Origin of the sequence: Salipiger bermudensis, assembly GCF_017309175.1 — a bacterium.
In the GTDB taxonomy this organism is placed as follows: domain Bacteria; phylum Pseudomonadota; class Alphaproteobacteria; order Rhodobacterales; family Rhodobacteraceae; genus Salipiger; species Salipiger bermudensis.
In genome coordinates, this window is the sequence record NZ_JAEKJV010000007.1 from 166172 (window position 1) to 220972 (window position 54801).

The following is a 54801-nucleotide window of genomic DNA, read 5'->3' on the forward strand; positions in this document are numbered from 1 at the left end:
GGGCTTCGTCCTGCAGGTGGTCGAGCCGCATCTCAACGGTCCGGCGGGCGATCTGCCGGTGCTGTTCCACTCGGCGCGCGACGGCAAGCCCGGCGTGCTCTGCGCGCAGGGCGTGGCGCCCGCCGCCGCCAGCATCGAGGCTATGAAGGCGCAGGGCATTGAGGGGCTGATCCCCGGCTCGGGGCTGCTCGCCACCGTGGTGCCCGGCGCCTTCGACGGCTGGCTGCTGCTGCTGCGCGATCACGGCAGCATGGAGCTTTCGGAGGTGCTTGAGCCGGCCATCGGCTACCTTTCCGACGGGCATCCGATGCTGGCCTCGGTGGCCGGGGCCATCGCCGGGCTCGAGCGCTTCTTCGCGGCGCAATGGCCCAGCTCGCACGCGGTCTGGTGCCCGGACGGCACCGCACCCGGGCCGCTGGCGCTGTTCCGCAACCCCGACCTCGCCGCGACCTACCGACGGCTGGTCGAGGCCGCCGAAGGCGACACCCGAGAGGCCCGGATCGACGCCGCCCGCGCCGCGTGGCGCGACGGTTTCGTGGCCGATGCCATCGCCGACTACCTGAGCGATGCGAAGGTGATGGACGTAACCGGCGAACGCCACGGCGCACTGCTCACCCGCGCGGACCTGGCCGGCTGGGAGGCCTCTTACGAGGCCCCGGCGAGCGTCGAGTACCACGGCTGGACGGTCTGCAAGACCGGACCGTGGGGGCAGGGGCCGGTACTGTTGCAGGCGTTGCAGATCCTGAAGAACTTCGACCTCTCGGCGATGGACCCGCTGGGTGAGGAGTTTACCCACACCGTGATCGAGGCGATCAAGCTCGCCTGGGCCGACCGCGAGGCCTATTACGGCGATCCCGATCACTACGATATCCCGTTCGAGACCCTGCTCTCAGACCGCTACGGCCGCGAGCGGGCGGCGCTGATCTCGCAAGACGCTTCGCAGGAGCAGCGCCCGGGGCGCATCCCGGGGCATGAGGCGCTGGCCGACGCCGCCATCGCCCGCGCCGCGCGGCGCATGGACGTGATGGAGGATCCGGCCACCGGCGAGCCGACCATGGCGCACCTGACCGACACCAGGGGCGACACGGTGCATCTCGATATCGTCGATCGCTGGGGCAACATGGTCTCGGCCACGCCCTCGGGCGGCTGGCTGCAGTCGAGCCCGGTTGTGCCGGGGCTGGGCTTCCCGCTCAACAGCCGGGCGCAGATGTTCTGGCTCGACGCGGGTCTGCCCTCCTCGCTGACACCGGGCGCGCGGCCGCGCACCACGCTGACGCCTTCCATTGCCTACGGGCCGAATGGGGAGGTCCTTTCCTTCGGCACGCCCGGCGGCGACCAGCAGGACCAGTGGCAACTGGTCTGGTTCCTGCGCTTCGTGCATCACGGCTTCGACCTGCAGCAGGGCATCGACGCGCCGCTGTTCCACTCGCAGCATTTCCAGGCCTCGTTCTACCCGCGCGAGGCCAAGCCGGGGACGATGATGATCGAGGCCACCATCGGGCCGGTGGTCGTCGAGGCGCTGAAGGCGCGGGGTCATGATGTGGTGGTGGCCGAGCCCAACAGCGTCGGGCGGCTGACCGCCGCGCTGCGCCACGAGGACGGGATGATGCAGGCGGCGGCGACGCCGCGGCTGATGCAGGCCTATGCGATCGGACGCTGAGAGAGGACAAGAGATGAGCGAGATCACCCGCGTGCGCGGCCCCTACAAGGGCCGCAACTCCGGCACCGCCTTCAACGGCATGGGCTGGGCGGTGGCGACCACCCAGCTCGAGACCGACGACGTGCATGACCAGACCGCCAGCACGCTGGCGCGGATCGACGAGATTCTGGCCGAGATGGGAACCGACAAGACCCGCATCCTCAATGCCACGATCTATGTCACCGACATCGCCACCAAGGACGAGATGGACCGCGCCTGGTGCGACTGGATCGGCGACGACCCGCAGCACTGGCCGCAGCGCGCCTGCGTCGAGACCGGGCTGGCGGCCGGCCACCGGGTCGAGATCGTGGTGGTCGCGGCGCTCTGATCCCGCCCGGGGCGGCGGCGGGCGAAAGGCGCTTGGTCCTCGCGGCCGCGCGCCCTACCGTCACCGACAATCCTGCCCATTTGACGGAGCCCTCTCATGGCGTTCGACTTCATCCTGATGCTCACCGAGAACGACCGCACCATCCCCGACGCACGGGCGCGGATCGACGAGGCGCTCGAGGGCGGCGTGCGCCATATCGGCTTCAAGGACGTGGGCCTGCCCTTCTCCGAGCTGAAGGGGCTGGCCGAGGCGATCCGCGCCGCCGGCGGGCGCTCCTATCTCGAGGTGGTGAGCCTCGACGAGGAGAGCGAACTGGCCTCGGCCCGCGCCGCCGTCGATCTCGATGTCGACTGCCTGCTTGGCGGCACCCGGCCGAAGGCGGTGACCACCGTGACCCGCGACCATCCGCTGCGCTACTACCCGTTCTGCGGCAGCATCACCGGTCATCCCAGTGTGCTCGAGGGCCCGGTCGATGCCATTGTCGACTCGGCGAAGCGGCTGGCAGATCTCGAGCATGTGCACGGGCTCGACCTGCTGGCCTACCGCTTCGCCGGAGATGTGCCCGAGCTGATGCAGGCGGTGTGCAGCGCCATCGGCAAGCCGGTGATCATGGCCGGCAGCATCGACAGCGAGGCACGCATCACCGCCGCGGCCGAAGCGGGCGCGGCAGGATTCACCGTGGGCACCGCGGCGCTGGCCGGCGCCTTTCCGGCAGAGGGGCCGGGCTTTGCGGCGCAGGTGCGCGCCATCCTCGGCTTCACCACGCGGGCACGGATGCGCTCGACCGCGCCCCGCCGCATCGCGCTCGCAGCGCATGACACCCGCAAGGCGCATCTGCGGGCCTGGGTGTCGCGCCACGCTGCCGCGCTCGAGGGGCACCGGCTGGTCTGCACCGGCGGCACCGGCCAGATGATTGCAGAGGCCGCGCCACAGCTCAGCCTGCGGCGGTTGCAGCGCGGTTCGCGCGGGGGTGACCAGCAACTCGGCGCGATGATCGCCACCGGCGAGCTCGACGCGGTGATCTTCTTTGCCGATCCCACCGTGCCGCATGGCGGCGAGGCCGACCTGCAGGCCCTCACCCGGCTCGCGGTGCTGCATGACACGCCGCTGGCGCTCGGCCCTTCGGGGGCGGACATGATCGCCACGGCGCTGCTTGCGATGCCCGAGGGCTGACACCCTGCCGCGCCGGAATGGCTGGAATTCCGGTGCCTTGGCCTGAATCGCCAAACTGTTGCCCAAATCTTCGCATAGGTCTGCCGCAAGCCAAGCGGTGGGGGCCGAATTGTGCTGTTTGAAGGAGTGGTATCATGCTGCGCAAATCCGGTTTTCTGGCCCTGACGCTGGGCCTTTTCGCGGCGCCGCTGTCGGCGGAGGAGCACTCGGTCCTGCTGATGGGGCAGGGCTATTTTCCCAGCCAGGTCTATCCGGTGATCGGTGACACCGTGCTGTTCGAGAACAGCTCGATCGTGGCGATGTCTGCCACCGCCTCGGATGGCAGCTGGGATACCGGCGTGCTTCAGCCCGGCGAGAGCTACACCCTAGAGGTGACCGAGGGCATGACCCAGACCTTTGGCGATACCGTGAACGAGGGCAGCATCGCTGCCGGTGTCATCGCCTACGCGCCGACGCAATCCGACGTCGCGCAGAACTGAGATCGCCGCCAATCCTGCACCCGACCGCCGGTCTCAGATCGGCTGAGTGAGTTGCGGGCCGCTGGCGCGGTTCGAGTTCACCTCCCGGTCGACCCGGTGAAAGCGCAGCGTGCCCTCGGGGGCGGGCTGCATCAGCGTGGCCGCGCCGCGCCCGTCCTCACCCAGCCAGAGCGCCCAGTCCGGGGCCGCGAGGATCACCGGCACCCGGTGATGGATCTGTGTCATCTCGCCCGCGGCTGCGGTGGTGACGATGGCGCAGGTGCGCAGCATCTCGCCGTCGCGCTCCCAGTCCTGCCAGATGCCGGCAAAGGCGAGCACATCGCCTTCGGCGGGCTGAATGTACCATGGCAGACGTGTGTCATCCTCGCCCTTGGTCCATTCGTAGAACCCGCTCGCCGGGATCAGGCAGCGACGTTCGCGGCAGGCGGCGCGGAAGGCGGGCTTCTCGGCGATGGTCTCGGCCCGGGCGTTGATCAGCAGCGGCCCGTCACCGGGGGTCTTGTACCAGTGCGGAATGAAGCCCCAGCGCATCGCCGAGAGGCTGCGGGTTCCGTCGCTGCTGCGTACCGTGTGCACGGCGTTGGTCGGGCAGACGTTGAAATTCGGCACCTCCGGCAGATCGTTGCCGGGCACCGCCTCGAAGATCTGCGCCATCGCCTCCTTGGCCAGCGTGATGGCGTAGCGCCCGCACATCGCCCCGGCCCGCCTTAGCGGATCAGCGCCTTGATGGCGCGGGAGTGCTCGGGCGTCTGTCCAAGCGAGTCCGCCGCCAGCGCGCGCGCTTCCGTCATCAGCGCATCGGGCGCGACGATGCGGTCGATCAGCCCCCATTGCAGCGCCTCGTCGGCGGGGATCTTTTGCCCGGCCATCAGGATCATCTTGGCCCGCGACGGCCCCACCAGCGCGGTGAGACGCGCGGGGTCGGAAGGCTGCGGCAGGAAGCCAAGTTTCATCACCGGGTAGAAGAACTTGGCGCCCTCCACGGCGATGCGCAGGTCGCAGGCCAGCGCCATGCCCATGGCACCGCCGGCCAGCGTGCCGTTGAGCGCACAGATGGTTAGCCCCGGCAGCCGCGCGATGGCGCCCGAGAGCCGCTCCCAGAGCGGTGAGGTGGCGAGCCCTGCGCGCGCCGCCTCGAGATCGGCGCCGGCCGAGAACACCTTGCCCACGCCGGTCAGCACCAGCACCTGCGCCTCGCGGGCGGCCTCGGCGATCTCGCAGAGCCGTTCGAGCATCTCGGGGGTGAGCGAGTTCGCCTTGTCGGGGCGGTCGATCACCGCGATCCAGCAGCCGCCATCCTTCTCGAGCGAGATCATGCCACGCCGACCTTCTTGCGGATCTCCTCGTCGCGCAGCGAGATCTCGTCGCCAAGGTAGCCATCGGCCTCGGGTCCGCACATCCACAGAAGGGTCTTGGCGACCCATTCGGGCGGGATGTGATCGGACCAGTCTAGCTGGCTCACCGCGTTGATGCCGCTAGCCTTGATGGTGCGCTGCATCTCGGTCGCCACGGTGCCCGGCGAGAGCGAGATCGCGCGGATGCCGCGGGCGCGGTATTCCGCATCTGTGGCGCGGGTGATCATCAGAGCGCCAGCCTTGGAGGTGCAATAGGCCGACCAACCCTCTAGCGGGTTGTGCGCCGCGCCCGAGCCGATGGTCAGGATCGTACCGCCACCCGAGGCGAGCATGCCCGGCAGTGCCGCACGCATGCCGTGGAACACGCCCTTGAGATTGATGTCGATCAGCGCGCCCCAGCTCTCGGGGTCTGCCTCGGCCAGAGGGGCGATGGGCTCGATCACGCCGGCATTATTTACCACGATGTCGAGCGATCCGAACGCCTTGTGGCAATTTGCCACCGCCTGCTCGACCTCCCAGTAGCGCGAGATTTCGCAGGGGATGGCAACGGCCTTGGGGCCGATCTCGCCGGCCAGTTCGGCGATGGCGTCGCGGCTGCGCGCCACCAGCGCGACATTGGCGCCGGCCTCGGCAAAAGCGCGGGCGGCGGCCGCGCCGATGCCGCGGCTGGCGCCGGTGATCAGGGCGGTTTTCCCTGTCAGATCCATGGGATGCCTCGTGTTTTTCGATTCCACTCATTGGTAAAGGCTGGAATACCCCCGGTCCAGCCTCTTGACCGGACGGACGCCGGTGCCGAAGTAGGCTACATTGATTAGACGATCTCGAACGAAAGGGTTGATCCATGCGTGTCTCCAATCTTGCCGCCGCTGCCGCGAGCGCGGCGCTGCTCGCCGCCCCGCCGGCTTGGGCCGATGTGACACCCGAGCAGGTCTGGGGCGACCTCGAGGCCTATCTCGCCAGCTTCGGCTACGCGGTGACGGCGGAAGAGAGCCGCTCGGGCGACACGCTGACGCTGACCGACATGACCGTGCGCATGTCCTTCCCCGAGGACGAGGGCGAGATGACCGTCATGCTCGAGCAGATGGCGCTGCGCGATCAGGGCGACGGCACCGTGGCGCTTGATCTGCCGACCACGCTGCCGGTGCGGATCAGCATCGCTCCCACCGACGAAGAGACGGTGGACCTGACCCTCGACTACACGCTCGATGGCATGGAGATGATCATCGCGGGCGATCCCGAGGACATGACCTATGTCTACAGCGCCACCTCGATGGCGGTGGTTCTGAGCGAGCTGGTGGTCGATGACGAGACCATCCCGAGCGACAACGCGGCGGCGCAGATCAGCGCGGGCCCGGTGGGTGGCGAAACCCGCATTACCCTTGCCGAGGGCATGCGGTCGATCAGCCAGCAGCTCTCGCTCGGCACCGTGAGCTACGATGTTCTCGGCAGCGATCCCGAGGGGGACGGCGCGGGCATGCTGGCCGGCACGCTGGAAGGGGTCAGCTCGGACAGCACAACCGAGCTGCCCGAGGCCGTGAGTTCCGAGACCATGAACGATCTTCTGCGCGCCGGCATGACGGTCGACGCCACCACGCGCTACACCGCCGGGCAGTCGCGCTTCACGATGACCGAGGATGGCCAGACCACCTCGGGCGAGACCTCGAGCCGGGGCGGCAGCTTCGCGCTCAAGATGTCGCAGGATGCGCTCGACTACGACCTGAGGGCGCTTGGCATGAGTGTCGACCTCACCACGCCGGAGATGCCATTCCCGATCACGGCCCAGATGGACGAGATGCGGCTTGGTCTCATGATGCCGGTCGGCGCCTCCGAAGAGCCGGTCGACGCGGCGGCCAAGCTGACGCTTGCGGGCTTCACCACGTCGGACATGATCTGGTCGATCTTCGACCCGATGGGCATCCTGCCGCGTGACCCTGCGACGGTGGCGATCGATCTTGCCGGCAAGGTGACGCCCTCGGTCGACCTGCTCGATCCTGAACAGATCGAGGCGCTGGACGGGCAGACTCCTCCGGGCGAGCTGAACGCGCTGACGCTGAACAACCTCACCATCGAGGCGGCGGGCGCACAGATCACCGGTGAGGGGGACTTCACCTTCGACAACACCGATCTGCAGAGCTTTGACGGAATGCCGCGGCCCGAGGGCGCCCTGAGCCTGAAACTGAGCGGGGCGAACGGGCTGATCGACAACTTGATCCAGATGGGTCTGGTCAGCGATCAGGACGCGATGGGCGCGCGGATGATGATGAGCATGTTCGCGGTTCCGGGATCCGAGCCCGACACGTTGAACTCGACCATCGAGGTCAACGAACAGGGCCACGTTCTCGCCAACGGCCAGCGCATCAAGTAAGCGACCGCGCTCGAAAGGTCGGGGAGGCCGGTCCGCTTGGCGGGCCGGTCTTTCCTTTTGTTCGGGCTGGCGATGGCGCGGCGTGCAGCACCGCCTTGCACCGCAGCCGCGGACCCGGTCGACCGCCGCCCGCCCCTGTGCTCGACGCCGGCTCTGATGGAGCATTTCCGGGCCAGGTGGAGCTCCCTCCCGCAATCTCCCAAGGGGTCTCGGGATGCGGGAGGAAGGGATGGACGCGGGCTCAGCGCCAGCCGAGCGCCGGGGCGACCTCGGTCAGGATGGTCTCGATCACGTGGGCGTTGTAGTCGACGCCCAGCATGTTCGGCACCGTGAGCAGAAGGGTGTCGGCCTCGGCAATCGCTTCGTCGCCCTTCAGCTGCTCGATGAGCTTGTCCGGTTCGTCTGCATAGCCGCGCCCGAAGATCGAGCGCTGCTGCTCGATGAAGCCCACCTGGTCGGTCTCCTTGCCACCGCGTCCGAAATACATCCGGTCGGTGTCGTTGGTGATGGCAAAGATCGACCGGCTCACCGAGGTGCGTGGCGCGTGCGCGTGCCCGGCTTCTTTCCACGCCGCCTTGTAGGCGCGCAGCTGGTCGGCCTGCTGGACGTGGAACGGCTCTCCGGTCTCGTCATCCTTGAGGGTCGAGCTCTGCAGGTGCATGCCGAGCCTGGCGGCCCATTCCGCCGTGGCGTTCGAGCCGGCGCCCCACCAGATCCGATTGCGCAGACCTTCCGAATGCGGCTCGAGGCGCAGCAGGCCCGGCGGGTTGGGGAACATCGGCCGCGGGTTCGGCTCGGCAAAGCCCTTGCCCTCGAGCAGGTCGAGGAACACCTCCGTGTGGCGCCGCGCCATGTCGGCCGGGCTTTCACCCTCGGCGGGGCGGTAGCCGAAGTATTTCCAGCCGTCGATCACCTGCTCGGGCGAGCCGCGCGAGATGCCGAGCTGCAGCCGCCCGCCGGCGATCAGGTCTGCCGCGCCGGCATCCTCGGCCATGTAGAACGGGTTCTCGTAGCGCATGTCGATCACGCCGGTGCCGATCTCGATCTTCGAGGTACGCGCCCCGACGGCGGCCAGAAGCGGGAAGGGCGAGGCCAACTGCCGGGCGAAGTGGTGGACCCGGAAATAGGCCCCGTCGAGCCCCAGCTCTTCGGCGGCCACGGCCAGCTCGATCGACTGGGTCAGCACGTCGGCTGCGGTCTTTACTTCGCTGCCCTGGGTCGGGGACCAGTGTCCGAAGGACAGAAATCCGATATTCTTCATGGCTACGGCTCCTTGATCCGTCGCAGCAGGCTGCGCCAAGTTGGGGTGGCAGGCTGCACCAAATTGGGGTGGCAGGCTGCGCCAAAGGGGTGGCGGCCTCTGCCGCCCTTGGCAACGAGATAGGAAGTCCGCCGCGCGCGCCGCAAGGGCGCCAAGGGTTCGCCTCGGCGCAGGGGCTGTGCATCGCTGCGCGCGCGGATGTGCTCAGTCGCGCATCAGTTCGGGCAGGTCGCCGGTGATGCCGGCGGCCTCGCGGATGAAGCCCCGGCGCAGTCCGGGCACCGCATTGATCGCCGCCATGCCGAGATCGCGGCCAAAGCGCAGCAGCGCGCTGTCGTTCGAGAACAGCCGGTTGAACAGGTCGGTGGCCGCCGCCAGCGAGGCGGTGTCGAAGCGCCGCCATTGCTGGTAGCGCGCCAGCACCAGTGGCGAGGCGATGTCCTCGCCGCGCCGCTGCGCACGGCTCAGCACATGCGCCAGCGCCGCCACATCGCGCAGCCCGGCGTTCAGGCCCTGGCCGGCGATCGGGTGCATGCCATGCGCCGCATCGCCCACCAACGCCAGCCGCTCGGCGATGAAGCTGTTGGCCAGCGTCAGGTTCAGCGGGTAGACGAAGCGCTTTCCGGCAAGGGAGATTTCTCCGAGGAAGTCGCCGAAACGCGGACGCAGGACCTCGAGATACTGATCGTCAGGCAGGGCGTTGATGGCGCGGGCCTGCGCCTCGGTTTCGCTCCAGACGATGGAGCTGCGGTTGCCCGGAAGCGGCAGGATGGCGAGCGGCCCCGGCGGCATGAAGAACTGGTGCGCGACGCCGTGATGGGGCTTTTCATGCGCGATGGCGCAGACCAGCGCGGTCTGCCCATAGCCCCAGCCGGTGCGCCGAATGCCGGCCCGCGCGGCGGTGCCGCTGCGCCGCCCGTCGGCGCCCACCAGCAGCCGCGCCTGCAGCATCTCGCCGCTGGCCAGCGTCACGCTGATGCCGCCCGGGCCGGGTTCCTGCGCGATCACCGTCTCGCCGGCGCGCTGTTCGACAAGCGGGTTGGCCTCCATCGCGTCAAGCAGGGCGCGGCGCAGGTAGCGATCCTCGACCATCTGGCCCATCGGCCCTTCCTCGATCTCGGCGCTGTCGAAATGCAGCCCGAGGAAGACCTGCGCATCGCCCACGCGCCCGTCGGTCACCTTGATCTCGCGCATCGGCTGGGCGTTGGGCTCCAGCCGCTCCCAAAGCCCGAGATTGTCGAGCATCCGCACCGAGGACAGCGCCAAGGCATAGCCGCGCCCGTCGAAATCCTCCTGCGTGCGCGCCGCCTCGGGCAGGGCGTCGATGACGATGCTCTTCAGCCCGGCCTTCGCCGCCGCCAGCGCCAGGGCGGGGCCGTTCAGCCCGCCGCCCACGATCAGGATGTCGCAATCATGTTCCATGAGCGCAAATATGCGGCCCCGCGCGGGATTGTCCATGCGCTGCGCTGCCGCTACCAATGCCGCAACGGCAAAAAACGAGGTACGGCGATGAGCGATCTGACAGGCATGAGCGCAGCTGCGCTGGGGCAGGGCATCGGTAAGGGCGAGATCGACCCGGTGGCACTCACCCAGGCCTTTCTCGACAAGATCGCCGCGCACCCGCTGGAGGACCGGATCTATGCCCGCCTGACGCCCGAGCGGGCGCTGGCCGAGGCCCATGCCGCCCGCCACCGCGCCGAACTGAAGCAGCGCCGCTCGCCGCTCGACGGGGTGCCGGTGAGCTGGAAGGACCTCTTCGACACCGCGGGCATCGCCACCGAGGCCGGCTCGAAGCTGCTCGAGGGCAGGGTGCCCGCGCGCGACGCGGCCGTGCTCGAGGTGGCGACCGCGATGGGGCTGGTCTGCCTCGGCAAGACCCACATGTCGGAACTGGCCTTCTCGGGCCTCGGCCTCAACCCGATGACCGCGACCGCGCCTTGCGTGAACGATCCCGAGGCCGTGGCCGGCGGGTCCTCCTCCGGCGCCGCGGCGTCGGTGGCCTTTGGGCTGGCGGCGGCCGCCATCGGCTCGGACACCGGCGGGTCGGTGCGTATCCCGTCGTGCTGGAACGATCTGGTGGGGCTCAAGACCACCTCGGGCCGGATCTCGCTGCAAGGCGTGGTGCCGCTGGCGGTGAAGTTTGACACCATCGGTCCGCTCTGCCGGACGGTCGAGGATGCCGCACTGACCTTTGCCGCGCTCGAGGGCCGTGACGCCCCAGATCTGCGCGGCGCCTCGCTCGAGGGCCGGCGCTTCGCCCGGCTCACGACCATCGTCCTCGACGACATGAGCCCCGAGCCGGCCGCCGCGCATGAGGCGGCCCTCGAGACGCTTGCCGCCGCCGGCGCCGAGATCGTCGATCTCGACGTGCCCGAGATCGCCATCCCGATGCAGGATGCGGGCATTCTCTACACCACCGAGGCCTGGGCCGCCTGGGGCGAGGCCATCGAGGCGGCGCCCGACAAGATGTTCGCGCCCATCCGCGAGCGGTTCGAGGGCGGCAAGCCGGTCACCGGCGCCGCCTATCTGCGTGCGCTCGACCGCATGGAGGCCGCCCGCGCCGCCTATGCCCGCGCCACCGCCGGCTTCGACGCAGTGCTCTGCCCGACCGCGCCGATCCTGCCGCCGAACATCGACAAGCTGATGGAGCAGGGCGAGTATTACGTCACCGCCAACCTTCTGGCGCTGCGCAACACCCGCGTCGGCAATGTCATGGGCGGCTGCGCCCTCACCTTGCCCACCGGCACCCCCTCCTGTGGCCTGTCGCTGATGGCCCCGCCGATGCAGGAAGACCGCCTTCTGCGCCTCGGCATCGCCGCCGAGCGCGCCCTGGCCTGACGCCACCCGCCAGCAAATCGCGCCCGGCTCTTCTCTGGTTGCAAAATACCTCGGGGGAGGAGCGGCGCAGCCGCGACGGGGGCAGCGCCCCCGCCGTCCCCTCCGCAAGAGCGCCGGGTGTTACTCCGCGGCGATCGCACCGTTGTCGTCGCGCTCGACCACGAGCGTGCGGGTGGGGAAGGGAATATCGACCCCATGCTGGTCGAGCGCTTCCTTGACCTTGCGTGTCATGTCGGCCTGGTACTGGAAGAAATCGGCGCTATCTACCCAGACCCGGACCAGGAAATCCACCGAGCTGTCGCCGAGCGCGTTGACCTGGATGAACGGCTCGGGATCGGACTTGGAGCGCTCGTCGGCCATGATGGTGCTCAGGATCACCTCTTCGGCGGTCTTGAGGTTGGCGCCGTAGCCGACCCCGAAGGTCCATTCGGCGCGACGGGTGCTGTAAACCGAGAAATTCTCGATCACGTTGCCCCAGACCGAGGCGTTGGGCACGATCACCTGCGTGTTGCTGAGCGAGGCCAGCTCGGTGGTGTTGAGGGTGATGTCCTTGACGGTGCCCATCTCGCCGGCCACCTCGATGAAATCGCCCAGCTTGAAGGGGCGGAACACGATGATCATGACCCCGGCGGCGACGTTCGACAGCGTGCCCTGCAACGCCAGGCCGACGGCAAGACCGGCAGCGCCGAGCGCGGCGATGATCGAGGTGGTCTGGATGCCGAGATTGTTCATCACGATCAGGCCGGTGAAGATCAGCACGAGATAGCGCGCGATCTGGCCGAGAAAGGCGAAGAGCGTGTCGTCGAGCCGCGGGCTGCGTTTCGAGATCGCGATCACCCGGCGCCGCACCCAGCCGGCGATGATGAAGCCGATGATCAGGATCAGCAGGCCGGTGACCACGTTGCCGAGGATCCCGGCGAGGAAATCCAGCGTCAGCACGTCTGACAGGGAGGTGCCGTTGTAGATCTCGGTATTCATGATGTCATTGATCGGTTCCATGGTCCCTCGCGCATTTTTTCTGCAATATGACATCGTTCCTGACGCCCGCACGGGCAACACGCAAGAGGCGAGCGCGGTTCCGGCCGTCCCCTCTGGCAAAGCGGTGCGCGAGGGTTTAAGTAACGGACTCGAATTCACACGGAGCGCGCAGCCTTGAGACATGACACCGGCGGCCGCCTCACCCGGGACGGCATCCGCATTCACGACCCCGAAGATTTCGCCGGCATGCACGCCGCCGGCGCCGTCGCCGCGAAGATCCTCGACGACGTGGCGCCACATGTGCGCCCGGGCCAGACCACGGGCGGGCTCGAAGAGGTGATCCGCGCCGCGGTCGAGGCCTCCGGCTCGACATCGGCCACGATCGGCTACCGGGGCTACCAGCACGCCAGCTGCATCTCGGTCAACCACGTGGTCTGCCACGGCATTCCGGGCAGCAAGATCCCCAAGTGGAAGAACGACAGCCACGCCCGCAACGATGATACCCTGCTCGACGGGGACATCCTGAACATCGACGTGACGGTGATCGTCGATGGCTGGTACGGCGACACCAGCCGCATGTACGTGGCCGGCGAGCCCAAGCCCTACGCCCAGCGGCTGATACAGGTCACGCACGATGCGCTGATGATCGGCATCGAGCAGGTCAAGCCCGGCAACACCTTCGGCGACATCGGTCACGCCATCCAGAGCTACGTTGAGGGCCATCGCATGTCGGTGGTGCGCGACTTCTGCGGCCACGGCCTTGGCCGGGTGTTCCATGCGCCTCCCAACGTCCTGCATTACGGCCGCGCCGGGAGCGGCCCGCAGCTTGAGGAAGGCATGTTCTTCACCATCGAACCGATGGTCAATCTCGGTCGCCCCGAGACCAAGGTGCTCAAGGACGAGTGGACCGCGATCACCCGCGACAAGTCGCTCTCGGCACAGTTCGAGCATTCGGTCGGCGTGACCGCGGACGGGGTCGAGATCTTCACCCTCTCTCCCGGGGGCAAGTTTCACCCCACCTGAGAGGGATTGCGGGCCGCGTGCGGCCCGCCCGAAGAGGGGGGCGCTGCCCCCTCTTGGCCTGCGGCCAATTCACCCCCGAGGTATTTTGAAACCAGAGAAGCCAGGAGCGTTGCGCCTTTGGCTTCTCTTCGTCAGAAATACTCCCGCCGGAGGCAGGCCGTCCGGGGCCGCAGCCGCAGGTCAGCGGCAAGGGCGCGGGGTTAACTCCACTTCCACAGCGCTGGCACGAAGCGGTAGGCGTCTCCTTCACGCATGACGTGGCCGACACCGGGGAAGGGGAAGTGGTATCCAAGTACCGCCATGCGATCCGCCACCGCCATGTCGAGCAGGCGCTTGCGGGTTGTCACGGTGACGTCGCCATCCATGTCGAAGCTGTTGTACCACTCCGGGTGGGCGAAGTTGGTGTAGGCGTGGCTCATGGCGTCGCCGGTGGCGAGCAGCTGCTGGCCATTCGACTCGACGATCAGGCTCATGTGGCCCGGCGTGTGGCCTGGCGTGTCGAGGACGCGCAGGCCGGGCACGATCTCCTGTCCGTCGCTCATCAGGTCCCACTCGGCGCCGTCGACCCGGATCGAGTTCTGCGCCCCGACGACGAATTGCTGCATCTCTGCCGGGACCTGGCTTGCGAGCCCGTCCTGCATCCAGAAATCATGCTCCGCTTTACCAAGGAAATAGGCTGCGTCGGGCAGGATCGCCTCGTCGAAATCGTCGCGGATGCCCCAGATGTGGTCCGGATGGGCGTGGGTGATCACCACGTGGGTGATGGTCGAGGGATCGATCCCGGCGGCGTCGAGATTGGCCATCAGCCGGCCCGCGGTGTCGAGGAAGCGGTTGCCGGAGCCCACGTCGACCAGCACCGTGGCCTCGCCGATCTCGACCAGCAGGTGATTGGTGTGGGAGTAGTTGGTCTCGGGCGACAGGAAATGCCGCTCGAGGAAGGCCTTCACCTCCTCGGGATCGGCATTCACCCCGAGGCCGTCGGCGGGCAGTTGCAGCGAGCCGTCCGAGATTACGGTGATCTTTGCCTCGCCCAAGGTGAAGGCGAAATGCGTCGGGTTGCCGGTGGCCGGCGAGCCGAGCTCGGCGCGGGTCACGGCGGGCAGGGTCAGCGCCGGGGCCGCGGCGGCCATGGCAAGGATGTCCCGCCGGCTGGGTTTGAAGAGCGTCATGCGGAGCCTCCCTCTCGTCGCACGAATATACATATGCGAATAAGATACAGGATGCAGGCCCGATTGCCAGCCTTGAAGGACGCGCGTCACTCAGGTGGTGCGCAGAACCGTCACGTGGGTGTCGCCGTAGCGGCGGGTGTCGAGGAGAGCGAAGCCCTCCGGCGCGGTTTGCGGCGCGCTTTCCTCCCAGACGATCAGCGCTTCCGGCGCGATCCAGCCGCCGTCCCGGGCGGCGTGCAGAGCGCGGGTGCCCAGATCCTTGCCGTAGGGCGGATCGAGGAAGACGAGATCGCAGGCCGCCTCTGCCTTGGGCAGGCGGGTGGCGTCGCGGGCGATCAGGGCCGCCCGATCGCCGCAGCCCAGCAGGCGGATGTTGTCGCGCAGCAGCGACTGCGCCTTGCGCCCGTCATCGACGAAGGTGCAGGCCTCGGCCCCGCGCGACAGCGCTTCGAGACCAAGTGCCCCGGTGCCCGCGAAGAGATCGAGAACGCGCGCGCCGTCGAAGGGCTCTCCGAAGCGGCCCCCGCCCAGCATGTTGAACAGGCTCTCGCGCACGCGGTCGGTGGTCGGGCGCAAATGCGCCCGGGGATCGCCCTTGCCGACCGAGGTGAGCGCCCGTCCGCGCCAGTCTCCGGCGATGATCCTCACGCTTTCAACAGCGCCTTGAGGTCGGTCTCGGGGTCGGACACCGCCTCCGGCTCGGGCGATTTCCCGGCCTCGATCAGGCGCTTGCCGACCATGTAGGCGCGCGGGTCGTTCATCGCGTCGAGCGCCAGTAGCGTGGCGCCCGCGTAGTACCAGTGCGAGACCGCATCGCCCGTCTTGCGCACCACCACCCTGTCGTAGCCTGCGTTGAGACCGGCGATCTGCAGCTTCACGTCGTACTGATCCGACCAGAACCATGGCTTGGCCTCGTAGGCGCGGCCCACACCCATGATGTTATCGGCCACCGCCTCGGCCTGGTCGATGGCGTTGCCGACGCTCTCGAGCCGGATCTGGTCGCCGCGATAGGGGAAGGAGGCGCAGTCGCCGGCGGCCCAGACATTGGGCGCCGAGGTACGACCGGTCTCATCGGTGCGGATGCCGTTCTCGATGTCGATGCCGGCGGCCTCGGCCAGTTCGAGCGCCGGCAGGATGCCGACGCCGGCAATGACGAAATCGACTTCGAGCGTGGTACCGTCGGTGAGCTCGGCGGCGGAGACCTTGCCGTCCTCGCCGGTGAGCTTGCCGAGGCCGACGCCTTCGCGGATATCGACGCTCTTGGCCGTGTGCAGCTTGCGGAAATAGTCGGCGGTCTCAGGTGCCGCGACCCGCTGCAGGATGCGCTCGGCCATCTCGACCAGCGTGACCTTGAGGCCGAGCTTGGCGGCCACCGCCGCTGCCTCGAGCCCGATATAGCCGCCGCCGACGATCAGCACGCTTGCACCTTGGGTGAAGCGCGGCTTCATGGCGTCGACATCTGCGATGCCACGGACGCAGAACACGCCGTCGAGATCGCCGCCGATGGCGGCCGGCAGGCGGCGCGGATGCGAGCCGGTGCAGAACACGAGATCATCGTAGGAGATCTTGCGCCCGTCGGCGATGATTGCCTTGCCTTCGGTGTCGACGGCGGTCACCGGCGCGTTCAGCACCAGTTCGATGTCCTGCTCGTCGTAATAGGCGCGGGGGCGGAGGAAGAGACGCTCCTCCTCCATATCGCCCAGCAGGTAGGCCTTGGACAGCGGCGGGCGCTGGTAGGGCGGCACCGGCTCGGCGCCGATCAGGGTGATCCCGCCCTCGAAGCCCTTCGAGCGCAGCCGCGCCACCAGCGAGGCGCCGGCCTGGCCGCCCCCGATCACCACCACATTGCCCATCAGCCTGTTCCCGTTTTTGCGTTTGCCTATTCGGGCGCAGCCTATATCCCTGAAGCTGGAAAACGCAATCAAGGGAGACGCGCGACATGGCCATATCCAAAGGCGATACCCTGCCCGGCGCAACGCTGGTGCAGTTCGGCGAAAACGGACCGGAAGCGGTCGAGCTGGGCGAGAAGCTCAAGGGCCGCAAGGTGGTGATCTTCGCGGTGCCCGGTGCCTTCACCCCGACCTGCCACTCGGCGCATGTGCCGAGCTTCATCCGCACCAAGGACGGCTTCGCCGAAAAGGGCGTCGACGAGATTATCTGCGTCTCGGTCAACGACCCCTTCGTTATGAAGGCCTGGGGCGAGACGACCGGCGCCACCGAGGCCGGGATCACCATGCTGGGTGACCCGGAGAGCGCCTTCACCAAGGCCATCGGCATGGACTTCACCGCGCCGCCCGCGGGCCTGATCGCGCGCTCGAAGCGCTACGCGATGCTGGTCGAGGACGGCACCGTCACGCTGCTGCACGCCGAGGCAAGCCCTGGCGAGTGCGAGATTTCCGCCGGCGAGGGGCTTCTCGAGGCGATGTGATGCTGCTTGGCGCGCCGGTCAGCCGGCGCGCCTGAGGTCGGCGATCATCGCATCGATGTCGCCGCGGCGGCGGTCGAGCATGGCGCCGATCTCGGTCCGCTCGGTGAGCAGCATGTTCACGCCCTCTACATACATGTTGTAAAAGCGCCCGGACTTCTCGCCGACGAAGAAGGTCACGTCGAAGGGCGATTGCCCGCGCAGCAGCGCCGTGGTCGAGACCTGGTAGGCGTTCTTGACCTTGCGGCTGCCCTCGATCTCGAGCTGGCCGCCGATGAACTTGCGGAATTGCTTGCCGTATTTGCGGCTGACATAGCCCGCGAAGGCGTTGGTGAAGGCCTTCTTCTGCGCCGGGGAGGCGCGGCGGCCGTCGGCCCCCATCGCGTAGGCCGCGATGTAGGGCATGTCGCCATAGGTTCGGAAGATGCGTTCGAAATCGGCGATCATCGCGGTTTCGGATTTGCCCGAGTCGATCACCCGGTTGATATCGACGAGCATGCGTTCGACCAGATCCGCGGCCTGTGCGCTGCTGACGGCCAGTGCTGCGCCTGGGAACAGCGCGCAGAGCGCCGCCGCGGCGCCGCTCGCGACGAGATCCCTGCGGGTCAGAAAGTGCCGGGTCATCAAAATCCCTCCGTGTCCAGTGCTTCGGGGTCGATATAGTCCGCCGCGCCGGTCTCGGTATCTCCGATCTGGTAGCGGCGGTAGGCGAGATAGCTGTTGCGGGTCTGGGCGTAGCTGTCGGCGCTGTCGTACAGCAGCGTGTCGAGCGTGTCTCCATAGGCCACCCGGTCGGCCACCTTGCCCGCGGCACGGATGCCCACCGAATAGTAGCGCTCGGGATCGGGCAGGTTGAAATAGCCAAGCGGGTTCAGGGCGACATCGACGACCTTGCCGACCGCCTCGCGCTCGGTCGCGGGGCCGATGAGCGGCAGCTCGATATAGGCGCCCTCCGGGAAGCCCCAGACATGCAACGTCTCGCCGAAATCGCTCTTGTCCTCGGGCAGACCGATCCGGCCTGCGACGTCGAACAGCCCGGCGAGACCGACTGTGGCGTTCACCCCGAAGCGCAGGGTGTTGCGCGTGGCGCGACCGAGACGGGCCTGCAGCAGCTGGTTCACCACGGTTTGCGGCAGGCGCAACGTGTCGGCCACGTTCGAGACGCCCTCGAGCACCGGCGCGGGAATGGCGCTGGCGCCGCCCTCACCTCCGCCGCCAAGTGCGGAATCAACGCGCTTGTTGAAGGCGTGAACACGGCGGTTGCCGGCTTCCTGTGGGTCGAAGATGCCATCTGGCGCATCGCCCGGCCCCGGAACGGCGCAGGCCGTGAGAAACAATACTGCGATGACCGGAGGGAGTGTCTTCAGTGTCGGCATGCCGCACTCACCCGAAATTAAAGTGCATTGGAAATTTCCGTCCTTGCTATAGAAGGAACCATAATTGCAGATTGAGCCGGCGTCACAAGCAAGCGGCGCTCAGGGAATTGCCCTGTGTCGGATCGGCGACAGGATGATCATTAAGACTTCTCCGCGTACACTGCGGTAAACAATACGACTGAGGGAGAGCGCATTTCAGATGATACCGCGTTCGAAAGAGGCCGGACGCGACGAGCTGATCGCCGCGCGACGCCAGAGCAGACCTTACTACTGGTTCGTGGCAATCTTCAGCTTCTTCGTGAACCTGCTGATGCTGACTGGCCCGCTTTACATGCTGCAGGTCTACGACCGCGTGCTGGGATCGCGCTCGATTGCCACGCTGATCGCGCTGTCGGGGCTCGTGGTGTTTCTCTACGGCATGATGGGCATCCTCGATTATGCCCGCGGGCGCGTCATGGCGCGGGTTGCCGCGCGTTTTCAGGCGGCGATGGACGTGCGCGTCTTCGACGCGGTGATGCGCCGCGCCGCGGTGAAGCCGGATGAACTGTCCGCCACCGGCCTCAAGGATCTCGAGTCGATCCAGCGGCTGATGTCCTCGCCGGTCCTGATGGCCTTCTTCGACATGCCGTGGACCCCGTTCTTCATCGCCGGCATCTTCGTGTTCCATCCCTGGCTCGGCTATCTCGCGCTGACCGGGGGCGTGATCCTCATCTTCGTGACCGTGCTGAACCAGACCTTCAGCCGCGCACCTACGCTGAAATCGAACCATGCGCTGCTGGTTGCCGAGCGCAACTCGGACGAGATCCGCAACGAGGCCGAGATGGTGCAGTCCCTCGGGATGCGCGAGGATGCGTTCCGGCGCTGGAACACCGCGCGCTCGGACGCGCTGCGCGGCCAGATCGGCACCACCGACATCATCGGCACCTTCACCGTCGCGACCAAGACCTTCCGCCTGTTCCTGCAGTCGGCGATGCTCGGGCTCGGCGCCTATCTCGTGCTGCAGGGCGAATTGACGCCCGGTGCGATGATCGCGGGCTCGATCCTGATGGGGCGCGCCCTCGCGCCGATCGAGCTTGCCATCGGCCAGTGGCCCGCGGTGACCCGCGCCCGCAAGGGCTGGGACAGCCTGGCCCAGCTGCTGACCGAAGAGCCCCCCGAAGCGCCGCGCCTGCCGCTGCCCAAGCCGCAGGCGCGGCTCGAGGTTACGCAGCTGACCATCGTGCCGCCGGGCGAGCATCAGGCCTCGCTGCGGCTGGTGAGCTTTGATCTTGAACCCGGGCATGCGCTTGGCGTGATCGGCTCGTCCGGGGCCGGCAAGTCGACGCTGGCGCGCGCCCTCACCGGCACCTGGAAGCCCGCCGGCGGCAAGATCCGTCTCGATGGGGCCGCGCTCGACCAGTACGGCCAGTCGCTGGGCGAGCATATCGGCTACCTGCCGCAGCGCGTGACGCTGTTCAACGGCACCATCGCCGAAAATATCGCCCGCCTGTCGCACACGCCCGACCCGTCCAAGATCGTCGAGGCCGCCAAGAAGGCCGACGCCCACGAGATGATCCTCAAGATGCCGCAGGGCTACGACACCAAGGTGTCGTCCACGGGCGGCCGTCTCTCGGGCGGGCAGATGCAGCGAATCGGGCTGGCCCGCGCGATGTACGGCGACCCGGTGCTGCTGGTACTCGACGAGCCCAACTCGAACCTCGACAACGAGGGCTCCGAGGCGGTGAACCAGGCGATCCGCAAGATGAAGGACGAGGGCAAGACGGTGATCATCATGGCGCACCGTCCCTCGGCGATCCGCGAATGTGATATGCTGCTGATGCTCGAGCATGGCACCCGTGCGGCCTTTGGCTCGAAAGAGGAAGTGCTGCGCTCGCGGGTCAAGAACCACGAGCAGATTGCCACGGCCGCAGGGCCGGGAGGTGTGAGATGAACGACGACTCAAAGGGCTTTTCGCTGCGCACGCCGATGACCTTCGGCCTGGCGGCGCTGCTGATCCTCGTGGTCGGCTTCGGCACCTGGGCGGCGACCACCGAGATCTCGGGCGCGATCATCGCCGGGGGGCAGATCCAGGTCGATCAGAACCGGCAGGTGGTCCAGCATGCCGACGGTGGCATCGTCGAGGAGATCCTCGTGGAGGAGGGCGACACCGTCGAGGCGGGCGAGGTGATGATCCGGCTCGATCCGACGCTGCTGCGCTCGGAACTGACCATTGTCGAAGGGCAGTATTTCGAACTGCTGGCGCGGCGCTCGCGGCTCGAGGCCGAGCGTGATGGCGGCGAAGAGATCGTCTTCCCCGAAATTCTCCTCACCCATGCCGAGACCGATGACGAGGTGGCAGAACTGATCAGCGGCCAGCGCAACCTGTTCTTCGCTCGCCGGGCCTCGATGGACCGCGAGGTCGAGCAGCTCAACAAGCGCAGCGATCAGATCGGCAACCAGATCGAGGGGGTCGAGGCGCAGGTCGAGGCGCTCGCGGCGCAGCTGTCCTTCGTCGACGAAGAGCTCGAAAGCCAGAGGTCGCTTCTCGCACGCGGGCTGGCGCAGGCCAGCCGGGTGCTGTCGCTGCAACGCGAGGCGGCGCGTCTTGCCGGCGAACGCGGCGAGCTGGTGTCCACCATGGCGCAGGCCGAGGGCGAGATTACCGAGATCGAGATCGAGATCATCAAGCTCGACACCGCCCGCCGGGAAGAGGCGATCACCACCCTGCGCGACATGCAGTATCGCAGCCGCGAACTGGCCGAACAGCGGCTGGCGCTGCTCGAGCAGCTCAAGCGGCTCGAGATTACCGCCCCGGTTGCGGGGGTGGTCTATGGCATGACCGTGTTTGCACCACGCTCGGTGATCCGGGCCGCGGACCCGGTGCTGTATCTCGTGCCACAGGACCGTCCGCTGGTGATCGCGGCGCAGATCGAGCCGATTCACATCGACCAGACCCATGTGGGGCAGGAGGTGACGCTGCGGTTCTCGGCGCTCGACCAGCGCACCACGCCGGAGCTGTTCGGCACGGTGACGCAGATCTCGGCCGACGCCTTCACCAACGAGGAGACCTCGGTGAGCTACTACCGCGCCGAGATCATCCTCAACGAGGGCGAGGCCGAGAAGCTGCCCGAGGGCAGCACGCTGATCCCGGGGATGCCGGTGGAGGCTTTCCTGCGCACCGCCGACAGGACGCCTCTGGCCTATCTCGTGAAGCCCTTCACCGACTACTTCTCGAAGGCCTTCCGCGAAAGCTGATCCACCGCTCAGGCGGCTATTTCCATTGCGGCGCGGGGCGGATAGCCTCGCGCCGACTCACATCCGGAGGTTCCCATGAGCGATATCGATGCCCGCCTGAACGAGCTTGGCCTGACCCTGCCCGAGGCGCCGGCCCCCGCCGCCAATTACGTGCCGTTCGTGCAGACCGGCAATCTCGTCTTTGTCTCGGGCCAGATCAGCCAGGGCCCCGACGGATTGATCCTCGGCAAGCTCGGCGCCGACATGGAGACCGAGGCCGGCGCCAAGGCCGCGGCGACCTGTGCCCTTGGCCTTCTGGCGCAGGTCAAGGCGGCCTGCGGGGGCGATCTGTCCAAGCTCAAGCGCGTGGTGAAGCTCACCGGCTTCGTCAATTCCACCCTCGAGTTCACCGAGCAGCCCAAGGTGATCAACGGCGCCTCCGACCTGCTGGTCGAAGTGCTGGGCGATGCCGGGCGTCACTCGCGCTCGGCGGTCTCTGCCGCGTCGCTGCCGCTGGGCGTCGCGGTCGAGATCGAAGGCATCTTCGAGATCGCCTGAGCCACATGCTTCCCGCAAGCTTCCTCGACCGGCCCATCGCGCACCGTGCCTATCACGACATCGCGGCGGGCCGGCCCGAGAACTCGGTCGAGGCGATCATCGCCGCGATCGAGGCCGGCTACGGCATCGAGATCGACCTGCAGCTGTCCTCGGATGGCGTGGCGATGGTGTTCCACGATTACGATCTCGACCGGCTGACCGCCGAAACCGGCCCTGTGCGTGGGCGCAGCGCCGCCGCGCTGGGAGCGATGCCGCTCCGGCACGGCTCGAAGGGCATCCCGACCTTCGCCGAGGTGCTCGCGCTTGTTGCGGGGCAGGTGCCGCTGCTGGTCGAGATCAAGGATCAGGACGGCGCCATGGGCCCTGATATCGGCCCGCTCGAGGCCGCTGCCGCCGAGGCGCTCAGGGGCTATGCCGGCCCGGTCGCGCTGATGTCGTTCAACCCGCATTCCGTGGCCGCGCTGGCCGAGCTGGCGCCAGATATCCCGCGCGGTCTCACCACCTGTGCCTATCGGGGGGGCGACGCAGAGCAGCTGCCCGAGGCACGGCTGGCCGGCCTTCGTGCCATCGCGGATTTCGACCGCACCGCCGCCTGCTTCATCAGCCATGACTGGCGCGATCTGACCGCGCCGCGCGTGGCCGAGCTCCGCGCCGCCGGCGTGCCGGTGCTGTGCTGGACGGTGCGGTCGCCCGAAGACGAGGCCGTCGCGCGCGAGGTCGCCCACAACATCACGTTCGAGGGATACCCGGCTTGATCCCGGCGCGGTGCAGGCCAGATAGTGGCCGGCAGGGAATACACGCATGACCGATCAAAGCCCCGACGGCACCATCGCCGTCAACATCCTCACATCGCTGGACCAGATCGCGCCGGGCGACTGGGATGCCTGCGCCTGTCCCGAAGCCGTCGATGGCGGCCGGCCCAATGACCCGTTCACCACCCATCGCTTCCTGCACGCGCTCGAGGCCTCGGGCTCGGTCGGGCGCGGCACCGGCTGGGAGCCGCGCTATCTCAGTGCCGAGCTCGACGGCGAAATCATCGCCGTGGCGCCGCTTTATGCCAAGGGCCACAGCCAGGGCGAGTACATCTTCGATCACAACTGGGCCCACGCCTACGAGAGCGCGGGGGGCGACTATTATCCCAAGCTGCAGATCGCGGTGCCCTTCACCCCGGTCACCGGGCGGCGCTTCCTCACCAGGCCCGGGCACGAGGCGACCGGCATCTCGGCGCTGGTGCAGGGGGCGGTCCAGTTCGCGGCGCAGAACGAACTCAGTTCGCTGCACGCCACCTTCTGCACCGAGGCGGAGGCCATCGCCGGCGAGCGCATGGGGCTTCTGCGCCGGGTGACGCAGCAGTTTCACTGGGAGAACCACGGCTACGCCGATTTCGACGCCTTCCTCGCCAGCCTCAGCTCGCGCAAGCGCAAGAACATCCGCAAAGAACGTCGCACGGCGCACGACTTCGGCGGCGAGATCCGGATGCTCTCGGGCGACGAGATCGAGGCCGAGCACTGGGACAGCTTCTGGCATTTCTACCAGGACACCGGGGCGCGCAAATGGGGCACGCCCTACCTGACCCGCGCCTTCTTCGAGATCGCCCACGAGACCCTGCGCGACGACATCGCCATGGTGGTCGCCTCGCGCGAAGGGCGCGACGTGGCGGGCGCGCTGAACTTCATCGGGCGCGATGCGCTCTACGGGCGCTATTGGGGCTGCGTCGAGGATCATCCCTGTCTGCACTTCGAGGCGTGCTACTATCAGGCCATCGACTTCGCCATCCGGCACGGGCTGGAGAGGGTCGAGGCCGGGGCGCAGGGCGAGCACAAGCTGGCCCGCGGATACCTGCCGACCGAGACCCACTCCCTGCACTGGATCGCGGACCGGGGTTTCGCCGACGCGGTGGCGCGCTATCTCGAAGAGGAGCGGCGGGCCATCGGACAGGATATCGAGATCCTGACCGCCTATGGCCCGTTCCGAAAGGAAATCAGGGAAGAACAGGAATGACCGAGAAACTCTCCGACACCGCCCGCGACACCGTGCTTGCCCCGCTGTTCGAAAGCGGCTGGAAAATGGTCGAGGGGCGCGACGCGATCCACAAGACCTTCGAGTTCGCGGACTTCACCGAGGCGTTCTCGTGGATGACCCGCGCCGCGCTCTGGGCCGAGAAGTGGGACCACCACCCGGAATGGAGCAATGTCTACAAGACCGTCGAGGTGACGCTCTCGACCCATGATGTGGACGGGCTGTCCTCGCTCGACGCCAAGCTGGCGCGCAAGCTCGATACGCTCTGAGCTCTGGCCGGCACGCCCCGCCGGTATCGCGGATCAGGACCCCGGCCCGCTCAGGCCGGGGTCTTTTTCTTTCGGGGCTTCGGTTCGGCGGCCGGAATGATCGTGTCCGGATCGACGCCGCGCTTCTCGGCGCTGGCGCGGACCGCCTCGCGCAGGGTCTCGCTGCGCTTCAGCAAGCGCCGGAACCGCGCCTCGTCGAGCACCAGCAGGGTGCTCGGCACGATGGCGCGCGATTCGAAGCGGCGTGGCTTCTCGGTCAGGATCGCGAGCTGGCCGAACATCTCGCCCCGGCCAAGTCGCCAGGTCTGGCCGCCGCGCTCGAGCTCGACCGCGCCGGTGGCGATGAAATACACGCTGCGGGCGGTGCTGTCGGGGCGCAGGATCACCTCGCCGGGGTTGACGTATTGGGCAGAAAGCGCGCGGGCGAGCTGCTTGACCGAGGGATCGTCGAGATCGGAGAACAGCGGGAATTGCCGCACCAGTTCGGAGCGTTGCAGCGCAACGTCGAGGCGCGGGCGCTTTTCGCTGGCGGCGCGGCGGTCGGCAATGTCCTGCATCAGCGAGGTGTGAAGTTCCTCGCCGATCAGCCCGTCGGCCCACATGGTGTTGTACTCGCGCTCTTCCAGCCGCAGCTGGGTGCGGCGGATGAAGTGGCGCTCGAGCGTCTCGGCATAGCCGGGATATTGCAGCCGCAGCCCCTCGAGCGCGGTGTTGACGGTCTCGACGCGGCGGCTCAGCAGCTCGGTCAGCAGTTCCGAGACCCGGCGTCCATGGATGCGGCGGATACGGCCATGGATGAAGCCGTCGAGATCGCGCAGGATCAGCTTCTGTGACAGCAGCAGCTCGAACCGGTCGGCGGTGAGCCGCGACAGCGGGCCCGAGACGCCGGCGCGGTTATGGAGCAGCGCCGCCAGCCGGAAGGCCTTGCCATAGGCCACGACGCGACGCGCGGCGCGGCGATAGCCGCTGCGCCCGCCGGTGCGGGTGGCCTCGATCAGCCGGTCGGCATCCGACAGCAGGATCTCCGACAGTCGCGAGGAGATCGAGTGATCGCGCACCCGCTCGATGATGGTGTCGCGCTCGGCCCCGGCCAGCGCAATCAGGCCCAGCGTCACGCGGTCCTTGTCGAGGATCTCGGTGTCTTCCTCGGCCTGTTTGACCGCCTCTTCGAGCCGGTCACCGAAGCGCTTGGCTTCGCTGCGGATGATGCGCTGATCGAGATCGTAATTCGCGGTGGTGCGCGAGACATCCTCGCGCACGGTCTGCAGCGACACCGCGACCACCTGCTTTGACAGGGCCTGGTCCAGCGGCGACAGCTGGTCCAGCCCGAGCTTGCCGATCACCCAGCGCAGCGTGGTGCCCTGCACCAGCAGCGTGAAGAGCGTGAAGCCTGTGGCGAGGATACCGACCTGGCGCTTGATCTCGACCGGCACGCGGAAGTTCTCGGTCACCGCCAGCGCCAGCGCCAGCGTGACGGCGCCGCGCAGCCCGCCCCAGAGGATCGCGCTGCGGTAGGGGCGCTCGACCGGTGGCGACAGGCGCAGCCGGCCCATGATCGGCAGCACGAGGAACAGGATGAAGGCGCGGGCGGCGATGGCAGCAAGCACGACCACGAGCACCAGCCCGGCATCGGAGAGGCGGAACTCCTCGAGCATCCGCGGGATCAGCAGGGCGGCGAGGATGAAGATCAGCGCCCCCGCCCAGTGCGCCAGCAGGTCCCAGACCTCGCGCAGGTTGGTCCATGCCTCGGGCGGCAGCCGGCCGGGGCCGACGATGTTGAGCGTGAGGCCCGCAGCCACCACCGCGATCACGCCCGAGGCGCCGATGCTCTGCTCGGCGGTGATGTAGGCGAGGTAGGGCAGGGCGACCGAGATCGACTGTTGCGCCAGCTCGTAGCGTCCGAAAAGCCCCATCAGCCGCACCGCGATGCGGGCAAGGAGCCAGCCGCTCAGCGCGCCGCCGACGATCAGCAGCGGGAACTGGCTCAGCGCGTCTTCGAGCGTCGGGTCCGGCAGGCCGAGCATGACGAAGCCGAGAAAGAAGCCGAACAGCGCGATGGCGGCGGCGTCGTTGAGCAGGCTCTCGCCCTCGATGATGCGCGCCAGCCGTCGCGGTGCCGAGAGCGAGCGGAAGATCGAGATCACCGCCGAGGGGTCGGTGGTCGAGACGATGGCGCCGATCAGCAGGCAGGCGGCCAGTGGCAGGGTCGAGAACCACGACAGTGCGTAGCCGACGCTGAGCGTGGCGACGACCACGGCCCCCACCGCGAGCAGCAGGATCGGCACCCAGTCGTCGAGCATCCGGCGGATGTTGAGCCCGAGCGTCGCCTGAAACAGCAGCGTCGGCAGAAAGACGTAGAGGAACACGTTGGCGCGGATCGGCAGGCCGAGAATGGCCTCGGCCACCGGGTTGAGCGCGTCGGTAAGCGTGGTGCGCAGGAAGAAGATCGCGCCGGCAGCGATCAGGATGCCCAGCACGGCGAGGATCACGCTGTAGGGCAGCCGCAATCGCGCCGCGAGCGGCTCGGCCAGACCAATGACAAGAAACAGCGACGCGATGACGGTCGTGACAACAACGATGTCCATGGCCCTCGCAATAGCGGGAAACACCCTGTCTTCGGAAGGTCTGAAAACGTTGGAAAGGTCTTATATCACGCAACTGCGAGGGATTGTGGGCGGTTGGCCGCCGCCGGACGCCGGGCCAAGCGTGTCCCGGGCGAGTTGCCGGTGTTCGATCTCTGTCATCCGTGCAAGCGCCGCGTCGAGGTCGCCGCCACAGAGCGCCAGGCTGCGCTGCCAGGCCCGCTGCGCCGAGCGCGGCGACCATGGCAGCGCCGCCTGTGCCAGCCAGCGCCGGAGCGCTGGCGGCAGGCGGTCGAAGCTCTGCATCGGGTCGCCGCTCTGCCTGCGGCGGGGCAGGGCGCTCTGGCCGTTATGGGCGCCGAGGCGCCCCATCAGGCCGCCTCGGTCGCGCGGCGCCAGCCGGGGAACGGATCCTCGAGCGTGGTCCAGAGCTCGGGCGTGAAGCCGGTGTCGGCCTTCAGGAGCGCGGCGTCGAGCGTCTCGGTGATCGCGGCGCGATCCATGCCCGCGCCGATGAAGACCAGCTCCTGGCGCCGGTCGCCCCACGGCTCCTGCCAATGCTGCGCCAGATAAGCCTGCGCCTGCGGGTGATCCGGGCGCCGGGCCTCGGGCACGGTGGCCCACCACATGCCCATCGGGCGGATGCTGCTCAGAGCGCCGGCCAGCGAGAACTCGGCCAGCCAGTCGGGCCGGGTGGCGACCCAGAAATGCCCCTTGGCCCGGATCACGCCGGGCAGCGGCCCGTTCAGCACGTCGTTGATGCGTTGCGGGTGGAACGGCCGCCGGGCGCGGTAGACGAAGGATGAGACGCCGTACTCCTCGGTCTCCGGCACGTGATCGGCAAAGCCGTACAGCTCCTTGGCCCAGAGCGGGTGCTCGTGGGCGGTGGCAAAGTCGAAGAGGCCGGTGTCGAAGATGCGGTCCTGTGGCACCTGCCCGAAATCGGTCTCGATGATCTGCGCATCCGGGTTCAGCGCCGTCACGATCAGCCGCGCCGCATCGGTGCGGTCCTTTCCCGCGGCGCCGACCTTGTTGAGCACCACGACGTCGGCGAACTCGATCTGGTCCACAAGCAGATCGACGAGCGTGCGCTCGTCCGCGTCGCCGAGGCTTTCTTCGCGATCCTTCAGAAAATCGTGGCTGGCGTAGTTCTGCAGCAGGTTCACCGTGTCGACGACTGTGACCATGGTGTCGAGCCGCGCCACATCCGACAGGCTTTGCCCCAGCTCGTCGCGGAACTCGAAGGTGGCGGCGACGGGCAGCGGCTCGGAGATGCCGGTGCTCTCGATCAGCAGGTAGTCGAAGCGGTTCTCGGCGGCGAGCCGGCGTACCTCCTGCAGCAGGTCGTCACGCAGGGTGCAACAGATGCAGCCGTTCGACATCTCGACCAGCGTCTCTTCGGTCTGGCTCAGGTCGGCGCCACCGTCGCGCACGAGATCGGCGTCGATGTTCACCTCGGACATGTCGTTGACGATCACCGCGACCCGGCGGCCCTCGCGGTTGTTGAGCACCTGATTGAGCAGCGTCGTCTTCCCGGCACCCAGAAAGCCGGACAGCACGGTGACGGGGAGGCGGGGGTCTTGCGCGGACATCGGAGATCCTTTGGGTTAGGTTGCGTATGTTATAACGTATCAAATAAAGCGATCCGTGGGTGGGCTGCAACCCCGAAATGCCGCGCGGTGTGCATCGGCAAGGACATGCCGGCAGGTGACGCGCCCGTGAACCGGCTGCGCATTGCGTGGCAGGGCAGGCGGGGATAGTCTTGCCGGACCGATAAAGGAGGCATTGGCATGGCAGGCAAGGCTCTCGGGCTTCTTCGCAACACGGCGCTCGCGCTGACGATGGCTGTGGGCGTGGCCGCACCGGTGACCGCCGAAAGCCTTGCGGGCGACTACCTCGCCGCGCGTCAGGCCAGCTTCAACGGCGATTTCAAAGCCGCGGCCGAGTATTACGGCCGCGCGGTGGCCTTCGATCCGGGCAATCCCTCATTGCTCGAACGCGCCACGCTCGCCAACCTGTCGCTCGGCGATGTCGAGAAGGCGGTGGCGCTGGCCGATCGCCTGTCCGAGCAGGGCTTCCAGAGCCAGATCGGGCACATGGCGCAAATCGCTGAACTTGCCCAGAGCGAGGACTACCAGGCGCTCCTCGAGCGGATCGAGGACCAGACCGCCATCGGCCCGCTGGTCGACGGGCTGGTCAAGGCGTGGTCGGTTCTCGGCGAGGGCGAGATGAGCGGCGCGCTCGAGGCGTTCGATGCGGTGTCGGAAGAGCGCGGCCTCGCCCCCTTCGCCTTCTATCACAAGGCCATGGCGCTGGCCTCGGTCGGGGACTTCGAAGGCGCGGAGGCGATCTTTGCCGAAAACCGCGCCGGGAGCATGCAATATACCCGTCGCGCGGTGATGGCGCGCTCCGAGATCCTCAGCCAGCTCGACCGTCAGGACGAGGCGGTGGCGATGATCGACGAGGGCTTCCCGCCGCCGATGGACCCCGGCCTTGCCGAGATGCGGCAGCGGCTGGTCGAGGGCGAGCGTCTGCCCTTCACCTACGTGAACTCGCCCAAGGACGGCATCGCCGAGGTGTTCTACACCCTCGGGGGCGCGCTGGCCAACGAAGCCGAAGACGATTTCACCCTGCTCTATGCCCGCATCGCGCAGTACCTGCGACCGGATCATTCCGGCGCCATCCTGATGACCGCATCCCTGCTCGAGTCGCTCGATCAGTTCGACCTTGCCGTCGCCGCCTACAAGCAGGTGCCGCGCGACGACTCCTCCTACCATGCCGCCGAGCTGGGCCGCGCCGAGGCGCTGCGCTCGAGCGGCAAGGTCGATGCGGCGGTCGAGGTGCTGGAACAGCTTGCTGGCACCCATGGCGGTCAGGCGGCGGTGCAGTCGGCGCTGGGAGACATGATGCGCCAGCTCGAGCGCTACGACGAGGCGGTCGATGCCTATGACGCCGCGCTCGCCACCTTCGACGACGAAAACCCCTCGCTGTGGTTCCTGCATTACGCCCGGGGCATCAGCAACGAGCGGCTGAAGAACTGGGGCGAGGCCGAGGCCGATTTCCGCAAGGCGCTCGAGCTCAACCCGGGCCAGCCGCAGGTGCTCAACTATCTCGGCTACTCGCTGGTCGAGCAGCATGAAAAGCTCGACGAGGCGCTCTCAATGATCGAGCAGGCGGTCGCCGCGCAGCCGCAGAGCGGCTACATCATCGACAGTCTCGGCTGGGCGCTCTACAAGCTCGGCCGCTACGAGGAGGCGGTGGTGCACATGGAACGTGCCGCCGAGCTGATGGCGGTCGATCCGGTGGTCAACGACCACCTGGGCGATGTCTACTGGGCGGTGGGGCGCAAGCTCGAAGCCGAGTTCCAGTGGAAGCGGGCCCTGAGCTTCATCGACTGGGACGATGCCTCGGACGAGGTCGATCCCGAACGCATCCGCCAGAAGCTGGAGGTCGGGCTCGACGAGGTGCTCGAAGAGGAAGGCCAGCCGCCGCTCAAGATGGCCAATGGCGAGTGAGGTCTTTGCGCCGGCGAAGATCAACCTGACCCTGCACGTGACCGGCCGCCGCGAGGATGGCTACCACCTGCTGGATTCGCTGGTGAGCTTCGCGCCGGTTGGCGACCTCCTAACGATTTCCGAAGGCGATGGCCTGTCGCTGCGGGTCGATGGCCCGGAAGCCGAGGGCGTTCCCGAGGATGGCAGCAACCTCGTGATGAAGGCGGCGGCGCTGCTGGTCAGCGATGCAGATCTGCATTTGCACAAGGCGCTTCCGGCGGCGTCGGGCATTGGCGGCGGCTCTGCCGATGCCGCGGCGGCTTTGCGCGGCGTGTCGGCGCGGGGCGGAGGCGATGCCTCCGCCGAGGCGCTGCTTGCAGCGCATGGCGAAGAAATCCTCGCGCTGGGGGCCGATGTGCCGATGTGTCTTTACGCCCGGCCGCTGAGGGCGGAAGGGATCGGCGAAGCGCTGACGCCGCTGGCATTGCCGCCGGTCGCCGCCGTGCTGGTCAATCCACGCCTGCAGGTCTCGACCCCGGCGGTGTTCCGGGCGCTTGAGCGCCGCGATAACACGCCGATGCCCGAGACCCTACCGGATATGCGCGACACTGCGGACCTGATCGCCGTCCTGTCGGAGATGCGCAACGATCTTCAGGCGCCGGCCTGCGCGGTGCAGCCGGCGATCCTCGACGTGCTGGCCCGGATCGGGGCGCAGCCGGGCTGCAAGCTGGCCCGCATGTCGGGATCGGGGGCGACCTGTTTCGGGCTGTTCCTGTCCGAGACGGAGGCGGCAGCCGCGGCCGAGGCCATCGCAGCGGCAGAGCCGGGTTGGTGGGTGGCGAGCGCTGTGCTGGGCGATTGTTCCGCGCTGGCGGCGCCGCGGGGTCAGTAGACCCGCGACACCACGAAATCGGCGAGCTCGACCAGCAGGTCACGCAGCTCGGACTGCGGCAGCTTCGCCATCGAGGCCTTGGCCTTGTCGGTCCAGGCCTGTGCATCGGCGCGGGTGGCGTCCAGCGCGCCGTGCTTGTTGAGCAGGGCCAGCGCGTGCTCTAGATCGCCATCCTGCTGGTCGCCCTTCTCGATGGTGCGCTTCCAGAAGGCGCGCTCCTCGTCATCGGCGGCGGCGATGGCCTTGATCACCGGCAGGGTCAGCTTGCGCTCGCGGAAATCGTCGCCGACATTCTTCCCAGTGGCCGAGCTGTCGCCCTGGTAGTCGAGCAGGTCGTCGACGATCTGGAAGGCGATCCCCAGCGCATCGCCGTAATCGAACAGCGCCTGAACCTGCTCTTCCTCGACGCCGGCGATCACGCCACCGACCTCGGTTGCCGCCGAGAACAGCGCCGCGGTCTTGCCGCGCACCACCTGAAGGTAGATGTCCTCGTTGGTGCGCAGATCCTGCGCCGCGGTGAGCTGCAGCACCTCGCCCTCGGCGATGGTGGCGGCTGCGTTGCTGAGGATGTTGAGCACTCTCAGATTGCCCGGCTCGACCATCAGCTGGAAGGCGCGGGCAAAGAGGTAGTCGCCCACAAGAACGCTCGACTTGTTGTCCCAGAGCAGGTTGGCAGTGGGGCGGCCCCGGCGCTGCTTGCTCTCGTCGACCACGTCGTCATGCAGCAGCGTGGCGGTGTGGATGAACTCGACCGTCGCGGCGAGATGCACGTGGAACGGACCCTCGTAGCCGCAGAGCCGCGCCGAGGCGAGGGTCAGCAGCGGCCGCAGGCGCTTGCCGCCGGCCTCGACGAGATGCGCGGTGACCTCGGGGATCCGAGGTGCGTGCTTCGACGCCATGCGCTCGCGGATCAGGGCGTTGACCCCGTCCATGTCCCCGGAAAGCAGCGTGGCGAGCCGGTCATGCGGCTTCTGCATCGGCGTATCCAAACCCATCAAACCCTCGGTATCGGCCTCGACAAGGAGGCGCCCCTGTCCTTACATCCCCGGCATGGAAGAGCTTCTGCGCACAAACGACATCACGCTGATCCCGCTGGTCAAAACCCTTCTCGACGGGGAGGGTATAGACAGCTTCGAGCTGGACGTAAACATGAGCGTGCTCGAGGGCAGCTTGGGCATTCTGCCGCGGCGGCTGATGGTCCGGGCCGATCAGATCGACGATGCCCGCCGCATCCTGCGCATGAACGGGGTGCGCTTTGAGGACTGAGCCCTTCGCCGAGGAGGCGTTGCAGCGCAGCGATTTCCTCGGCGGGCGGGTGCGGCTCTGGCAGCCGCGTGAGGGCTACCGGGCGGGCATCGACCCGGTGCTCTTGGCCGCAACCGTGCCTGCAAAGCCCGGTCAGAGCGTTCTGGAGCTGGGCTGCGGGGCCGGGCCGGCGTTGTGCTGTCTTGGCGCGCGGGTGGCGGGGCTGCGCCTCACCGGGCTCGAGATCCAGCCCGCTTACGCGGCGCTGGCGCGGCGCAACCTCGCGGAAAATGCGCTGACGGGCGAGGTCATCGAGGGGGATATCGGAGCACCGCCCTTTGCCTTGAAGGCGCTCACGGTCGATCACGTCCTCGCCAACCCGCCTTATTTCGAGATCGAAAGCCGCAGCATCGCCTCCGATGTCGGGCGCGAGATGGCGTTGGCCGGGCCGGCGCCGCTCGCTGACTGGGTGCGGCTCGCGGCGAAACGCCTGCGTGTGAAGGGCACCGCGACCTTCATCCAGCGCGCCGAGCGCCTGCCCGAGCTTCTGGCGGCAATGGGCGAAGGGCTCGGCTCGCTCGAACTCTGGCCGCTGGCACCACGCGAGGGCAGGGCGCCTCGGCTGATTCTCGCCCGCGGTCGCAAGGGCGGGCGGGCAGCATTCCGCCTTCACGCGCCGCTGATCCTGCATTCGGGACCGGCCCATATTGAAGATGGCGAGGACTATACCGATGTCATTCGTACGGTGCTGCGGGGAGGCGAGGCGCTCAATTTCCCGCCGTGACCGGTCGGTGTTGACGCATGGTAAGGCAATGTTGAGGACGTTCGCATCTGCAGCGTGACTTGAATCGCCGAATGTGCTGCACTGAAGGCTCGTACCCAGCAAAGGAGGACACTATGAGCTTGAGTTCGCATCTGCAGGAACTGAAGAAAAAGCACCACCACCTCTCGACCGCTGTTGAAGAAATGCAACGCAGTCCGGGCGTTGACGACCTGCACGTCGCCGAACTGAAGAAGCAGAAACTCCGCCTCAAGGAACAGATCAACAAGCTGAGCACCCAGCCGCATTGATCGCCTGAACTTTGCAGTGCCCCGGTCTGGTGGTCTTCGGGCGGCCGGGCCGGCCTCGAAATGCGGGAAAACTCCCGGAAAACCGAGGTAACAACAGCTCGAATCAGAGCTGACACAAATTAAACATCCAAATGTAAAACGCTGGTGACGGCGCGGAGGGAAACGCCCGCGCCGTCACTTTGTTTGATCGCCCCGGCTCGGTGTTTGATCGCCCAAGCCTCAGTCGCTGATCGGCTCGAGCGTGGCTTCCAGCCGCTCGCGCAGGTGCGCGTGCTGGTCGGGCAGCTTCAGCGCCTCGCCAAGCGCGCCGCGCTCTTCGTCGCGGTCGAAGCCGGGCTCGCCGGTCGCGACCTCGAAAAGCACCCCGCCGGGGCTGCGGAAGTAGATCGCCCAGAAGTAGTCGCGGTCGATCTGCTCGGTCACCTGGAAGCCCTCGCCTTCGAGCGCCTGCTGCACCTCTTTCTGCGCCGCGCGGTCGGCGACGGCGAAGGCGACGTGATGCACGCTGCCGGCGCCCTGACCGGCCTCCGGAGCATCGCTCTGCAGCAGATCGACGAAGTTGGCGCCATTTCCGTTCGGCATGGAGAAACGGGTCACCGCGCCATCGGTCCCGGCCTCTTCATAGCCCATGAAGCGCAGCAGTTCGGAGGTGGGCGCGATGTCGGGCAGCGCCAGTTCGACCGAGTGGAAACCTCGGATGGCGGTGTCGGCGTCGATGCCGCTTTCGGTCCACGGCGTGCGGTCGTCCTCGGTCTCCACCAGCGTCAGGTCATCGCGATCCGGCCCGTCGAAGCGGAGCCGTGCCTCGCCGAAGCGGCCTTCTCGCAAGCTCGGCGTGCGGCCCGTGAGGCGCTCTTCCCAGAACGGCAGGCTGCCCTTCGGCACCGAGAAGGCGGTGGTCGAGACCTCGCCGCTGCCGGGCGTCCGGCGGGTGGCGTTGGGGAAGGGGAAGTAGGTCATCACCGTTCCGGGCGTGCCGATCTCGTCGCCGTAGTACAGGTGATACACATCGGGCCGGTCGAAGTTCACCGTTTTCTTGACCCGCCGGAGACCCAGCGTCCGGGTGAAGAAGGCGTTGTTCCGCTGCGCGCCGCTGGCCAGCGACGTGACGTGGTGAAGGCCTTGGATCTGGCTGAGCATGGCGGGTCTCCTCTGGTCCGTGTGAGCGCAAATATAGGGCGCGCGACGCCGGTGACACCTCGGCGGCGGCGCGCCGTTTCTGTGCAAGTCCGCACGGTCTGCGCGGAGGACAACGAAAAAGCCCCGGCGCGGGCCGCCGGGGCTTTCGTGATCGCATCGAGGACTGGCTCAGACGAAGAACTGGCCGCCATTGGCCGAGATCGTCGAGCCGTTGATGAAGCCCGCGTCGTCGGAGGCGAGGAACACCACGCAGCGCGCGATCTCTTCCGGCTCGCCGAGGCGGCCGGTGGGGATCTGGGCGATGATCGAGTCGCGCACCTTCTCGGGCACCGCCATCACCATTTCGGTGGCGATGTAGCCGGGGCAGATCGCGTTGGCGGTGATGCCGGCGCGGGCGCCTTCCTGGGCCAGCGACTTGATGATGCCGAGGTCACCGGCCTTGGTCGCGGCATAGTTCACCTGGGCGAACTGGCCCTTCTGGCCGTTGATCGACGAGATCACGATGACGCGGCCGAACTTGCGCTCGCGCATGCCGGGCCAGATCGGGTGCACGGTGTTGAACACGCCGGTCAGGTTGGTGTCGATCACCTCTTTCCACTGATCCGGTGTCATCTTGTGGAACGGCGCATCGCGGGTGATGCCGGCATTGGCGACCACCACGTCGATCGGCCCGAGATCGGCCTCGACCTTGGCGAGACCTTCCTTGGAGGCCTCGTAATCGGCCACGTTCCACTTGTAGGTCTTGATCCCGGTCTCTTCGGTGAACTTCGCGGCCTTCTCGTCATTGCCGGCATAGGTCGCAGCGACCTCGTATCCTTCGGCCTTGAGCGCCTTGGAGATTGCCTCTCCGATACCGCGGCTCCCCCCCGTGACCAGTGCAACTTTCGCCATCTTTATCCTCCGATCCTGGCTAATTTATTTGGAAACATCGTTACTCACGTAAATCGCAATACGCAACAATGTTGCGTCAAAACTTCAACCTTGGTCGAGCAGGCGCTGCGCGTCCCGTTCTCCCTGGGCCCAGGTATCACGCAATTTCTGCGGGTCCGTGAAATCTATCTTGTCGGCGGCGGTTTCCTGCGCGGGCGCGATGTAGTGCCGACCCTCGACCTCGGGCAGGCGCTTGTAGTCGCGGGTCAGCAACACCATCGTGACGCCCTCGTCGGGCTCGGGGAGCGGCGCCTGGCTGGCCATGCCACCGTCGACGACGCGGCGGTCGTTCCAGAGCGGCGGCTCGAAGACTGGCGGGATCACCGCCGCGGCGCTGATCAGTTCGACCAGCTTGCCCTCGCGGGCGGCCTGGTTGGCATCGACCAGGTGCGAGGTCAGCCCGAGCTTCTCGGCCCAGCTGAAATGCGGCGAGTTCACCGTGTGCAGCTCGGCCTCGTAGGCCATCGCCATGGCGGTGCCGGTGAGCGTGGGCACGCCGGTGTCGGGCGGGTGCGCGATGAGGATCTGGAACCGCGGCCCCTCGGCAATCTTGCGGGCGGCCTCGTCATCCATGACCCGGCCGACGACCTCGCAATAGAGCTCCTGATGCGGGGTGATGCCGTTCTCGTCGGGCTGGAACAGGTCGAGATTGCTGTCCTGCTTTTCGAACGCGGCGCACATCTCGTCGAGCAGGCGGCGTTCGTTGCCGGTCAGGAAGGCCGCACCGGCAAGCGCGCCGCCGCTGACACCGGTCAGGCGCTTGGGCGCAAGCGTGCGGTGCTGGCACAGGGTGGTCAGGAAGCCGCCCTGCCAGAAGCAGCGCAGGCCACCTCCGGAAAAGACGATCTGCGCGGGGTCTTTGGGAAGTGCTGTCATGCGCGAGGTGTCCGGGGGGCAGAACGCCCCCCGTCCAGGTCCATCAGTCGCGCTCGACGCAGAGCGCGACACCCATGCCGCCGCCGATGCAGAGCGTGGCGAGGCCCTTCTTGGCGTCGCGACGCTGCATTTCGAACAGCAGGGTGTTGAGGATGCGGGCACCGGAGGCGCCGATCGGGTGGCCGATGGCGATGGCGCCGCCGTTCACGTTCACGATCGACGGATCCCAGCCCATATCCTTGTTCACGGCGCAGGCCTGCGCGGCGAAGGCTTCGTTGGCTTCCACCAGGTCGAGATCGGAGGGGCTCCAACCGGCCTTCTCCAGCGCCTTGCGCGATGCGTAGATCGGGCCGACGCCCATGATCGACGGGTCGAGACCGGCGGTGGCATAGGAGGCGATGCGCGCGAGCGGCTTGATGCCACGCTTCTCGGCATTCTCGGCCGACATCAGCAGCACGCCGGCGGCGCCGTCATTGATGCCCGAGGCGTTGCCCGCGGTGACCGAGCCGTCCTTGGTGAAGGCCGGGCGCAGCTTCTGCATGTTCTCGATGACCGCGCCGTGACGGATGTACTCGTCCTTGTCGACCACGGTCTCGCCCTTGCGGGTCTTGATGGTGAAGGGGATCACCTCGTCATCGAACTTGCCGGCGGTCTGCGCGGCTTCGGCCTTGTTCTGCGACGCCAGCGCGAACTCGTCCTGCTGCTCGCGGCTGATCTGCCACTTCTCGGCGACGTTCTCGGCGGTCTGGCCCATGTGGTAGCCGTTGAACGCGTCCCACAGGCCGTCCTTGATCATGGTGTCGATGTATTTCACATCGCCCATCTTGTGGGCCACGCGCAGGTTCTGGGCGTGGGGGCTCATCGACATGTTTTCCTGGCCGCCGGCACAGACGATGTCGGCATCGCCGAGCATGATGTGCTGGGCCGCCAGAGCCACGGTGCGCAGGCCCGAGCCGCAGACCTGGTTGATGCTCCAGGCGGCGCTTTCCTGCGGGAGGCCGGCATTGATATGCGCCTGACGGGCGGGGTTCTGGCCCTGAGCCGCGGTCAGCACCTGGCCGAGGATGGTCTCCGAGACCTCCCCCTTCTCGATACCGGCGCGGGCAACCAGCGCTTCGAGCACGGCAGCGCCGAGATCGTGCGCGGGCGTGTTGGCGAACGAACCGCCGAAGCTGCCGACGGCGGTACGGGCCGCGGATGCGATGACGACATTGGTCATGGATGACTCCTCCAAGCAGAGCGTAAGGCGGGAGGCCGTGCCATCCGGCAAGACCCCCCTCATTGATCTTGCGCCTTGTTGATAGCGTGCCGCTGCGGCATGGGACAGGGGGAGTCTGCGGAAATCCACGTGTGGTAGCGCAAATGGTCGCGGAAATATCGGGCAATTGGGGCGGCTTGCGCCCCGGCGCGGTTCCGGCTCAGCCGTGGGCGTGCTTCGACGGCGGCGCGCGCCAGGCGGGAGAGACGGTGGGCGCGCCGAAGAAATAGCCCTGCAGGCAGTCGATCCCGATGCCGGTGAGCAGCCGCGCGTCCTCGGCGCGTTCGACCGATTCGGCGACGGTGAACATGTCGAATTGGCGCGCGATCTCGATGATGGCCGTGGTCATGACCTGATTGTCGGGATCCTGGGCGATGCCGCGGATGAACAATCCGTCGATCTTGAGGATGTCGAAGCTGAACTGCTTGAAGTGCCGCAGGGCGGTGTAGCCGGCGCCGAAGTCGTCCATCGCGAAGGTGACCCCGCGGGCCTGCAGGTCGTCCATGAAGCTGATCACCAGTTCGGGCACCATCATGGCGGAGGCTTCGGTGATCTCGAGAATCAGCCGCTCGGCCACGGTGGGGCCGGCACGCAGGCCGCGGGTCAGGGTGTCGAGCCAGTCGCCATAGCCGATGGACCGGGCCGACATGTTGATGGCGAGCCGCAGGCCCGGCTCGCGCTCGAGTTCGCGCAGGCCCTGCTCGAGCGCGATGCAGTCGAGAATGCGGCCATCCTCGCTTTCCTCCACGGTTTCGATGAATTCGCGGGCGGGGACAACGCGACCGGTCTCATCGAGCACCCGGATGAGACCCTCGTGAAAGGCGGTGGCCTCCTGCCGGCGGGCCTGCACCACGGGCTGGAAGGCCAGCATCACCTGGCGGTGGCGGATCGCCTCGCGCACGGTGCGCAGGATGGTGCTGTCGCGTTTGGCCAGCGCCAGTTCGAGCGCGTTCTGACCCTGTTTCGGCGGTGGCCCCCTCATGCACCGGTTCCCCTCTGCTGTGTGTGCCCTGCGGCCCGGGAAGTCTGGCGCAGGCCGTTTAATTGCAGGTAAATGCCCGGCGGGGCAGGGGGGCGGTGCTTTCTCCTCCGTGGGGTGTTGACTCGGGCGCAGGGGCGCATATAAGCGCCGCTTCATTGGTGTTGGTGGCCCCCGCAAGGGGATGCCCTGTCGCTTCGGCCAGATCCGGAGAGAGGACAACGCCCTTCGAAACCTGAACGAAGGAGATCAGCCGTGACCAAACGCACGTCTGCCAAGTACAAAATCGACCGCCGCATGGGCGAGAACATCTGGGGCCGCGCAAAGTCCCCGGTCAACCGCCGCGAATACGGCCCCGGCCAGCACGGTCAGCGCCGCAAGGGCAAGCTGTCCGACTTCGGTCTGCAGCTCCGCGCCAAGCAGAAGCTCAAGGGCTACTACGGCGACCTGACCGAAAAGCAGTTCCGTCGCATCTTCGGTGAGGCCGAGCGTCTCAAGGGCGACACCGGTGAGCACCTCATCGGCCTGCTCGAGCGCCGTCTCGATGCCGTCGTCTACCGCGCCAAGTTCGTGCCGACCGTCTTCGCCGCCCGTCAGTTCGTGAACCACGGCCACGTGCTGGTGAACGGCAAGCGCGTCAACATCCCCTCCTACCGCGTGAAAGAGGGTGACGTGATCGAGGTCCGCGAGAAGTCCAAGCAGCTCGCAGTGGTTCTCGAAGCCGCCCAGCTGCCCGAGCGCGACGTGCCCGACTACCTCGAGGTCGACCACTCCAAGATGACCGCGTCCTTCGTGCGCACCCCCGGCCTTGCCGACGTGCCGTACCCGGTCCAGATGGAACCGAACCTCGTCATCGAATTCTACGCGCAGAACTGATCCGGTTCAGCGCTTCCGATTTGGGAAAGGCCGCTCCTTTGGGGCGGCCTTTTTCGTTTCGCAGACCCAGCCCGGGGGAGATGCCTCATATTTGTGCGTGGGGCTTGGGTCGGTCGGCCTGTAGATATTTTACCGATTGATAAAAAAATCGACCTGTGGAACGCTTCTGTCAAACATAAGGCAGCGGGAGGCGACCCATGGACCCAAAGGCACTGGTTCCCGGCATTAAGCCGGGACGGATGGACAAGGCAGCGATCGAGGCGGGGTTTGGCGACCTCCATCCGGCGCTTGACGATCACGAGGCCCTTGTGGCGGCGGACCGCTGCTATTTCTGTCATGACGCGCCCTGTCAGACGGCCTGTCCCACCGAGATCGACATCCCGCTCTTCATCCGGCAGATCGCCACCGGCACGCCCGAGGCGGCGGCCCGGACGATCCTGTCGCAGAACATCCTCGGCGGCATGTGCGCCCGGGTCTGCCCGACGGAGACGCTTTGCGAAGAGGTCTGCGTGCGCGAGGTGGCCGAGGGCAAGCCGGTCGAGATCGGCCGCTTGCAGCGCTACGCCACAGACACGCTGATGGCGCAGAACGTGCATCCGTTCGAGCGCGACGCCGCGACGGGCAAGCGCGTCGCGGTCGTGGGGGCGGGGCCCGCAGGTCTGGCCTGTGCGCACCGGCTGGCGATGATGGGCCATGACGTGGTGCTGATGGACGCGCGGCCGAAACCGGGCGGTCTCAACGAATACGGCATCGCCGCCTACAAGAGCACCGAGGATTTTGCCGCGCGCGAGGTTGCGTGGCTGATGCAGATCGGCGGCATCGAGCTGCAAAGCGGCGTGGCGCTGGGGCGCGACGTGACACTCGAGGCGCTGAAGACCGAGTATGACGCGGTGTTCCTCGGGCTCGGGCTTGGCGGCGTGAACGCTCTGGGCGTCGGGGGCGACGACCGTGAGGGCGTGGCCGACGCGGTGTCGTTCATTGCCGACCTGCGGCAGGCCTCGGATCTTTCGGCGCTGCCCGTTGGGCGCGACGTAGTGGTGATCGGCGGCGGCATGACCGCGGTCGACGCGGCGGTGCAGTCCAAGCTTCTGGGCGCGCTCAACGTCACCATCGTCTACCGTCGCTCGCAGGAGCGCATGGCGGCCTCGGTCTACGAGCAGGAGCTGGCGCAGTCGAAGGGCGTGCGGATCATCTGCAACGCCTCGCCGGTCGCGGTGCATGGCAACGGCGCGGTGCGTGAGATCGAGTTCGAGTTCACCGACGATGCGCTGGCGCCGACCGGCGAGCGCTTCCGACTGCCGGCGGATCAGGTTTTCCGCGCCATCGGCCAGACGCTGACCGGCGAGGGGCTTCCGGAGCTCGACGGGCGCAAGATCGCCGTGGACGGAACCGGGCGGACGTCGCTCGACGGTGTCTGGGCCGGGGGCGACTGTGCCAGCGGGGGCGACGATCTGACGGTGACCGCCGTGGCCGAGGGCCGCGACGCCGCCGAGGACATCCACATGAGCCTGATGGGCTGAGGGAGGACGAGAACAATGGCTGATCTGACGAGCAACTTCATCGGTATCAAATCTCCGAACCCGTTCTGGCTCGCCTCGGCGCCGCCGACGGACAAGGAATACAACGTCCGCCGCGCCTTCGAGGCCGGTTGGGGCGGCGTCGTGTGGAAGACGCTGGGCGAGCAGGGGCCGCCGGTGGTCAACGTGAACGGCCCGCGTTACGGCGCGATCTGGGGCGCCGACCGGCGTCTGCTGGGGTTGAACAACATCGAGCTCATCACCGACCGCCCGCTCGAGGTGAACCTGCGTGAGATGAAATCGGTGAAGCGGGACTATCCCGACCGCGCGCTCATCGCCTCCATCATGGTCCCATGCACCGAGGAGGCGTGGAAGGCGATCCTGCCGCTGGTCGAGGAGACCGGCGCGGACGGGGTCGAGCTGAACTTCGGCTGCCCGCACGGCATGTCCGAGCGCGGCATGGGCTCGGCCGTGGGGCAGGTGCCCGAGTATATCGAGATGGTGACCCGCTGGGTGAAACAGTACACGCGCATGCCTTGCATCGTGAAGCTGACACCCAACATCACTGACATTCGCAAACCCGCCATGGCGGCACATGCGGGCGGGGCCGATGCGGTGTCGCTGATCAACACGATCAATTCGATCACCTCGGTGGATCTCGACCTGTTCGCCCCTGAGCCGACCATCGACGGCAAGGGCGCGCATGGGGGCTATTGCGGCCCGGCGGTGAAGCCGATCGCGCTGAACATGGTCTCCGAGATCGCTCGTTCACCGGAAATGCGCGGTCTGCCGATCTCGGGCATCGGCGGGGTGACCACGTGGAAGGACGCGGCTGAGTTCATGGCGCTCGGCGCTGGCAACGTGCAGGTGTGCACGGCGGCGATGACCTACGGCTTCAAGATCGTGCAGGAGATGATCTCGGGACTGTCGCAGTATCTCGACGAGAAGGAGATCTCGCTGTCGGATCTGGTGGGGCGCGCCGTGCCGAACGTGTCGGACTGGCAGCATCTGAACCTGAACTACGTCAGCAAGGCGAAGATCGACCAGGAACTGTGTATCTCTTGTGGGCGTTGCTACGCGGCTTGCGAGGATACCTCGCACCAGGCGATCGACATGTCGGAGGATCGGGTCTTTACCGTGAAGGACGACGAATGCGTGGCGTGCAACCTGTGCGTCAATGTTTGCCCCGTGGAAGACTGTATCACGATGGAGCAGATGGCGCCCGGGGCAGTGGATCCACGGACCGGGAAGGTGGTCGAGGCGGTTCCGGCGGACTGGACGACGCATCCGAACAACCCGATGTCGGCGACCGCTGCCGAGTAAGATTTTTCGTACGAAAAATCTTGTCTGAAGAAAATTCGTGCGAATTTTCTTCAGACCGTCGGCATTCAGCAATGCACACGCATCTGCCCGGCGTTGCAGATGATCACGTACTGATTGCCACATTCGATGAGGTGAAAGCCGCGGGATTTCACCTCTGCCAACAGCGCGTCGTAACCGACTTCCCGGTGCACGTCCCGCTTCTTTCGCCGGACGATGCCGCCGCGTCCGACGGCCTTGGCGGAGAACAGCTGCGCCTGCCACGCCGGGTTGTGCGGCGCAGGCGCGTCTTGTTGTTTTGGCGGTGGGCGGATGGACATATACTGCATGCTCCACCCTCCCGTGATTCTGGTTAACTAGGCGTTTCCGGCGACGTGAGTAATTTGCGGAACAACGTTTCCACATGCGCATGAGCCGCGTCCCAACCGGCGCCTTCATTCGGTATCAGAACCCGCACCTGCGCTTCGAAATCTGCGTAATGCTGGGTGATTGCCCAGATCGAGAAGATCAGTTGCTGGGGATCTGTCGGTGCCAGACGCCCTTCCTCGATCCAGCCCCGGATCAGCGCGCATTTCTCGTCGAAGAGCGGCTTCAGCCCGGTCTCCAGATGCGGCCCCATACGCGGCGCGCCCTGGATGATCTCGTTGGCAAAGAGCTTGCTTTCGCGCGGATACCTCCGGCTCATGTCCATCTTGCGCCGGACATATGTGAGGATTTCGTCGAGCGGGTCGCCGCCCTCGTCCATCTCGGCCAGCGGCGCCAGCCACTCTTCCATCAGCGCATTCAGAAGCGCCACGTGGATCGCGGCCTTGCCGTCGAAATAGTAGATCAGGTTGGGCTTCGACATGCCCGCTTCGTCGGCAATCTGGTCCAGCGTGGCGCCGCGATAGCCGTGCTGCGAAAACACCTCGAGCGCGGCATCCATGATGCGACGACGGTTGCGTATCTGGATGCGACTCGGTTTCTTCGCGGGCTCACCGGCCATGCATGCGTCTCTCCGCTCATTTTTCGGGCAAAGACGCCCGCGACATGCCAATAATCCGGGAGGGTCCCGGAACACAATTCTTGACTCGTTCCGGGGCGGTTGCAATCGTGCCTTTACCAAATGGTAAAAAACAACAGCGCCCCGGACACGGAACGCGCAAAGAACCAGCGGCAGAGGGAGTGGAAGAATGGCGGCACCGGGAGAAAACCTCCGGATCAACGGAGACCGGTTGTGGGACAGCCTGATGGAGATGGCCAAGATCGGCCCGGGCGTCGCGGGCGGCAACAACCGCCAGACCCTCACCGACGAAGACGCCGAGGGCCGCGCCCTCTTCAAGTCCTGGTGCGACGAGGCCGGACTGAGCATGGGGGTCGACCAGATGGGCACCATGTTCATGACCCGCGAGGGCACCGATCCCGACGCGCTGCCGGTCTACGTGGGCAGCCACCTCGACACCCAGCCCACCGGCGGCAAGTATGATGGAGTGCTGGGCGTGCTGGGCGCGCTCGAGGCTGTGCGCTCGATGAACGATCTGGGCATCCAGACCAAGCACCCGATCGTGGTGGTGAACTGGGCCAACGAGGAGGGCGCGCGCTTTGCCCCCGCCATGCTTGCCTCGGGCGTCTTCGCGGGGGTGCACAGCCAGGATTACGCCTACGGGCGCACGGATCTCGAGGGCAAGAGCTACGGCGAGGAACTGGTGCGCATCGGCTGGAAGGGCGACGAGGACACCGGTGCGCGCAAGATGCACGCCTATTACGAGCTGCATATCGAGCAGGGCCCGATCCTTGAGGCCGAGGGCAAGGATATCGGCGTCGTCACCCATTGCCAGGGCCTGTGGTGGCTCGAGTTCACCTTGACGGGACGCGAGGCGCATACCGGCTCCACGCCGATGGAGATGCGGGTCAATGCCGGCCTTGCCATGGCACGGATCTTCGAGATGGTGCAGGAGGTCGCGATGGCCGCCCAGCCCGGCGCCGTGGGCGGCGTCGGCCAGCTGCAGTTCTCGCCCAACTCGCGCAACGTGCTGCCGGGCACCGTGACCTTTACCGTCGATGTTCGGTCTCCGGATCAGGATAAGCTCGACCGCATGCGAGCCGAGGTCGAGAAACGCGCCGCGGCGATCTGCGAGGAGATCGGGGTTGGCTGTTCGGTCGAGCCGGTCGGGCATTTCGACCCGGTCACCTTCGCGCCGGAGCTGGTCGAGAATGTTCGCAAGTCGGCCGAGAAGCTGGGCCATTCGCACATGAACCTGATCTCAGGGGCTGGCCACGATGCCTGTTGGGCCGCCAAGGTGGCGCCGGCAACTATGGTGATGTGCCCCTGCGTCGGCGGGCTGTCGCATAACGAGGCAGAGGACATCTCGAAGGACTGGGCTACCGCCGGGGCCGAGGTGCTGCTGCACGCTGTGCTCGAGACGGCGGAGATCGTCGAGTAGGCTCAGAGCCGTGGGGGCGCTGCCCCCACACCCCCGGGATATTTCCGGCCAGAAGAAGACAGAAGAAGACCGGGGGGCGCCCCTGGGACAGGGAGCAAGAGACATGACCACAGTCATCAAGAACGGCACCATCGTCACCGCAGATCTGACCTATGAGGCGGACGTGCTGGTCGCGGGCGGCAAGATCGTCGAGATCGGGCCCGACCTCAAGGGCGACGAGGTCCTCGACGCCACCGGCTGCTACGTGATGCCGGGCGGGATCGACCCGCACACCCATCTCGAGATGCCCTTCATGGGCACCTACAGCGCCGACGATTTCGAGAGCGGCACCCGTGCGGCGCTGGCGGGCGGCACCACCATGGTGGTGGATTTCGCGCTGCCGAGCCCGGGGCAGGGGCTGCTCGACGCGCTGCAGATGTGGGACAACAAGTCGACCCGGGCGCATTGCGACTATTCCTTCCACATGGCGATCACCTGGTGGTCCGAGCAGGTCTTCAACGAGATGGAGACCGTGGTGAAGGAGCGTGGCATCACCACCTTCAAGCACTTCATGGCCTATAAGGGCGCGCTGATGGTCAATGATGACGAGCTCTATGCCAGTTTCCAGCGCTGCGCCGAGCTGGGTGCCATCCCGCTGGTCCATGCCGAGAACGGCGACGTGGTCGCGGAGCTCTCGGCCAAGCTGCTGGCGGCCGGCAACAATGGCCCCGAGGGCCATGCCTATTCGCGCCCGCCGCAGGTCGAGGGCGAGGCCACCAACCGCGCGATCATGATCGCAGACATGGCCGGTGTGCCGCTCTACGTGGTGCACGTCTCCTGCGAGGACAGTCACGAGGCCATTCGCCGCGCCCGGATGCAGGGCAAGCGGGTCTGGGGCGAGCCGCTGATCCAGCACCTGACCCTCGACGAGAGCGAGTATTTCGACAAGGACTGGGACCATGCCGCGCGCCGGGTGATGTCGCCGCCGTTCCGCAACAAGCAGCATCAGGACAGCCTGTGGAACGGGCTTGCCTCCGGCTCGCTGTCTTGCGTGGCCACCGATCACTGTGCCTTCACCACCGACCAGAAGCGCTATGGCGTGGGCGATTTCACCAAGATCCCCAACGGCACAGGCGGGCTCGAGGATCGCATCCCGATGCTCTGGACCTATGGCGTGGGCACGGGGCGGCTGACGCCCAACGAGTTCGTCGCGGCGACCTCGACCAATAGCGCCAAGATCCTCAATTGCTACCCGCAGAAGGGGGCGATCCTGGTGGGGGCCGACGCCGACATCCTCGTGCTCGACCCGGAGAAAACCAAGACGATCAGCGCGTCCACCCAGCAATCGGCGATCGACTACAACGTTTTCGAGGGCAAGGAGGTCAAGGGCCTGCCGCGCTACGTTCTGACCCGCGGCCGCGTCGCGGTGATGGATGGCGAGATGCAGTCCGAGCCGGGCCACGGCAAATACGTCCAGCGCACGCCCTCGGGGGCGGTGAACAAGGCGCTGTCGTCGTGGAAGGAGCTGACCGCGCCACGCCCGGTCGAGCGCAGCGGCATCCCCGCCAGCGGCGTCTGAGCGGCGCCGGCCGATGGGCAGGGCGACTCCGGTCCGGAACCGGGACAGGGTCGGTCTATCTGCCACATCGGCTGCACAAATTCCCGCGTCAGGATTGCCTCGGCCCGTGTGGCCGGGCGATCCTTCGGACGGATCTGCGCTCTGCCGGCATAGCTGCCGGCGCGGCGCCGGACATATCTGAGGAACTTCTCGCGTGACCAACGCCATGCCCCAGCAAGCCGAGACATCGGTGATCTCCGCCAAGGCACTCAACCTGACCTTCCAGACCAATGACGGACCGGTGCACGCGCTGCGCGACGTGAACCTCGAGGTCGGGAAGGGCGACTTCGTCTCCTTCATCGGCCCATCTGGCTGCGGCAAGACCACCTTCCTGCGGGTGATGGCCGATCTCGAACAGCCCACCTCCGGCGAGGTGCTGGTCAACGGCGTCAGCCCCGAGGCGGCGCGCAAGGCCAGGGCCTATGGCTACGTCTTCCAGGCGGCGGGGCTCTATCCATGGCGCAGCATCGGCGGCAACATCCGCCTGCCGCTCGAGATCATGGGCTACGACAAGGCCGCGCAGGCCGAACGGGTGCGCGAGGTGCTCGAGCTGGTCGAACTGGCGGGCTTCGAGAACAAGTACCCCTGGCAGCTTTCGGGCGGCATGCAGCAGCGCGCCTCGATCGCGCGGGCGCTGGCCTTCGAGGCCGATATCCTGCTGATGGACGAACCCTTCGGGGCGCTCGACGAGATCGTGCGCGACCACCTCAACGAGCAGCTTCTGGCGCTCTGGGCGCGGACGCAAAAGACCATCTGCTTCGTCACCCACTCGATCCCCGAGGCGGTCTACCTCTCGACCAAGATCGTCGTGATGTCACCACGCCCCGGTCGGATCACCGACGTGATCGAGAGCCCGCTGCCGAAGGAGCGTCCGCTCGACATCCGCGACACGCCGGAATTCCTCGAGATCGCGCATCGGGTGCGCGAAGGGCTGCGGGCGGGCCATGCCTATGACTGACGTGTCCACCCCGCGCCGCGCCGGGCCCGAGGACGTGCCGGGCATCGCCGCCGTGCTGAACGGCTGGATCGACGAGACCGACTGGATGCCGCGCATTTACAGCGCAGACGAGATCGAAGGCTTCATCGGCGCCGCGCTGCCTCATCGCATCATCTGGGTCGTGGGCGATCCGATCGAGGGCTACCTCTCCTTCGATCCGAAGACCGCCAAGATCGGGGCGCTCTATTGTTCGCGCACCGGTGCGGGCTGCGGCAAGGCGCTGATGGAGGCTGCCAAGGCGGGGCGCGATTTTCTCTGGCTACACACCAACCCGCCGAACAGCCGGGCGCAGGCGTTCTACCGCCGCGAGGGCTTTGTTCCGGTGGGCAGCGAGATCCCGCCCGAGCCGCCAGAGACCGTGCCCGAGCTGCGCATGGAGTGGCGCCGATGAGAAACCTGATCCCCGTGCTGACCGTCGTCGCCGTGATCGTGGCGATCTGGTACGCCGCCGCGGTCTGGCTCAACGCGCAATGGGTGCTTGATACCGCCGCGCGGCAGGACCGCGAGATCGGCACCTCCGAGCTGGTGCTCGAGACCTGGAGCCAGGACAAGCCACGGCTGCCGGCGCCGCACCAGGTGGTGACCGAGTTGTGGGAGACCACGGTCGAGAAGAACATCACCTCCAAGCGCAGCCTCGTCTATCACGCCTGGGTGACGCTGAGCGCCACGCTGGCGGGCTTTGCCATGGGCACGGCGCTGGGCGTCGCCCTGGCGGTGGGCATCGTCTATGTCCGGGTCATGGACATGAGCGTGATGCCCTGGGTGATCGCCAGCCAGACCATCCCCATCCTCGCCATCGCGCCGATGATCATCGTGGTTTTGAACGCGATGGGGCTGTCGGGGCTGCTGCCCAAGGCGATGATCTCGATGTACCTGTCGTTCTTCCCGGTGGTCGTGGGCATGGTGAAGGGGCTGCGGGCGCCGTCGCGGATGCAGCTTGACCAGATGCGCACGTGGAATGCCACGCAGGGACAGGAGTTCCTCCGGCTGCGGCTGCCATCGTCGATGCCCTATCTCTTCGCCTCGCTGAAGATCGCCATGGCAGCAAGCCTTGTCGGCGCCATCGTCGGCGAGCTGCCGACGGGGGCCGTGGCGGGGCTTGGTGCGCGGCTTCTGGCGGGCAGCTATTATGGCCAGACCATCCAGATCTGGTCGGCGCTGTTCATGGCCGCGATCGTCGCCGCGGCGATGGTCGGGCTGATCGGGCTGGTGCAGCGGCTCACCCTCAAGCGGATGGGGATGGCATGATGTGGATCCTGCTTGGCCTGCTCGCCTGGATCGCCGGGTCGGCGCTGAATGTCTGGCTGGCACGGAGGCCGCGCAGCCGGGCCACCAGCCTCGCGGTGCCGGTGGTCTTCGGCGTGACCATCATCGTCGTCTGGGAGGCGGCGGTGCGGGGCTTCGGCATCTCCCCGGTGCTGCTGCCGGCGCCCTCGGTGATCGCGGCGCGCATGGCGAGCTCGGGATCGGTGCTGTGGGAGGATTTCGTGCAGACCGTGGTGAAGGGGGCGCTGACCGGCTACGTGATGGGCTGCCTCGCGGCCTTCGTCACCGCCATCGTGGTCGACCGCTTCGACTTTCTGCGCCGTGGCCTGCTGCCGGTGGGCAATTTCGTCGCCGCACTGCCGATCATCGGCACCGCGCCGATCCTCGTCATGTGGTTCGGCTTCGACTGGCAGTCGAAGGCGGCGGTGGTGGTCATCATGGTGTTCTTCCCGATGCTGGTGAACACCGTAGAGGGGCTGCGCGACACCTCGGCGATGCAGCGCGACCTGATGCGCACCTATGCCGCCGGCTACTGGACGACGCTGCTCAAGCTGCGGCTGCCCGCCGCGATGCCGTTCATCTTCAACGGCCTCAAGATCGCCACCACGCTGGCGCTGATCGGGGCCATCGTGGCCGAGTTCTTCGGTTCGCCGATCCGGGGCATGGGCTTCCGGATCTCCACCAGCGTCGGGCTTCTGCAGCTCGATCTCGTCTGGGCCGAGATCGTCGTTGCGGCGATCGCGGGATCGGCCTTCTATGGCGGCATGGCGCTGCTCGAGAAGGCGGTCACCTTCTGGCACCCGTCGCAACGGGGCTGAACCAAAACAACAAACACCCAACAGGACCAACAAAGACCAACAAGGAGGTATCGATGAAGACACTCACCAAACTGGGCACTGCCGCCGCGCTGACGCTGGCCGCCGGCACCGCCCACGCCGCCGACGAGCTGTCGCTGCAACTCAAGTGGGTCACGCAGGCCCAGTTCGCGGGCTACTACGTGGCCGCCGACAAGGGCTTCTACGAGGAGGAAGACCTCGACGTGACGATCAAGCCCGGTGGCCCCGACATCGCGCCGGTGCAGGTGCTGCTCGGCGGCGGTGCCGATGTCATGGTCGACTGGCTGCCCTCGGCTCTGGCCGCACGCGAAAATGGCGCGCCGATCGTCAACATCGCGCAGCCCTTCAAGTCGTCCGGCCTGATGCTGACCTGTCTCAAGGAGCACGGCATCGAGAGCCCCGAGGACTTTCCGGGCCACACGCTCGGCACCTGGTTCTTCGGCAACGAGCTGCCGCTCTATTCGTGGATGTCCAAGCTCGGCTACGCGACCGACGGCTCCGAGGGCGGCGTGACGATCCAGAAGATCAACTTCAACGTCGATCCGCTGCTGCAAAAGCAGGTCGAGTGCGCCACCACCATGACCTACAACGAGTACTGGCAGGTGATCGACGCGGGCCTGACGCCCGAGGATCTGGTGGTCTTCAAGTACGAGGATGAAGGTATTTCGACCCTCGAGGACGGTCTCTACACCACAGAGGCCAACCTCGAAGACCCCGAGATGGTCGACAAGCTGACCCGCTTCGTGCGGGCCTCGATGAAGGGCTGGAAATACGCCGAGGAGAACCCCGACGAAGCCGCCGAGATCGTGCTCGAGAACGACGCCACCGGCGCCCAGACCGAGGTGCACCAGAAGCGCATGATGGGCGAGATCGCAAAGCTGACCTCCGGCTCGAACGGCGCGCTGGACCCGGCGGATTTCGAGCGCACCGTCGACGTGTTGCTCTCGGCCGGCGCCGACCCGGTGATCACCGAGAATCCGGGCGAGGCCGCCTGGACCCACGCGATCACCGACGAGGCGCTGCAGTAAGCGTCTGACGGTATCGGGACCATGAGAGCGCGCCTTCGGGCGCGCTCTTTTCCTTCGGCAGGGGAGGCACGCAGATCCGAAAGGCCGACGGGTGAGGATCGCTCTGCGCCGGGGCCACGGCAGCCTCTCTTTGCCTGCCCACCTGTTGGGGCGGGCTGGCACCCGGCCACGACGAAAAAAGGGTGGCCGAGACGACCACCCCTCAATCAACTGAAATGGCCTGATAAAATTCCGGGGCGCACCGATCTGCTGGGGACAGGTTGGGTGGTGCGCTGGATCGCATCAAGGAACAGGGCGAGTCCTAGGCCGGACCTGTGACAGCCGCGTGACGATTCCGCGAAAACCGCCTAGCGGCCGATCAGCGCCAGCAGGTCGATGGTCCGGAACGGGCGGTGCAGCACCTCGAACCCGTCCGCCTCGCCGTGGAGCTCGGCCTCGTGCCCCATCAGCACGATGCGGGCACCGAGCGCGCGCAGCGCCTGTATCAGGGGCGACGAGACCGCCTCCTGAGGGCTCAGCGACACCACCGCGAGGCTCGGGGCCGACCCCTCCTGCAGCGAGACAAGCGCAGCCTCCCGGTCCGGCGCCGTGACCACCACGGCGTCGGGATGCGCGTCGCGCAGGATCGCCGCGATGTCGATACCGACAAGCTGGTCGGTGACCGCGACGAGAAAAGAGGGGGCCGGCAGCGGGCCGTCAATACAGGTCATATCATCCTTTGGGGGGCAGGTCTGACCTGCTCTATGGAACAAAGCGGGGCGTGGCGCATTAAACTGCGACATACAGAACCCGTGAGTTGCCCGTATGAAGATGATTTCGTGCCATGACTGCCCGCTTCAGGACTGCGGCCCCTTCATCCCGCACAGCGACGAGGAGAAGGACTTTCTCGGAGGCTTCAAGGCCGGTGAGATGGCGGTCGGTGCCGGCACGCAGATCCTCATGGAAGGGGCGAAGACGCCACAGCTTTTCACCGTGCTCGAGGGCATGGGGCTACGTGAAAAGACGCTCGAGGACGGGCGCCGGCAGGTGATCAACTTCGTGCTTCCAGGCGATTTCATCGGCCTTCAGGCCGGCATCATGGGCGAGATGAACCACTCGGTCGAAGCGGTAACGCCGATGCGCTGCTGCGTGTTCCGCCGCGAGGATCTCTGGCTGCTCTATCGCAACCGACCCGAGCTTGCCTTCGACCTGACGTGGATCGCCGCCGCGGAGGAGTATTTCCTCGGTGAGACGGTGGCGACGCTGGGCCAGCGCGACGGCACCGAGCGCATCGCTTGGGCGTTGGTGAAGCTCTTCGTCCGGCTGCGGGGGCTCGGGCTCGAGGCCGAGCCGGGCACCGTGCCGCTGCCCTACCGCCAGCAGGATCTCGCGGATGCGCTCGGGCTTTCGCTCGTGCACACCAACAAGACGCTGTCGCGCCTGCGCGCGCAACGCATGGTGGACTGGTCGGACGGCATGCTCCGCGTGCCCGATCTCGAGGCATTGGCCGAACTGGCGGTGACCGAGATCGAGGCGCTGCCGCGCCGCCCGTTCCTGTAAGCGATGGCGCGGGTCAGCGGCGCAGCGTGTCGCCGTAGCTGATCTTGGGCGTCATCTCGATGATCTTCTCGAATTCGGCGGTCGGATCGTTGACCCGCGAGGCGATGATCTCGGCGGCCTTCTTGCCGATCTCGGCCCGGCAGGCATCCATGGTGGCAAGCTTGCGCGGCAGACCTTGCAGCAGCTCGACCCCGTTGAAGCCGGCAAGACCGATGTCGCCGGGAATGTCGCGCCCCTGCTCGAGCAGGTAGAGCAGTCCGCCGGCACCGATCATGTCGTTCGAATAGTAAAGGAAATCCAGTTCCGGCTCGCGCTCGAGAATGGCCTGCGTCATCTCGCGGCCCTTCGCCAGCGCCGAGCCACCGGAGTAGAACTCCTGCTCGACCACCTCGACGCCGCCCTTGGCGAGCGCCTCGGTGAAGCCTTCGAAGCGCTTCCGCGCGCGGTAGTCCAGCGGCATCTTGGTGCCGAGGAAGCCGATCTTCTGATAGCCCGCCCGCAGGATCGCCTTGGCCATCTCGCGCCCGGCGCGGCGATGCGAAATGCCCACCGCGGTGTCGATCGGATTGCCGTCGGTGTCCATGATCTCGACCACCGGGATGCCGCTGGCCTGCATCATCGCCTTGGAGGCCTCGGTGTGCTCGATGCCTGCGATGATCACCCCGGAGGGGCGCCACGACAGCATCTCGTAGAGCACACGCTCTTCCTTCTCGGGCTCGTAGTCGGTGACGCCGACCACCGGCTGCAGCTCGGTATCCTCGAGCACCGCCGAGATCCCGGCCATCACCTCGGGGAATACCATGTTGCGCATCGAGGGGATGATGACGGCGACGAGGTTGACCCGCTGGCTGGCCAGCGCGCCGGCGATCTTGTTGGGCACGTAGCCCAGCGTCTTGGCGGCTTCGAGCACCTTGGCACGGGTCGCCTCGGAGACATCCCCGCGGTTGCGCAGGACGCGGCTGACGGTCATCTCGGAAACGCCGGAGGCTTCGGACACATCTCTCAGGGTGAGCGGGCGGGGATCATCATCTGCCACGGAACTGGCCTCCTAAACGCAGTAACTGCCTGCGATGTTATCGTTTCTCCCGGGACAGGCAAGGCGCGTGTGCCGGGTGCGCAAAATTCGCGCAGGTGGATGACAAAGCCATCGTCAGGCGATAATGGGAGGAAAGCGGTCCCGTGGCTCAACTGGATAGAGCAGCCCCCTCCTAAGGGGCAGGTTGCAGGTTCGAATCCTGCCGGGATCGCCAGCGCCCTTTCACCGCATCCAGACGAGCCTGCTCAGACCTGGCCGAGGCCCGTCCGGCAGGACTGCCCAACGCGTCGCTTGCAAGCCAGCCGCTGCCGTTCGATGAAGGGACGACCGTCAACCGCAGGGGCCCGACGTGCTGATCCGGGAAGGCAACGAGCGCAACCAGAGCATCGACCTGCGCCTTGCGGGGCTGCTCTCGCTGGTGGCCGGGGCGCTGAATGCCGCCGGGTTCGAGCTGGCGGGGCTGTTCTCGGCCAACATGACCGGCAATATCTCGGCGATGGCGGACAACCTTGCCAAGGGTGGCTGGGGCGCCGCGCTGCTGTTCGGGCTGATCGTCGTCGTGTTCATTCTCGGAGCGCTGGTTGCGGGGCTGCTGATCGAGGCCGGGCGGCAGCGCGGCAAGCGCCGGATCTATGCGGCGGTGGTCGCGATGGAGGCGGTCATCCTGATCCTGACCGGTCTTGCCGCGCTCGCCGGACTGACCGGCGGGGATGGGGTCGGGATCATCTCCATGCTGGCCGGCGTGCTCGGCATGCAGAATGCCGTGAGCACGCGAATCTCGCGGGCGCGGGTGCGCACCACGCACGTTTCGGGGATGGCGACGGATGTCGGTCTGTCGCTGGCCGGCCTGTGCATGCGCAGCGACGAGAGCGCGCGCTATCGCAGTCTGCTGGCGCTGCATTGCACGACGATCTCGGCGTTCCTCGTCGGAGGCGTTCTGGGCGTCGTCCTGCATCGTCTCGCGGGGCCGGTGACCTTCCTGTGCTGTGGCCTTCTGCTGGCGCTGATCGCGCTGCCCGAGATGCTCCGGCGGTAGCAGTGCGCGCGACGATGGCAAAGGGTCTGCCGCAGATCTGCCGCAGATCTGCCGTTGTCCGCCGATCGCTGCGAGCCGCCTTGTGGTCACGCCTCTGACACGACACAGTGAGGCCAAAGACAACATAGGGAGGAGCAGTCCCATGCAGGTTTCTCGACGTCATCTTCTGGTCAGCGGCGGTGCGCTGGCGCTGCTTTCGGCCTGTGGCGGAGGCACAAGTGTCTCCGCCCCGTCCGGCGGGCTGGACCCCGACCTGCTGCCGCAGCCGAACCCCGGCTACGACGCATGGGTCGCCGCCTTCCGTGGTCGCGCCGCGGCGCGGGGGATCAGCGCCG

56 protein-coding genes and 1 tRNA gene (2 of these 57 only partly in view) are annotated in these 54801 nt (G+C 67.0%); 33 read left to right on the forward strand and 24 right to left on the reverse strand.

The annotated features are described in order from the left end of the window. The 4 genes from JF542_RS11535 to JF542_RS11550 form a co-directional block, all read left to right on the forward strand. Positions 1 to 1660, forward strand: partial view of a gamma-glutamyltransferase family protein gene (locus tag JF542_RS11535; protein ID WP_207075954.1) — the 3' portion only. 134 nt of this gene lie to the left of the window's left edge; 1660 of the gene's 1794 nt are visible here — the last part of the coding sequence; its start codon lies beyond the left edge, outside the window; its stop codon occupies positions 1658 to 1660. 13 nt (positions 1661 to 1673) lie between these two features. Continuing rightward, on the forward strand, positions 1674 to 2027 hold the full coding sequence (locus JF542_RS11540; RefSeq protein ID WP_207075955.1) for a RidA family protein: 354 nt from the start codon (positions 1674 to 1676) through the stop codon (positions 2025 to 2027). A 96-nt stretch (positions 2028 to 2123) separates the two neighbouring features. Then, complete coding sequence (locus tag JF542_RS11545; protein WP_207075956.1) at positions 2124 to 3200, forward strand: methylglyoxal synthase; 1077 nt, start codon at positions 2124 to 2126, stop codon at positions 3198 to 3200. Between the two features lie 134 nt (positions 3201 to 3334). Beyond that, positions 3335 to 3679 (forward strand): cupredoxin domain-containing protein, encoded by a 345-nt coding sequence (locus JF542_RS11550; RefSeq protein WP_007794135.1) that lies wholly within the window; start codon positions 3335 to 3337, stop codon positions 3677 to 3679. 33 nt (positions 3680 to 3712) lie between these two features. Here JF542_RS11550 and JF542_RS11555 read toward each other — a convergent pair whose 3' ends face one another. From JF542_RS11555 to JF542_RS11565, 3 genes are read right to left on the reverse strand one after another with little or no spacing between them, the layout of a single operon-like run. Beyond that, the gene (locus JF542_RS11555) at positions 3713 to 4372 is read right to left on the reverse strand and encodes an SOS response-associated peptidase (RefSeq protein ID WP_207075957.1); all 660 of its coding nucleotides are present in this window, start codon (positions 4370 to 4372) and stop codon (positions 3713 to 3715) included. A 14-nt stretch (positions 4373 to 4386) separates the two neighbouring features. Continuing rightward, a complete protein-coding gene (locus tag JF542_RS11560; RefSeq protein WP_207075958.1) occupies positions 4387 to 4995 on the reverse strand; it encodes an enoyl-CoA hydratase/isomerase family protein in 609 nt (202 codons plus the stop codon). Next, entirely contained in the window at positions 4992 to 5741 is a 750-nt protein-coding gene (locus JF542_RS11565) for an SDR family oxidoreductase (protein ID WP_007794125.1), read from the reverse strand. The genes JF542_RS11560 and JF542_RS11565 overlap by 4 nt, the downstream gene beginning before the upstream one ends. 134 nt (positions 5742 to 5875) lie before the next feature. On the opposite strand from JF542_RS11565, the gene JF542_RS11570 reads away from it, so the two are divergent. Further along, on the forward strand, positions 5876 to 7399 hold the full coding sequence (locus tag JF542_RS11570; RefSeq protein WP_207075959.1) for a DUF2125 domain-containing protein: 1524 nt from the start codon (positions 5876 to 5878) through the stop codon (positions 7397 to 7399). Between the two features lie 241 nt (positions 7400 to 7640). On the opposite strand, the gene JF542_RS11575 is transcribed toward JF542_RS11570, so the two are convergent. Next, on the reverse strand, positions 7641 to 8660 hold the full coding sequence (locus JF542_RS11575) for an LLM class flavin-dependent oxidoreductase (RefSeq protein WP_207075960.1): 1020 nt from the start codon (positions 8658 to 8660) through the stop codon (positions 7641 to 7643). A 204-nt stretch (positions 8661 to 8864) separates the two neighbouring features. Next, positions 8865 to 10118 carry an FAD-dependent monooxygenase gene (locus JF542_RS11580; RefSeq protein WP_207075961.1) on the reverse strand — a complete coding sequence of 418 codons (1254 nt, stop codon included), beginning with the start codon at positions 10116 to 10118 and terminating at the stop codon, positions 8865 to 8867. Positions 10119 to 10169: 51 nt separating this feature from the next. Between JF542_RS11580 and JF542_RS11585 the strand changes: the two genes are divergently transcribed. Then, positions 10170 to 11498, forward strand: a complete 1329-nt coding sequence (locus JF542_RS11585) for an amidase (protein ID WP_207075962.1) — start codon at positions 10170 to 10172, stop codon at positions 11496 to 11498. A gap of 120 nt (positions 11499 to 11618) precedes the next feature. Here JF542_RS11585 and JF542_RS11590 read toward each other — a convergent pair whose 3' ends face one another. Next, positions 11619 to 12497 carry a mechanosensitive ion channel family protein gene (locus JF542_RS11590; RefSeq protein ID WP_007794110.1) on the reverse strand — a complete coding sequence of 293 codons (879 nt, stop codon included), beginning with the start codon at positions 12495 to 12497 and terminating at the stop codon, positions 11619 to 11621. A gap of 153 nt (positions 12498 to 12650) precedes the next feature. Here JF542_RS11590 and map point away from each other — a divergent pair, with 153 nt between their 5' ends. Continuing rightward, entirely contained in the window at positions 12651 to 13499 is an 849-nt protein-coding gene (gene map / locus JF542_RS11595) for a type I methionyl aminopeptidase (protein ID WP_207075963.1), read from the forward strand. Positions 13500 to 13699: 200 nt separating this feature from the next. On the opposite strand, the gene JF542_RS11600 is transcribed toward map, so the two are convergent. From JF542_RS11600 to JF542_RS11610, 3 genes are all read right to left on the reverse strand, one after another. Beyond that, positions 13700 to 14668 (reverse strand): MBL fold metallo-hydrolase, encoded by a 969-nt coding sequence (locus tag JF542_RS11600; RefSeq protein ID WP_207075964.1) that lies wholly within the window; start codon positions 14666 to 14668, stop codon positions 13700 to 13702. A 90-nt stretch (positions 14669 to 14758) separates the two neighbouring features. Continuing rightward, entirely contained in the window at positions 14759 to 15316 is a 558-nt protein-coding gene (gene rsmD, locus JF542_RS11605; RefSeq protein WP_207075965.1) for a 16S rRNA (guanine(966)-N(2))-methyltransferase RsmD, read from the reverse strand. After that, the gene (locus JF542_RS11610) at positions 15313 to 16521 is read right to left on the reverse strand and encodes an NAD(P)/FAD-dependent oxidoreductase (RefSeq protein ID WP_207075966.1); all 1209 of its coding nucleotides are present in this window, start codon (positions 16519 to 16521) and stop codon (positions 15313 to 15315) included. Before JF542_RS11610 ends, rsmD begins: the two co-directional genes overlap by 4 nt. Positions 16522 to 16607: 86 nt before the next feature. Between JF542_RS11610 and JF542_RS11615 the strand changes: the two genes are divergently transcribed. Further along, complete coding sequence (locus tag JF542_RS11615; RefSeq protein ID WP_207075967.1) at positions 16608 to 17096, forward strand: peroxiredoxin; 489 nt, start codon at positions 16608 to 16610, stop codon at positions 17094 to 17096. Between the two features lie 18 nt (positions 17097 to 17114). On the opposite strand, the gene JF542_RS11620 is transcribed toward JF542_RS11615, so the two are convergent. Then, on the reverse strand, positions 17115 to 17717 hold the full coding sequence (locus JF542_RS11620; protein WP_007794091.1) for an MlaC/ttg2D family ABC transporter substrate-binding protein: 603 nt from the start codon (positions 17715 to 17717) through the stop codon (positions 17115 to 17117). Then, positions 17717 to 18469 (reverse strand): MlaA family lipoprotein, encoded by a 753-nt coding sequence (locus JF542_RS11625; protein WP_040544350.1) that lies wholly within the window; start codon positions 18467 to 18469, stop codon positions 17717 to 17719. Before JF542_RS11625 ends, JF542_RS11620 begins: the two co-directional genes overlap by 1 nt. A gap of 199 nt (positions 18470 to 18668) precedes the next feature. Here JF542_RS11625 and JF542_RS11630 point away from each other — a divergent pair, with 199 nt between their 5' ends. The 6 genes from JF542_RS11630 to JF542_RS11655 all read left to right on the forward strand — a co-directional run bounded on the left by JF542_RS11630 (position 18669) and on the right by JF542_RS11655 (position 24528). After that, a complete protein-coding gene (locus tag JF542_RS11630; RefSeq protein ID WP_007794085.1) occupies positions 18669 to 20399 on the forward strand; it encodes a type I secretion system permease/ATPase in 1731 nt (576 codons plus the stop codon). After that, positions 20396 to 21703 (forward strand): HlyD family type I secretion periplasmic adaptor subunit, encoded by a 1308-nt coding sequence (locus tag JF542_RS11635; RefSeq protein WP_207075968.1) that lies wholly within the window; start codon positions 20396 to 20398, stop codon positions 21701 to 21703. The genes JF542_RS11630 and JF542_RS11635 overlap by 4 nt, the downstream gene beginning before the upstream one ends. 75 nt (positions 21704 to 21778) lie before the next feature. After that, positions 21779 to 22240 (forward strand): RidA family protein, encoded by a 462-nt coding sequence (locus JF542_RS11640; RefSeq protein ID WP_007794080.1) that lies wholly within the window; start codon positions 21779 to 21781, stop codon positions 22238 to 22240. 5 nt (positions 22241 to 22245) lie between these two features. Beyond that, on the forward strand, positions 22246 to 22995 hold the full coding sequence (locus JF542_RS11645) for a glycerophosphodiester phosphodiesterase family protein (RefSeq protein ID WP_423734652.1): 750 nt from the start codon (positions 22246 to 22248) through the stop codon (positions 22993 to 22995). Between the two features lie 46 nt (positions 22996 to 23041). Further along, the gene (locus JF542_RS11650; protein ID WP_207075969.1) at positions 23042 to 24241 is read left to right on the forward strand and encodes a GNAT family N-acetyltransferase; all 1200 of its coding nucleotides are present in this window, start codon (positions 23042 to 23044) and stop codon (positions 24239 to 24241) included. Further along, complete coding sequence (locus JF542_RS11655) at positions 24238 to 24528, forward strand: 4a-hydroxytetrahydrobiopterin dehydratase (RefSeq protein ID WP_207075970.1); 291 nt, start codon at positions 24238 to 24240, stop codon at positions 24526 to 24528. Before JF542_RS11650 ends, JF542_RS11655 begins: the two co-directional genes overlap by 4 nt. 50 nt (positions 24529 to 24578) lie before the next feature. On the opposite strand, the gene JF542_RS11660 is transcribed toward JF542_RS11655, so the two are convergent. From JF542_RS11660 to zigA, 3 genes are all read right to left on the reverse strand, one after another. Then, complete coding sequence (locus tag JF542_RS11660) at positions 24579 to 27113, reverse strand: cation:proton antiporter (protein WP_007794068.1); 2535 nt, start codon at positions 27111 to 27113, stop codon at positions 24579 to 24581. Between the two features lie 60 nt (positions 27114 to 27173). Continuing rightward, on the reverse strand, positions 27174 to 27416 hold the full coding sequence (locus JF542_RS11665) for a DUF6525 family protein (protein ID WP_242533717.1): 243 nt from the start codon (positions 27414 to 27416) through the stop codon (positions 27174 to 27176). Between the two features lie 65 nt (positions 27417 to 27481). Further along, the gene (gene zigA / locus JF542_RS11670; RefSeq protein WP_007794061.1) at positions 27482 to 28702 is read right to left on the reverse strand and encodes a zinc metallochaperone GTPase ZigA; all 1221 of its coding nucleotides are present in this window, start codon (positions 28700 to 28702) and stop codon (positions 27482 to 27484) included. Positions 28703 to 28900: 198 nt separating this feature from the next. On the opposite strand from zigA, the gene JF542_RS11675 reads away from it, so the two are divergent. Beyond that, positions 28901 to 30625, forward strand: coding sequence for a tetratricopeptide repeat protein (locus JF542_RS11675; protein WP_207075972.1), 1725 nt, complete (start codon positions 28901 to 28903; stop codon positions 30623 to 30625). Continuing rightward, on the forward strand, positions 30615 to 31496 hold the full coding sequence (locus JF542_RS11680) for a 4-(cytidine 5'-diphospho)-2-C-methyl-D-erythritol kinase (protein WP_207075973.1): 882 nt from the start codon (positions 30615 to 30617) through the stop codon (positions 31494 to 31496). The genes JF542_RS11675 and JF542_RS11680 overlap by 11 nt, the downstream gene beginning before the upstream one ends. On the opposite strand, the gene JF542_RS11685 is transcribed toward JF542_RS11680, so the two are convergent. Next, positions 31490 to 32491 (reverse strand): polyprenyl synthetase family protein, encoded by a 1002-nt coding sequence (locus JF542_RS11685; RefSeq protein WP_207075974.1) that lies wholly within the window; start codon positions 32489 to 32491, stop codon positions 31490 to 31492. The two genes, JF542_RS11680 and JF542_RS11685, sit on opposite strands and share 7 nt — an antisense overlap. Positions 32492 to 32546: 55 nt before the next feature. Between JF542_RS11685 and JF542_RS11690 the strand changes: the two genes are divergently transcribed. From JF542_RS11690 to JF542_RS11700, 3 genes are all read left to right on the forward strand, one after another. After that, positions 32547 to 32762, forward strand: a complete 216-nt coding sequence (locus JF542_RS11690) for a putative signal transducing protein (protein WP_007794050.1) — start codon at positions 32547 to 32549, stop codon at positions 32760 to 32762. Continuing rightward, a complete protein-coding gene (locus JF542_RS11695; protein WP_040544348.1) occupies positions 32752 to 33525 on the forward strand; it encodes a tRNA1(Val) (adenine(37)-N6)-methyltransferase in 774 nt (257 codons plus the stop codon). The genes JF542_RS11690 and JF542_RS11695 overlap by 11 nt, the downstream gene beginning before the upstream one ends. A 113-nt stretch (positions 33526 to 33638) precedes the next feature. Further along, positions 33639 to 33812 carry a YdcH family protein gene (locus JF542_RS11700; protein ID WP_007794044.1) on the forward strand — a complete coding sequence of 58 codons (174 nt, stop codon included), beginning with the start codon at positions 33639 to 33641 and terminating at the stop codon, positions 33810 to 33812. Positions 33813 to 34031: 219 nt separating this feature from the next. On the opposite strand, the gene JF542_RS11705 is transcribed toward JF542_RS11700, so the two are convergent. The 5 genes from JF542_RS11705 to JF542_RS11725 all read right to left on the reverse strand — a co-directional run bounded on the left by JF542_RS11705 (position 34032) and on the right by JF542_RS11725 (position 38998). Next, on the reverse strand, positions 34032 to 34952 hold the full coding sequence (locus JF542_RS11705; RefSeq protein WP_207075975.1) for a VOC family protein: 921 nt from the start codon (positions 34950 to 34952) through the stop codon (positions 34032 to 34034). Positions 34953 to 35120: 168 nt separating this feature from the next. After that, complete coding sequence (gene phbB / locus JF542_RS11710; RefSeq protein WP_007794037.1) at positions 35121 to 35843, reverse strand: acetoacetyl-CoA reductase; 723 nt, start codon at positions 35841 to 35843, stop codon at positions 35121 to 35123. A gap of 84 nt (positions 35844 to 35927) precedes the next feature. After that, positions 35928 to 36758: a patatin-like phospholipase family protein gene (locus tag JF542_RS11715; protein WP_207075976.1), complete on the reverse strand. Its 831-nt coding sequence runs from the start codon at positions 36756 to 36758 to the stop codon at positions 35928 to 35930. 43 nt (positions 36759 to 36801) lie between these two features. Then, a complete protein-coding gene (locus JF542_RS11720) occupies positions 36802 to 37977 on the reverse strand; it encodes an acetyl-CoA C-acetyltransferase (protein WP_007794032.1) in 1176 nt (391 codons plus the stop codon). A 199-nt stretch (positions 37978 to 38176) separates the two neighbouring features. After that, positions 38177 to 38998 (reverse strand): EAL domain-containing protein, encoded by an 822-nt coding sequence (locus JF542_RS11725; protein ID WP_007794029.1) that lies wholly within the window; start codon positions 38996 to 38998, stop codon positions 38177 to 38179. Positions 38999 to 39250: 252 nt separating this feature from the next. Between JF542_RS11725 and rpsD the strand changes: the two genes are divergently transcribed. The 3 genes from rpsD to preA all read left to right on the forward strand — a co-directional run bounded on the left by rpsD (position 39251) and on the right by preA (position 42711). After that, entirely contained in the window at positions 39251 to 39871 is a 621-nt protein-coding gene (gene rpsD, locus JF542_RS11730) for a 30S ribosomal protein S4 (RefSeq protein WP_007794027.1), read from the forward strand. A 197-nt stretch (positions 39872 to 40068) separates the two neighbouring features. Further along, entirely contained in the window at positions 40069 to 41391 is a 1323-nt protein-coding gene (locus JF542_RS11735) for an NAD(P)-dependent oxidoreductase (protein WP_207075977.1), read from the forward strand. A 15-nt stretch (positions 41392 to 41406) separates the two neighbouring features. Beyond that, positions 41407 to 42711 carry an NAD-dependent dihydropyrimidine dehydrogenase subunit PreA gene (gene preA / locus JF542_RS11740; protein WP_007794022.1) on the forward strand — a complete coding sequence of 435 codons (1305 nt, stop codon included), beginning with the start codon at positions 41407 to 41409 and terminating at the stop codon, positions 42709 to 42711. A gap of 65 nt (positions 42712 to 42776) precedes the next feature. Here the strand turns inward: preA and JF542_RS11745 are convergent, their stop codons facing one another. Both JF542_RS11745 and JF542_RS11750 read right to left on the reverse strand, forming a co-directional pair. After that, positions 42777 to 43037 (reverse strand): hypothetical protein, encoded by a 261-nt coding sequence (locus tag JF542_RS11745; protein ID WP_242533718.1) that lies wholly within the window; start codon positions 43035 to 43037, stop codon positions 42777 to 42779. A gap of 23 nt (positions 43038 to 43060) precedes the next feature. Further along, complete coding sequence (locus tag JF542_RS11750; RefSeq protein ID WP_207075978.1) at positions 43061 to 43693, reverse strand: TetR family transcriptional regulator C-terminal domain-containing protein; 633 nt, start codon at positions 43691 to 43693, stop codon at positions 43061 to 43063. Between the two features lie 187 nt (positions 43694 to 43880). Here JF542_RS11750 and JF542_RS11755 point away from each other — a divergent pair, with 187 nt between their 5' ends. The 7 genes from JF542_RS11755 (at position 43881) to JF542_RS11785 (ending at position 50855) form a co-directional block, all read left to right on the forward strand. Further along, positions 43881 to 45131, forward strand: a complete 1251-nt coding sequence (locus JF542_RS11755; RefSeq protein WP_207075979.1) for a Zn-dependent hydrolase — start codon at positions 43881 to 43883, stop codon at positions 45129 to 45131. 103 nt (positions 45132 to 45234) lie between these two features. Continuing rightward, positions 45235 to 46689 carry a dihydropyrimidinase gene (gene hydA, locus JF542_RS11760; protein ID WP_207075980.1) on the forward strand — a complete coding sequence of 485 codons (1455 nt, stop codon included), beginning with the start codon at positions 45235 to 45237 and terminating at the stop codon, positions 46687 to 46689. Between the two features lie 205 nt (positions 46690 to 46894). Then, positions 46895 to 47686 carry an ABC transporter ATP-binding protein gene (locus JF542_RS11765; protein WP_040545118.1) on the forward strand — a complete coding sequence of 264 codons (792 nt, stop codon included), beginning with the start codon at positions 46895 to 46897 and terminating at the stop codon, positions 47684 to 47686. After that, positions 47679 to 48116, forward strand: a complete 438-nt coding sequence (locus JF542_RS11770; protein ID WP_207075981.1) for a GNAT family N-acetyltransferase — start codon at positions 47679 to 47681, stop codon at positions 48114 to 48116. Before JF542_RS11765 ends, JF542_RS11770 begins: the two co-directional genes overlap by 8 nt. Then, positions 48113 to 48973: an ABC transporter permease gene (locus JF542_RS11775; RefSeq protein WP_007793999.1), complete on the forward strand. Its 861-nt coding sequence runs from the start codon at positions 48113 to 48115 to the stop codon at positions 48971 to 48973. Before JF542_RS11770 ends, JF542_RS11775 begins: the two co-directional genes overlap by 4 nt. Further along, a complete protein-coding gene (locus JF542_RS11780; protein WP_007793996.1) occupies positions 48970 to 49809 on the forward strand; it encodes an ABC transporter permease in 840 nt (279 codons plus the stop codon). The genes JF542_RS11775 and JF542_RS11780 overlap by 4 nt, the downstream gene beginning before the upstream one ends. Positions 49810 to 49862: 53 nt before the next feature. Continuing rightward, positions 49863 to 50855, forward strand: coding sequence for an ABC transporter substrate-binding protein (locus JF542_RS11785; protein WP_207075982.1), 993 nt, complete (start codon positions 49863 to 49865; stop codon positions 50853 to 50855). 347 nt (positions 50856 to 51202) lie between these two features. Here the strand turns inward: JF542_RS11785 and JF542_RS11790 are convergent, their stop codons facing one another. Further along, positions 51203 to 51565 (reverse strand): hypothetical protein, encoded by a 363-nt coding sequence (locus tag JF542_RS11790; RefSeq protein ID WP_007793989.1) that lies wholly within the window; start codon positions 51563 to 51565, stop codon positions 51203 to 51205. Between the two features lie 94 nt (positions 51566 to 51659). Between JF542_RS11790 and JF542_RS11795 the strand changes: the two genes are divergently transcribed. Beyond that, a complete protein-coding gene (locus JF542_RS11795) occupies positions 51660 to 52394 on the forward strand; it encodes a Crp/Fnr family transcriptional regulator (RefSeq protein ID WP_007793986.1) in 735 nt (244 codons plus the stop codon). A gap of 13 nt (positions 52395 to 52407) precedes the next feature. On the opposite strand, the gene JF542_RS11800 is transcribed toward JF542_RS11795, so the two are convergent. After that, a complete protein-coding gene (locus JF542_RS11800) occupies positions 52408 to 53430 on the reverse strand; it encodes a LacI family DNA-binding transcriptional regulator (RefSeq protein ID WP_040544345.1) in 1023 nt (340 codons plus the stop codon). A 137-nt stretch (positions 53431 to 53567) separates the two neighbouring features. Here JF542_RS11800 and JF542_RS11805 point away from each other — a divergent pair. The 3 genes from JF542_RS11805 to JF542_RS11815 all read left to right on the forward strand — a co-directional run. Then, positions 53568 to 53644, forward strand: a tRNA-Arg gene (locus JF542_RS11805). 135 nt (positions 53645 to 53779) lie between these two features. Next, on the forward strand, positions 53780 to 54466 hold the full coding sequence (locus JF542_RS11810) for a DUF1275 family protein (RefSeq protein WP_207075983.1): 687 nt from the start codon (positions 53780 to 53782) through the stop codon (positions 54464 to 54466). Positions 54467 to 54608: 142 nt separating this feature from the next. Then, a protein-coding gene (locus JF542_RS11815; protein ID WP_207075984.1) for a lytic murein transglycosylase crosses the window boundary here: on the forward strand, positions 54609 to 54801 show its 5' portion. Its footprint extends 1055 nt past the window's final position; only the first 193 of its 1248 coding nucleotides appear in the window; the start codon lies at positions 54609 to 54611; the stop codon falls past the right edge of the window.

What these genes read in the sequence shown, in the direction of transcription:
- JF542_RS11575 (WP_207075960.1), bottom strand. Translation starts at nt 8,660, where the DNA reads ATGAAGAATATCGGATTTCTGTCCTTCGGACACTGGTCCCCGACCCAG.
- zigA (WP_007794061.1), bottom strand. Translation starts at nt 28,702, where the DNA reads ATGTCCGCGCAAGACCCCCGCCTCCCCGTCACCGTGCTGTCCGGCTTT.
- JF542_RS11650 (WP_207075969.1), top strand. Translation starts at nt 23,042, where the DNA reads ATGACCGATCAAAGCCCCGACGGCACCATCGCCGTCAACATCCTCACA.
- JF542_RS11630 (WP_007794085.1), top strand. Translation starts at nt 18,669, where the DNA reads ATGATACCGCGTTCGAAAGAGGCCGGACGCGACGAGCTGATCGCCGCG.
- JF542_RS11700 (WP_007794044.1), top strand. Translation starts at nt 33,639, where the DNA reads ATGAGCTTGAGTTCGCATCTGCAGGAACTGAAGAAAAAGCACCACCAC.
- JF542_RS11610 (WP_207075966.1), bottom strand. Translation starts at nt 16,521, where the DNA reads ATGGGCAATGTGGTGGTGATCGGGGGCGGCCAGGCCGGCGCCTCGCTG.
- JF542_RS11790 (WP_007793989.1), bottom strand. Translation starts at nt 51,565, where the DNA reads ATGACCTGTATTGACGGCCCGCTGCCGGCCCCCTCTTTTCTCGTCGCG.
- JF542_RS11795 (WP_007793986.1), top strand. Translation starts at nt 51,660, where the DNA reads ATGAAGATGATTTCGTGCCATGACTGCCCGCTTCAGGACTGCGGCCCC.
- JF542_RS11750 (WP_207075978.1), bottom strand. Translation starts at nt 43,693, where the DNA reads ATGGCCGGTGAGCCCGCGAAGAAACCGAGTCGCATCCAGATACGCAAC.
- JF542_RS11745 (WP_242533718.1), bottom strand. Translation starts at nt 43,037, where the DNA reads ATGCAGTATATGTCCATCCGCCCACCGCCAAAACAACAAGACGCGCCT.
- JF542_RS11545 (WP_207075956.1), top strand. Translation starts at nt 2,124, where the DNA reads ATGGCGTTCGACTTCATCCTGATGCTCACCGAGAACGACCGCACCATC.
- JF542_RS11680 (WP_207075973.1), top strand. Translation starts at nt 30,615, where the DNA reads ATGGCGAGTGAGGTCTTTGCGCCGGCGAAGATCAACCTGACCCTGCAC.
- phbB (WP_007794037.1), bottom strand. Translation starts at nt 35,843, where the DNA reads ATGGCGAAAGTTGCACTGGTCACGGGGGGGAGCCGCGGTATCGGAGAG.
- JF542_RS11780 (WP_007793996.1), top strand. Translation starts at nt 48,970, where the DNA reads ATGATGTGGATCCTGCTTGGCCTGCTCGCCTGGATCGCCGGGTCGGCG.
- JF542_RS11765 (WP_040545118.1), top strand. Translation starts at nt 46,895, where the DNA reads ATGCCCCAGCAAGCCGAGACATCGGTGATCTCCGCCAAGGCACTCAAC.
- JF542_RS11640 (WP_007794080.1), top strand. Translation starts at nt 21,779, where the DNA reads ATGAGCGATATCGATGCCCGCCTGAACGAGCTTGGCCTGACCCTGCCC.
- JF542_RS11615 (WP_207075967.1), top strand. Translation starts at nt 16,608, where the DNA reads ATGGCCATATCCAAAGGCGATACCCTGCCCGGCGCAACGCTGGTGCAG.
- JF542_RS11580 (WP_207075961.1), bottom strand. Translation starts at nt 10,118, where the DNA reads ATGGACAATCCCGCGCGGGGCCGCATATTTGCGCTCATGGAACATGAT.
- JF542_RS11770 (WP_207075981.1), top strand. Translation starts at nt 47,679, where the DNA reads ATGACTGACGTGTCCACCCCGCGCCGCGCCGGGCCCGAGGACGTGCCG.
- JF542_RS11775 (WP_007793999.1), top strand. Translation starts at nt 48,113, where the DNA reads ATGAGAAACCTGATCCCCGTGCTGACCGTCGTCGCCGTGATCGTGGCG.
- JF542_RS11585 (WP_207075962.1), top strand. Translation starts at nt 10,170, where the DNA reads ATGAGCGATCTGACAGGCATGAGCGCAGCTGCGCTGGGGCAGGGCATC.
- JF542_RS11540 (WP_207075955.1), top strand. Translation starts at nt 1,674, where the DNA reads ATGAGCGAGATCACCCGCGTGCGCGGCCCCTACAAGGGCCGCAACTCC.
- JF542_RS11625 (WP_040544350.1), bottom strand. Translation starts at nt 18,469, where the DNA reads ATGCCGACACTGAAGACACTCCCTCCGGTCATCGCAGTATTGTTTCTC.
- JF542_RS11715 (WP_207075976.1), bottom strand. Translation starts at nt 36,758, where the DNA reads ATGACAGCACTTCCCAAAGACCCCGCGCAGATCGTCTTTTCCGGAGGT.
- JF542_RS11555 (WP_207075957.1), bottom strand. Translation starts at nt 4,372, where the DNA reads ATGTGCGGGCGCTACGCCATCACGCTGGCCAAGGAGGCGATGGCGCAG.
- JF542_RS11665 (WP_242533717.1), bottom strand. Translation starts at nt 27,416, where the DNA reads ATGCAGAGCTTCGACCGCCTGCCGCCAGCGCTCCGGCGCTGGCTGGCA.
- preA (WP_007794022.1), top strand. Translation starts at nt 41,407, where the DNA reads ATGGCTGATCTGACGAGCAACTTCATCGGTATCAAATCTCCGAACCCG.
- JF542_RS11550 (WP_007794135.1), top strand. Translation starts at nt 3,335, where the DNA reads ATGCTGCGCAAATCCGGTTTTCTGGCCCTGACGCTGGGCCTTTTCGCG.
- JF542_RS11785 (WP_207075982.1), top strand. Translation starts at nt 49,863, where the DNA reads ATGAAGACACTCACCAAACTGGGCACTGCCGCCGCGCTGACGCTGGCC.
- JF542_RS11635 (WP_207075968.1), top strand. Translation starts at nt 20,396, where the DNA reads ATGAACGACGACTCAAAGGGCTTTTCGCTGCGCACGCCGATGACCTTC.
- JF542_RS11645 (WP_423734652.1), top strand. Translation starts at nt 22,246, where the DNA reads ATGCTTCCCGCAAGCTTCCTCGACCGGCCCATCGCGCACCGTGCCTAT.
- JF542_RS11685 (WP_207075974.1), bottom strand. Translation starts at nt 32,491, where the DNA reads ATGGGTTTGGATACGCCGATGCAGAAGCCGCATGACCGGCTCGCCACG.
- JF542_RS11675 (WP_207075972.1), top strand. Translation starts at nt 28,901, where the DNA reads ATGGCAGGCAAGGCTCTCGGGCTTCTTCGCAACACGGCGCTCGCGCTG.
- JF542_RS11690 (WP_007794050.1), top strand. Translation starts at nt 32,547, where the DNA reads ATGGAAGAGCTTCTGCGCACAAACGACATCACGCTGATCCCGCTGGTC.
- JF542_RS11720 (WP_007794032.1), bottom strand. Translation starts at nt 37,977, where the DNA reads ATGACCAATGTCGTCATCGCATCCGCGGCCCGTACCGCCGTCGGCAGC.
- JF542_RS11725 (WP_007794029.1), bottom strand. Translation starts at nt 38,998, where the DNA reads ATGAGGGGGCCACCGCCGAAACAGGGTCAGAACGCGCTCGAACTGGCG.
- JF542_RS11660 (WP_007794068.1), bottom strand. Translation starts at nt 27,113, where the DNA reads ATGGACATCGTTGTTGTCACGACCGTCATCGCGTCGCTGTTTCTTGTC.
- JF542_RS11735 (WP_207075977.1), top strand. Translation starts at nt 40,069, where the DNA reads ATGGACCCAAAGGCACTGGTTCCCGGCATTAAGCCGGGACGGATGGAC.
- JF542_RS11655 (WP_207075970.1), top strand. Translation starts at nt 24,238, where the DNA reads ATGACCGAGAAACTCTCCGACACCGCCCGCGACACCGTGCTTGCCCCG.
- JF542_RS11600 (WP_207075964.1), bottom strand. Translation starts at nt 14,668, where the DNA reads ATGACGCTCTTCAAACCCAGCCGGCGGGACATCCTTGCCATGGCCGCC.
- JF542_RS11590 (WP_007794110.1), bottom strand. Translation starts at nt 12,497, where the DNA reads ATGGAACCGATCAATGACATCATGAATACCGAGATCTACAACGGCACC.
- JF542_RS11570 (WP_207075959.1), top strand. Translation starts at nt 5,876, where the DNA reads ATGCGTGTCTCCAATCTTGCCGCCGCTGCCGCGAGCGCGGCGCTGCTC.
- JF542_RS11755 (WP_207075979.1), top strand. Translation starts at nt 43,881, where the DNA reads ATGGCGGCACCGGGAGAAAACCTCCGGATCAACGGAGACCGGTTGTGG.
- JF542_RS11560 (WP_207075958.1), bottom strand. Translation starts at nt 4,995, where the DNA reads ATGATCTCGCTCGAGAAGGATGGCGGCTGCTGGATCGCGGTGATCGAC.
- JF542_RS11705 (WP_207075975.1), bottom strand. Translation starts at nt 34,952, where the DNA reads ATGCTCAGCCAGATCCAAGGCCTTCACCACGTCACGTCGCTGGCCAGC.
- hydA (WP_207075980.1), top strand. Translation starts at nt 45,235, where the DNA reads ATGACCACAGTCATCAAGAACGGCACCATCGTCACCGCAGATCTGACC.
- JF542_RS11565 (WP_007794125.1), bottom strand. Translation starts at nt 5,741, where the DNA reads ATGGATCTGACAGGGAAAACCGCCCTGATCACCGGCGCCAGCCGCGGC.
- JF542_RS11620 (WP_007794091.1), bottom strand. Translation starts at nt 17,717, where the DNA reads ATGACCCGGCACTTTCTGACCCGCAGGGATCTCGTCGCGAGCGGCGCC.